This window comes from Rhodococcus sp. P4_C10 (assembly GCF_056402135.1).
In genome coordinates this window covers 1-55,462 of the sequence record NZ_JBFUHZ010000032.1, presented here as the reverse complement: position 1 = coordinate 55,462, position 55,462 = coordinate 1, and the positions used below count along the sequence as shown (strand labels likewise).

Genomic DNA, 55,462 nt, shown 5'->3' with positions numbered 1-55,462 from the left:
CGGTGTAGCGGGTATTCCACAGCACGACGGCGTTCAGGACCAGGCCGGGGAACCAAGGACGCGTCGAACAGCACCTTCGGGCCATCCCCGGTCGTCCACGCCCGCGCATCGATCCAAGCCCGTAGCTCTGCCTCGGCGTCGGTGAACTCCCGCAGGCCAAGGACCTGACGCAGCTCCCACACATGCTCCAGCCGCGTCTCCTCCCTCTCGCCGTACGCCTTCAACACCGAGGGATCGCCGACACCAAGCTGACCCGTGAGGTAGTCGACCACCGCCGTCGGCGCAGCAACAGAGTCCTCCAGGAACACCCCCAGGTAGCGCACACTCGCCAGCTGGACCGCAAACCCGAGACGGTTGTGCTCACGAACAAGGCTGCCGAAGACTCCGCCCGTCACCGGTCCGGGGTCAGAACTCCCTCCGGCTCGTCGACGGCTTAGCGCCGGTCTCCGGTCCGATGTTCCTCAACCCCCGATCCCGGTCAACGATCACGGCGCCGGACTGTCGCGATTCTGAGCGCGGACGACGTCCGCTTCGACGGAACTGTCGTGCTGCCCGAGGAAGGTCAGGATTCGGGGGATCACGCGATCCGGGATGTGTCCCAGGATGCCGTGGCCGGTGCCGGCATAGATCTCCACCTCCGCTTCAGGTAGAAGATCAGCCAGCCGCGCGGCCACCTGCTCGGGGTTGGAGACCACGGTCTCGGCGCCGGAGATCACGAGCATCGGAACCGCGATCGACTGCACTTCTGCATCCTCGAGCATCCGCGCCCACCCCATACCGGGCCGGTAATTCAACGCCTCCTTGGCGAGGGCGAACTCGAGGTCGCCGAGGACGTACCCGGGGGACATCCAATCGTTGAGCTTGCGGATATTTTCGTCGGTGCGGCGCATCCCGGCGCGGATCATCTTCAGCAGTACCCGCCACGAGGGCTTGTCGAAGACTCCTCCCGGCTCGATGAGTGTCACACTCGCCACTCGTTCAGGGGAATGGAGTGCTACGAGAGCGGCGTGCCACGCGCCCTGCGAGTAGCCGACCAGGTGGACACGGTCGACCCCGAGTTCGTTCAATACCTCGCTGACCCAGGTGGCGAAGTCGGATTCCCCTGTCAATGGCGCGGTCTGGACGCTGCGGCCCGCGGTGCCGATCGTGTCCAGCGCATATACGACCCGGTCTCGGCACAGATCCTCGATGACGATGTGCCATTGCAGACAGTTGGCCCCGAGAGCGTGCACCAGGACGATCGGCGTCTGGGTGCCGGTCCCCGACTTACGGACATGGGTGGTTCCGAACGATGTCGGCACCTCGAGTTGGGTCGACGGAACCGGCCAGCGTCCTTCCAGTTCCCGGTAGACGCGGTCGTACGCCTGCTTCGACGCGTCGTTCTTGAACCGTCCGATCTTCGGCATGCGTTCACCTTTCGTTGCATCATTTTGGTGGTATGAACGTATCACCATTGCGATATGCGCGTACCATCAACGGGTCAAAGCCACTCGATGCAACCGGGAGAGCCTCATGCCGCGACTGGTCGACCACGAAGTGCGGCGCCGGGAGATCACCAGCGCAGTGCGGCGAGTCGTCGTCGTCGGCGGCCTCGAGTCGGTGACGTTCCAGTCGGTTGCCGCCGAGGCCGGGATCTCGGTCCGGCTCGTGCAGTACTACTTCGGCACGAAGCGGGAGTTCCTCCTCGCGACCCACCAGTCCGTGCGTACGGACGCGGGCGCTCGCCTGATGCGGGCGTTGTCCCTGCTGGGACCGGAAGCGTCACCCCGCGGGGTCGTCACCGCGTTCCTGGTCGGGATGCTTCCACTCGACGACGAACGCCGCGAGGAGGCCATCGTGCTCGGTGCCTTCCATGCCGCGGCGCTCACCGGTGGGGGAATCGCCGCCGACGAGACCCTGGCAGCACCGCGGGAGTTGGTGGCGCTCATCGCCGGCCAGCTTCGGCGGGTGACCGACCCCGACGCGGTGACGCCGCCGATGGACCCCGACCTCGACGCCGAACTCATCCTGGCGGCCGCCGGCGGGATCGCACAGGGGATGCTCCCCGGCTACGGCACGGCGGAGCAGGCGGTCCAGCTCGTCGAGCGCCTCCTCGACCGTGTGCTCGGACCGGAGAGTCCCGGTACCGCTGGGTAGCGGGCGACTCGGGTCGCTCAACGGCGTCACCAGCTGTCGGGGACGTCCGCACCCGCGCCGATCGACTCCATCAGGCGGCGGATCGCACTGCAGTCCTGGACCAGTCGGCTGTCGCCGGGGCCGAAGGCCGTGTCCGCGACCAGCGCCGCCGCGCCCGGCACCCGCTCCGCGGCGAGGATCGCCGACCAGGTCGAGAAGTCGGTGCCCGTGAAGGCGTCCACGCCCTCGACGAGACCGGCCACCAGGATTCGCCGGTCGTCGGCGTTCAGGTGCTCGTAGACCAACGACGTCAGCTCCGCGGCGACGGACGCGTGCGCGCGCTCGTCGCGTCGGTGCAGCACCACGGTGGCCTTGTTCACCGGCTGCAGGCCCGGGTCGTCACCGATCAGGCTCAGGTACGCCCCGATGGACGTCTCGGCGACGGTGGTGAACGCCAACGCCGTCAGCGCCGCGGCGCGGGGGTCCGCGTGCCGGGCGACCGCGTCCCGGTGCCTGCGCACCGTCAGCCCGTGGGGTAGGGCTGCGTCGGACAACCACCTGCCGCGGTGCGCGCGGGTCAGCGCGCTCGCGTTGAGGTGCATCAGGCTGTGGTACTGCTCGTCGACCATCGCCTGCACGGTCGCCGCCCGCAGGGTGTCGCCGAGCCCGGTGCCGAGCCCGTCCTGGAACAGCAACTGGAAACCGGGATTGACCACGTGCTGCTCGATGTCGATGACGTTCTTGTTGTAGGCGATCCAGCCCCAGGCCCGGATCCGGTCGCGGGTGCCCTCGTCCAGCTGCCGGTAGCGCGGGTCGTCCCGGAACGGGATCAGCGCCTCGGGAAAGTCCGCCTTGGCCGGCTCGAACAACGCGTCCAGGTCCGGTTCGGTGCGCCGTACGGTGGCCCGCCTCGGCCAGCTGCGGGCCAGCCCGCGAATCACCGCGCTCTCCACCTCGTCCGACGGGTCGAACTCCGGCAGTGCCGGGACCCTGAGCAGGATCTCGGCGGTTTCCTCCCAGTCCCCGGACTCCTCCCAGGCGCCGGCCTCGTCCCAGCCCCCGGTCACCGGCCGACCTCCGATGCGGCCTCGGGAAGCAGGTCGCGGAACAACCGGGCACACAGGTCCGCGTACCGCTCCGCGTCGGCGCCCAACGGCACTCGCGCCGTGGCCAACAGGTCCTCGAACTCGGCCTGCGTGCCCTGCTCGCAGACCTGGGAGAGCCGGGCGAGGCCGTCCGCGAGCGCCGCCCGGGCCCGCGGCGCCGACGGGTTTGCGGCTTGTACGTCCCAGTACACCTCGGGGCTGCCGAGCCCGATCCGGGCCAGCAGGGCCAGCGCCACCGTGTGCGGCGGCGGCGCCGCGGCGGCCAGCCGCTCCGCCGGCACCCCGAGGTCAGCCAACGCCAGCCCGAAGGCGAGCACCGCCGCGTGCGTCGCCGCCTGGGTAGCCGCGCACAGCGTGTCGTGTTCCTCGGCGCTCAGTCGCACCAGCGCGGCGCCGGCGCCGGCGAGCAACCCGAGAAAGGCGTCGACGCCGGGGCCGTCGTGGTGGACCACCACGGAGACGGGGCGGCCGGCCATGCCCAACGAGGGCGCGAACATCGGGTTGATGCCCACCGCCTGTACGTCCGGTGCCGAGCGCCGCAACGCCGCGGCGAACCGGGTCTTCACCGACAGGGTCTCCACCAGCAGCGTCCCGGGGCGCAGGAATCGCGGCAGCGTCCCGGCGGCGGCGAGGGCCACCGGTTCCGGCACCGCGAGCACCACCGTCGAGGCGGCGCCCACCGCGTCGGCCAGCTCCGGCGCACCACTGGTGACGTCGCCCTGCCGTCGCGGGTCCCGCGGGTCGAGGGGGAGCACCTCCGCGCCCGCATCGCGCAGCAGGCCGACCAGCATCGTGCCCACCGCACCGGCGCCGCCGGCGACGGCCACGACCGGCGGCCCGCTCACGGCCGCTCGGACCGTCCGGGCCCGGCGGTCGGCGAACGGTCCGCGGTCACGGACAGGCACCGTCGCATGGTGAGGGCCTTCACCATCGTCTCCTCGAACTCGTCCTCGGGGTCCGAGAGCGCGACGATGGCGCCACCGACCCCGAACGTGACCTGCTCGGACGTCGCGACCATGGTCCGGATCACGATGGAGAAGTCCGCCGTGCCGGAGAGCGAGAAGTACCCGATCGCCCCGGAGTAGACGCCCCGCGGACCGTCCTCGAGCTTGTCGATGATCTCCAGGGTGCGGACCTTCGGGGCGCCCGTCATCGACCCGCCGGGGAACGCCGCGCGCACACAGTCGACCGCCGAGACGTCCTCACGCAGGGTGCCCCGTACCGTCGAGACCAGTTGGTGCACCGGCGCATAGGTCTCCACGTCGAACAGCTTCGGCACGTGCACGGAGCCCGGGACGCAGACGCGGGAGAGGTCGTTGCGGACCAGGTCCACGATCATCAGGTTCTCGGCGCGGTCCTTCTCGCTGTCGACCAGGTCCCGGCGCAGCCCGTCGTCGGCTCCGACGTCGCGTGCCCGCGGCCGGGTGCCCTTGATCGGCTTCGACTCCACCTCGCGACCCGGGCCGATCCGCAAGAACCGCTCGGGAGAGGCGCTCAGCACCGACAGCCCCGGGAACCGCAGCAGCGCGTTGTACGGCGTGGGACTGATCTCGCGCAGGCACGCGTAGCCGGCGACCGGGTCGATGGCGCCGTCGACGGTGGCGACGTTGGTCAGGCACACCTCGTAGGACTCACCGGAGCGAATCTCACTCAGGCAGTTCTCGATCAGCTGGAGGTACCGGGTCCGGTCGTGCCGGAACCGGATGCCCACGTCGGCCGCGGCGGGGACCAGCGGCGCGGGGGCCGGCTGCTCGCCGGTCACCTCCTCGAAGGCGGTCAGTGCGGCCGTCGTCGTCTCCAGCCACCGCAGGTCCTCCTCGGGCAGGCCGGTTCCGTCGTCGAGGGTGAGCAGGTAACAGCAGCCCTCGTTGTGGTCGAACACCAGGGCCCGGTCCGCGAAGACCATCGCGGCGTCCGCCTGCGACGACGCATGTGCGAGCTGCCCGCAGGTGTCGGCCTTGAGCTCGTAGCCGAGATACCCGACGTACCCCAGGCAGAACGCGAACGGCAGGTCCGCACGCGGCGCCACGCTGCGGTCGCGAAGTTGCCCGTCGAGGTACTCGAAGAAGGTCGAACGCAGTTCCTCCGTCGGTCGACCGCTGCGGTGCACCCGGACGGTGGTCTCGGCGACCTGGTAGGTCACGTACTCCGCCCGTGGACCCGAGGAGTCGCCTATCACCGTGTATCGAGAGTCCTCGTCGGCGGCGGCACTGCCGTCGAGCCAGAAACTGTTGGGCCCGTTCGCAAACAGCTTCTCGTAGACCGTCTGGGGGTCGAGGTCGCGGTCCACCCGGACGCTGTCGACGCGGTAGCGCGGGGCCGCGGGCTCGGCGACGGGCGTCGGCGGGGGCGTCGTCTGTCGCCGAGCCCGCACCGGTGTCAGGTCCCGGAAGTTGCTGAGCAGCTCGCGACCGTGCTCGGTGCAGATGGACTCCGGGTGGAACTGCACGCCCCACAGCGGCAACTCGCGGTGCCTCGCCGCCATCACCACCCCGTCCGGCGACCACGCCTGCACCTCGATCGCCTCGGGCAGCGACTCGACGGCCAGCGAGTGGTAGCGGACCACCCGCAACGGCGACGGGATGCCCTCGAACAGGCCGTTGCCGTCGTGCCGGATCTCGCTGATCCGGCCGTGCATCGGTGCCGGCGCGGGGACCACCAGGCCGCCGGCCAGGTAGCACATCCCCTGGTGCCCCAGGCAGACGCCGAGCACCGGCAGCCCGCTGTCGGTGAGTGCGTTCGCACTGATCCCGAAGTCGCGCTCGCGGTCCGGGCGACCGGGCCCGGGGGAGACCACGATGTTGTCGAAGTCGCTGAGCCGCAGAGACTTCCAGTCCCTGTCGTTCGTCACCACCACGGGGACGCGACCGTTCACCTCCGACAGCAGGCTGTACAGGTTGTAGGTGAACGAGTCGTAGTTGTCGACCAGGAGCGTCCGGACGGCCATGGCACGGCCTCAGGCGTCGTGCCGCAGCGGCGCGACAGCGGCAACGTCGATCTCCCCGTCGGCGTCGATGATCAGGTCCTCCACCCGGCAGGTCTCCGTGATCAACACGTCGTAGAGGTCGTCGAGGAACTCCGGGGAGAGGTCGTGGCTGAGCGCATAGGTCCGGGCGTGCTCGTGCACCGCGCCCACCCGCCGCGGCTGCATCATCGGGATCGAATATCGCCGCTTGAGCACCGCGATCCGGCAGCACACCTCGATCCGGTCACGGACGACCTCGAGCAGGGCGCTGTCGATTTCGTCGAGTTCGGTGCGCAGCGCCTCGAGCTGCTGCTGCGGTGTCAGGACGGAACTGCCGGCCGTGGCCGAGCGGGTCGAGTTCTCCATGCGCGGCACCCCTTGCATAGTCTGCACCAGCACGTCGACCGAAACTTCACGGTGTCCGAGATCGTCGGCCGCGTGCATTCTCCAGTTCCCCGAGCCATTCCATGTTCTCACGGGGTTCACGTCGCGGCCACGAGATGCCCGAATCGATTCGGGCCGGGCAGTGGACCGCCTCGCGGCGGCAGGGGCGGGTGTCAGCCCAGGTCGACGATCTTCCAGCCGTCGCCGTCGCGCTGGAGCACGATCTGCGCGGTCGAGTCGGTGCTCTTGCCGTTCAGCTCGGCAACATCCTTGGTGGCCAGCTTCGCGGTATCCCCCTCGACGACCACCTGCGTGGCGTCGTACTTCAGGTCCGCCAGCTTGGAAAGCGCCTCGGCGCCGGCGCGTTCGTGGCCGCCCTGCACGGCGGCCGGGCAGGTGCCGTCCGGGCCGGTCGTCGCCAGCTTGGCCGCGAGCTCGGGGTCGAGGTAGCCGCAGGCCTTGGCGCCGTCACCGGTGCCGAAGGCCGCGTAGTAGGAGCTGAGCGTGTCCACCGCGGCCTGCTGGTCGACGGACGCCCCTGTCGCGGCATCGGTGGACTCGTCGGACGAGCATCCGGTCGCGGCGACGGCCACGGCGAGCGCGCCGAGGGCGAGCGCGGCCATGCGGCGACCACGACGGGAGGAGGAAGAGGGGGCGCTGGGCGTGACCGACGACAACATCGTTCTCTGGTGCTCCGTGACTGTGAGGGATGGGAGTGGGACCGGCCGGCAGGACGCAGGCCGCCCGCGCGAACGCTACAACAGTCCCGGACGCGCCGAAGCGACTTGGACAGAGCAGGCGTGCCCGCCGGGACCGGGTCAGTCCGGCGACCCGGCCGCACCGCCGGCGTTTCCGGATGGAAACGCCGGGGCGGCGCCGATCGCTGGTCCGCGTCACCCGATCCGGCTTAGGCTTGTTCGGCTCAGGCTTGTTCGGGACTGTGGCCGACTGCCCGTGAGGAATCGAATGCCCACGACTGCCAAGACCAGCACCCGCGCCGCGACCAAGTGGCGCGCGGCGGCGGACGGCCAGTGGCGCAGCGTCGCAGGGATGGCGGCCACGGTGCTCGCACTCAACATCGTCGGCTGGGGCACCCTGTTGCTGTTGGTGGTGCCCGCGCACTACGAGTTCAACGGCGGCGTGTTCGGCGTCGGGCTCGGCGTCACCGCGTACACCCTCGGCATGCGGCACGCGTTCGACGCCGACCACATCGCCGCCATCGACAACACCACCCGAAAGCTCTTGGCGGAGAAGAAGAAACCGGTGACCGTCGGTTTCTGGTTCTCACTCGGCCACTCCACCGTGGTGTTCGTGCTGGTGCTGCTGCTGGCGTTCGGCATCAAACAGCTGGCAGCGGGCCTGAGGAACGAGGACTCTGACCTGCAGCGGTGGACCGGGCTGTTCGGCACCGCGGTCTCGGGCACCTTCCTGATCCTCATCGGGTTGCTGAACCTGGTGTCGCTGATCGGGATCTACGCGGTGCTCCGCAAGGCCCGCCGCGGCCACTTCGACGAGGACGACCTCGAGCGGGAACTCGACTCCCGCGGAGCCCTGAACAAGCTGCTCGGGCCGTTGGTCCGGTCCGTGCGTGCGCCGTGGCACATGTACCCGGTCGGAGTCCTGTTCGGGCTGGGATTCGACACCGTGACCGAGGTGGGGCTGCTGGTGATCGCGGGTGGGGCGGCCACCACCGGCCTGCCCTGGTACTCGATCCTGGTGCTCCCGGTGCTCTTCAGCGCCGGCATGACCCTGTTCGACTCGCTCGACGGCTCGTTCATGAACTACGCGTACGGCTGGGCGTTCGCCCGTCCGGTCCGCAAGATCTACTACAACCTCGTCGTGACCGGGTTGTCGGTGGCGGTCGCGTTGCTGATCGGCGGCCAGGAGATCATCTCGATCGTCACCACCCGCCACGGCATCACCACCGGGGTGCTCGGGCGGATCGGCGGGCTCGACCTCGGGGCGATGGGGTTCATCATCGTCGGCCTGTTCGTGGTCACCTGGTTGGTGGCGGTGCTGGTGTGGCGGTACGGCGGGGTGCAGGAACGCTGGGAGTCCCGGCTGACCGGGAGCCCGGTCAGCACGGACTGACCACCCACGGCAACTGGGCAACTCCCCGCGGGAGGTGGCACCATCGCACAGGTGACCAGCAGCACAGCCGACGCGCAGCGTCTGCGCGACCTCGCGCGGCTGCGCCGCGTCCGCGACCGGATGGACCGGGAGTACGCGCAGCCACTGGACGTCGAGGCACTCGCCCGCGACGCGCACATGTCGGCCGGTCACCTCAGCCGCCAGTTCAAGCTCGCCTACGGCGAGTCGCCGTACGCCTACCTGATGACGCGGCGCATCGAACGCGCGATGGCGCTGCTGCGCCGGGGCGACCTCAGCGTCACCGAGGTCTGCTTCGAGGTCGGCTGCTCGTCGCTGGGCACCTTCAGCACCCGCTTCACGGAGCTCGTCGGCGTGCCGCCCAGCGTCTACCGGGACCAGGTGCGGCCCGAGGCGGAGATGCCGTCGTGCGTCACCAAACAGGTCACCAGACCGATCAGGAATCGAGAAGCGCCGGCCGCGAACCGCAATTAGGTTGAAGGACATGGACATCACCATTCACTCGGCCTTCCTTCCGCACACCGACCACGAAGCCTCCCTGGCCTTCTACCGCGACCTCCTCGGTTTCGAGGTCCGCAAGGAGGTCGGCTACAACGGGATGTACTGGATTACCGTCGGCCACCCGGACCAGCCCGGCACGTCCCTGGTCCTGCACCCGCCGGCCGCGGACCCCGGCATCACCGACGACGAACGTCGCACCATCACCGAGATGATGGCCAAGGGGACGTACGCAATCCTCACCCTGGCCACCCCCGACCTCGACGAAACCTTCGCGAAGCTCGAGGCGGGCGGCGCGGACATCGTCCAGGAACCGATCGAGCAGCCGTACGGCATCCGCGACTGCGCCGTCCGCGACCCCGCAGGCAACCTGCTCCGAATCAACGAGGTGAACTGATATGACCACCACCCAGTCCCGGACCACCGTCAAGACCCTCACCCTCGAAGTTCCCGACCCCGCGGCCGCCGCGGCCTTCTACGCGGCGTTCGGCGTCGGCGACCACGTGGCCGTCCGCGCCGGCGAGGCGCCGACGGCCGGCTTCCGCGGCTACACCCTCTCGCTCGTCGTCTCCCAGCCGAACATCGTCGACACCTTCGTCGGGGCCGCCCTCGACGCCGGCGCCACGTCGCTGAAGCCGGCCAAGAAGGGGTTCTGGGGGTACGGCGGCGTCGTGCAGGCCCCGGACGGCGCGATCTGGAAGGTCGCGACCTCGTCGAAGAAGGACAGCGGCCCGGCCACTCGGCAGATCGACGACATCGTGCTGCTGCTCGGGGTCGACGACGTCAAGGCGAGCAGGCAGTTCTACGTCGACCACGGCCTGGAGGTGGCGAAGAGCTTCGGCCGCAAGTACGTCGAGTTCGCCACCGACCCGACGAACGTCAAGCTGGCGCTCTACGGGCGCCGCGCGCTCGCCAAGGACGCCGGCGTCTCCCCGGAGGGAACCGGATCGCACCGTATCGTCGTCGGCAGCGACGCCGGCCCCTTCACCGACCCGGACGGGTTCGTGTGGGAGACCGCTTGACGCCGCGACCGGTCAGACGCAGGCACGGCAGCCGCGACCGCGGCCCGACACAGAGGGAGAGACGATGAGCACGGCCACGAGGACGGACCCGCAGTCGCCTGAGTTCCGCGCCGCCGACAGCCACGATCTGATCCGCGTGTACGGCGCGCGGGAGAACAACCTCAAGGACATCAGCGTCGAGCTCCCGAAGCGGCGGCTGACGGTGTTCACCGGTGTCTCCGGCTCCGGCAAGAGTTCGCTGGTGTTCTCCACGATCGCCGCCGAGTCGCAGCGGATGATCAACGAGACCTACAGCTCCTTCGTGCAGGGCTTCATGCCGACCCTGGCGCGGCCGGAGGTCGACGTCCTGGAAGGGCTGACCACCGCGATCATCGTCGACCAGGAACGGATGGGGTCGAACCCCCGGTCCACGGTCGGCACCGCCACCGACGCCAACGCGATGCTGCGCATCCTGTTCAGCCGGCTCGGGCAGCCGCACATCGGCTCGCCCCAGGCGTTCTCCTTCAACGTCGCCTCTGTCAGCGGCGCAGGCGCTGTCACCATGGAAAAGGGTGGACGGGAGGTGAAGGAGCGACGCAGCTTCAGCATCACCGGCGGCATGTGTCTGCGCTGCGAGGGCCGGGGCAACGTCTCCGATTTCGACCTGACCGCGCTGTACGACGACAGCAAGTCGCTGAACGAGGGTGCTCTGACGATCCCCGGCTACAGCATGGAGGGCTGGTACGGACGCATCTACCGTGGCTGCGGCTTCTTCGATCCCGACAAGCCGATCTCGAAGTTCACGAAGAAGCAGGTGAACGACCTGCTGTACAAGGAGCCGACGAAGATCAAGGTCGACGGCGTCAACGTGACCTTCGAGGGCCTGATCCCGAAGATCCAGAAGTCGTTCCTGTCCAAGGACCGCGAAGCGATGCAGCCGCACATCCGGGCATTCGTCGACCGCGCGATCACCTTCCAGACCTGCCCCGACTGCGACGGCACCCGGCTCAGCGAGGGGGCTCGATCCTCGAAGATCGAGGGCATCAACATCGCCGACGCCTGCGCGATGCAGATCAGCGATCTGGCCGACTGGGTCCGGGGTCTCGACGAACCGTCGGTGGCGCCGCTGCTGACCGCGCTGCGGCACCTGCTCGACTCGTTCGCGGACATCGGGCTGGGGTATCTCTCACTGGACCGCCCGGCAGGCACGCTGTCGGGCGGCGAGGCGCAGCGCACGAAGATGATCCGCCACCTCGGCTCGTCACTCACCGACGTCACCTACGTGTTCGACGAGCCGACCATCGGTCTGCACCCGCACGACATCCAGCGGATGAACGCCCTGCTGCTGCAGCTACGCGACAAGGGCAACACGGTGCTCGTCGTGGAGCACAAGCCGGAGACCATCGTGATCGCCGACCACGTCGTCGACCTCGGCCCCGGCGCCGGCACGGCGGGCGGCACCGTCTGCTTCGAGGGCTCCGTGGAGGGGCTGCGGGGGAGTGACACCACGACCGGCCGCCACCTCGACGACCGGGCGGCGGTCAAGGAATCGGTGCGGTCCTCGTCCGGCGCTCTCGAGATCCGCGGCGCGACCTCGCACAACCTGCAGGGCGTTGACGTCGACATCCCGCTCGGGGTGCTGTGCGTGGTCACGGGTGTCGCGGGCTCCGGCAAGAGCTCACTGATCGACGGCTCGGTGTCCGGACGGGACGGCGTGGTCTCGATCGACCAGGGCGCGATCAAGGGCTCCCGGCGCAGCAACCCGGCGACCTACACCGGGCTGCTCGACCCGATCCGCAAGGCGTTCGCGAAGGCCAACGGCGTGAAGCCGGCGCTCTTCAGCTCCAACTCCGAGGGCGCGTGCCCCACCTGCAACGGCGCGGGCGTCATCTACACGGACCTGGGCGTCATGGCCACCGTCGAATCCCCCTGCGAGGAGTGCGAGGGGAAGCGGTTCCAGGCGTCGGTGCTCGAGTACACGCTGGGCGGCCGGAACATCGCCGAGGTGCTCGCGATGCCGGTGGCCGAGGCGGAGGAGTTCTTCGGGGGCGGCGGGCAGGAGCGTAGCGACCGGGGGGATGTCGCAGGCGAGGCCAAGATTGCCGCCGCGCACAAGATCCTGCAACGGCTCGCCGACGTCGGGCTCGGCTACCTCAGCCTCGGCCAGCCGCTCACCACGCTGTCCGGCGGCGAGCGGCAGCGACTCAAGCTCGCCACCGCCATGGCCGAGAAGGGCGACGTCTACATCCTCGACGAGCCGACCACCGGTCTGCACCTCGCCGACGTCGAGAACCTGCTCGGCCTGCTGGACCGCCTCGTCGATTCCGGCAAGTCGGTCATCGTCATCGAGCACCACCAGGCGGTGATGGCGCACGCCGACTGGATCATCGACCTCGGTCCCGGTGCCGGCCACGACGGCGGACGGATCGTCTTCGAGGGCACGCCCGCCGACCTGGTCGCCGCCCGCTCCACCCTCACGGGCGAGCACCTCGCGGCCTACGTCGACGCCTGACCTTCCGGACACAACTCGGCGTTCCACGGTAGGTCGTTGGGCCTGGGGTCATCACTGACTGTGACGACCCCAGGCCCAACTTCGTCTGATGCCCTCAACCGAGGTTAATTTCATAAGTAAAGTTATCGGCATTTCGGTCGAACTCGGTGCAACCACCGAGACGACCGCACAGACGGACCCGTTCCATTCCGGCCGAAGCCAGGGCAGCGACCGGCCACGCCGGTGAGATCAGGGGGCGAGCGCCGCATTGTGGGCGGTCAGCAGCGCGCCGAGCAGGTAGTGCCCGTCCGCGGTGTCGAGCGGGATCAGCCCGCCGACGGCCTCGACCGCACGATGGGCCGTCGTGGCGGGGGAGTCGGCGAGCATCCACGACAGTGTGTTCTCGTCGTGACGGGGCCGGTACTGCACGCCGTCGACCCGGGGATTGGCGGCCAGGATCGCCGCCGCCCACCGTCGGGTGTGCAGGTAACCGGACGGGTCGCACTTCGTCAGCCACACCCCGGCGTTGATGCGGGCAGCACCTGTTCCGGTCAGGTCAACCACCCGCAGGGGGCGGGTGGTGCGCAGCTCGCTCAGGACGCGGCCGCTGACCTGGGCACGCGGGATCAGGCGGGGGGACTGGTCCACCGGCAGGTTGCGGCACAGCGTCTCGGCCACCGCCGCGGCCGGGCTGTCTCCGATGTACAGGTACGCGTAGGAGCCGTCCAGGCTGTCGAAACGGCCGCCGGCCCGCACCCGCGGCCGGGGCGTCGGGTTCAGGTCCGCGGCGCCCCGGGTGGCGCTGTGGATGCGCCACACCGAGGTACCGGCCGGGACGGTGGTGAGCAGGGCAGCGGGCAGCGCCGCGGGTGGATCCGGGTAGTCCACCGGCCGCTCAGTCCTGCGTCAGGTCGTCGGCCATGTCCTGCAGGTCCTGCTCGTGCCCGCCGGCGACGGCGAGTTCGGCAGGGGAGCGCGGGTCGTCCGCGAACGCGGTCGGGTTCAGCCACCACGACGCCACGCCCCACGGATCGTTCCGGACGCCCAGCCTCTGGTTGATGTCGGCGACGATCGGCCGCACCTCGCGCCTGTCCGCGTCGAACTGGAAGGCGGGGTAGAGCTTCTGGCCGGACGCAGGCAGGGCGATGACCGTGCCCGCCGCGGCCAGACGGCTCGCCGTGTTGCGGCTGCTCGGCGCCTTGCCGAGGACCCGGCTGACCGCGGTGGAGTCGAGCATCTCGTGCTCGTCGACGATCGAGTTGAGGGCCGAGGTGACGATCCGGGTGCGGGCCACCGCCGCGGCGGCGGGGTTGGTGACGGCCCGCTCGTGCTGCAACGCCAGGGCCGGGCTCATGGCGAGCAGCGCCGTCACGTCGTCACGGACCGGACGCAGGGTCGGCCGTCGGGAGATCTCCGCGGCGAGCAGGTCCACGAGGTCCTCGTCGGACAGGGCGTGGATCGAGTCGCGTGCGCGGTCACGGTCGACGAGCATGGTCACCACCTCCAGTAGTGCCACCAGTGTACCGCGTACCAGCTGTGTCAGCTCTTCTCATGTCTGAGCATCGACATAGAGTGCGCCCAACCAAGATCAACAACGGAGGTAGGCGAAGTGAGCTCCACCATGTACTCGACGCCGTCGGGATCGGTCACCGAACAGTGGGAACGCATCGCGAGGTGGCTACTGACGAACCTCGACTCGCCGTCGATCGCCGGCGCCGACGCAGCGGAAATCGACAGCGCACAGCAGGCCACCGGGGTGAGCTGGCCCGCCGAACTCACCACACTCTTCGAGCACCTCAACGGATTCCCGCTCGCCGCTCACGTCGCGCTGCTGCCCATGCACGAGATGTTCAGCCTGGATCGTGCCGTCGAGGAGCGCGCGATGGAACTCGACATCTGGGGCGAGTTCGACGAGGAGATGGGCGCCCCGGACCCGGACGCCGCCGCGGGCGACACGGCCGGAACGTACATCCCCGCGTTCGTCCCGTTCGCCGGAGCCGACGGCTACCTGCTGGTCGTGGACGCCCGTCCCGGGCCGCTGCACGGATGCGTCACCGAGTTCGAGAAGGTCGACACAGACAGTGCGGGTCCCCGCTGGGTCTCCATCAGCGCGATGCTCACGGACCTGGCCGACAGCCTCGAGACGGGCGCCGAGTTCGACATGGGGTGGACCCCGGTGGTGGTGGCCGGACGACTCGAATGGCGCAGCCGGACCTGACCGGCCCGCCTGTGCGGCCGTCAGGGGACAGGAGCCGTCCGGCCACCCGACGTCCGACGAGCCAGAGCGAAGGGGAGGCGGTCTGGCTCATCGGACGAACGGCCGAACGACGAGGGAGTGTCGCCGAGGCGAGCGGATCCCGGAGCCGGCGCGGGCCGGGCAGGCAGGGGACAAGGCCCGAGGGTTTGCGTGGTGCCGGTCGGCGAGCGAGGCGACGCGTGATCACGTAAACTATTGGGGTGCACCATGTTTCATGGATAACAGTGATTATCCATGAAACATGGTTGGGGCGGGGTCACACCCTCGGTCGAGGAGGGCCACCGGCACTGCCGCCGACCCGTGGGTCCGGCGACGACGAAAGCCTCTCCGGCGGCAAGGTGTTCGCATCGGGCCCGACGCCTCGGGTCCTCGGCGACCGAGCCGCATTGACCCGGGCCTTGATCGACGACGCCTCGCGCGGACGCCGGCCGTTCCAGATCCGGGCCCCGGCAGATTGAGCCGCCAGGGGGCCGGTCCGGCCGGTGGCCGTCACACAGGAGTCCGTCCTGCACCCGTGATGCGTTCCGCCCGAGGACCTCTCCGCGTACGCCGGACTATTCCGATGCCCGGCACCGCCGTCCGGGGGCGTCCCGAAGAAGGAAAAATGACATAATGTACATTATCGGATCCGGATTACCGGGCGAGGTCAACGGCCCGATTCGGACTCTGCGGCTCCTCGGCATTCCTGACTCGAGCGCCCGTACGCCGCCGGTTCGCCGCGGTGTTCCGATTCTCCGCAGCGACGTGTTCGGTGCGGCTGCGCCGGCCGCGACGTCATCGCGTGTCATCCGCGGCCGGTTCCCGCTGTGGCAGCGAGTCGCCGATCCGACGGCCCTCGGATCGTTCTGGCCCCGATTCCGCGAAAACCTCGAATCCCTTGGAGTCGCCGGTTTTCGGGTTTCCGGATCGCTCCCCGGCCTTCCCGGCGCCCCACCCCAATACGTCACTGTGACGAAACAATCCCGGGCGGCGGGCTTCGTCCCGGCGTCCGGTCGATCGGAATCACGTGCCGAAGGGGCGTCGAAGACAAAACTATGCATCGCTCAGTATCTGCCGCTAACCTCGACGGCGACGGCACCCCGCGTGCTGTGGGCTGATGACTCCCTCCATCCCGGCTGAAGAGCCTGCGAACCCCAACAAGGAGAACGCGACATGACCGTCAACCTGTCCCGCATCAAGATCTCGCGCGGCGAGCTGTCCTTCTTCGAGGCGATGCCCGAGGCCGGCACGGACGTTAAGGGCACCGTCGTGATGGTCCCCGGCTTCACCGGCTCCCGGGAGGACTTCCTCCCGATGGCGCCGTTCGTCACCGCCGCCGGCTACCGGCTGATCTCGTACTCGCAGCTCGGCCAGTACGACTCCGACGGCCCGGACGGCCGCGACGCGGTCGGCGAGTACACGATCGCCAAGTTCGCCGCGGACCTCGCCGAGGTGATCGACAAGGTTGCGCCCGGCGAGAAGGTCCACCTTGTCGGCCACAGCTTCGGCGGCCTCGTCACCCGGGCCGCCGTACTGAACGACCCGGCGCGCTTCCTGGACTACGTGATCCTCGACTCGCCGCCGAGTGGTCAGAACCTGGGCGGCGCCATGGACATGGGCCCGATCCCGGAGCTGCTGTGGGCGGGCGGCAACGAGGCCTTGTGGCAGGCCATGTTCGGCGCCTTCGAGGACATCTTCCCGGCGCCGGTCAAGGAGTTCCTGCACAACCGGATCATGGTGACCAAGACCGCGAACATCGCCGGGATCGCCCTCACCATGGGCACCGAGCCGGACCGTGTCGAGGAGCTGGCCGCGACCGGCGTGCCGATCCTGGTCGTCGCCGGCGAGCACGACGTCATTCCGGTGGACATCCAGGCCGACGCCGCGGTGCGACTCGGCGTGGTCACCGCTGGATCGTCCCGGCGGTGACCTCGGGGCATGCCTCCCCCGGTCCCGTGGTCCGGCGCTGCCGACAACGGTGGCGAAAGTTCTCGGCCGCGGGATGTCGAGAACCGGCGTGTGGCTCCGTCCCAGTAGCGAATACGACCACAATGGGTCGTACCGCACCTAGGAGAATCACGATGGCCAAGTACTTGTTGCTCAAGCACTACCGCGGCGCCCCGGCGGCGGTCAACGACGTGCCCATGGACCAGTGGACGCCGGAGGAGATCTCCGACCACATGCAGTACATGCAGGACTTCGCGGACCGGCTCGAGGCGACCGGCGAGTTCGTCGACGGTCAGGCGCTCGCCCCCGAAGGGACGTTCGTCCGGTACGACGGCGAGGGCCGCCCGCCGGTCACCGACGGCCCGTTCGCCGAGACCAAGGACCTCATCGCCGGCTGGATGGTGATCGACGTCGACAGCTACGATCGCGCCCTCGAGCTGGCCGGAGAGCTGTCGGCCGCCCCGGGGGCAGGCGGGAAGCCGATCCACGAGTGGCTCGAGCTGCGCCCGTTCCTGACCGCGCCGCCCACCATCACGGAGTGACCTCCTCAGGTGAATGAGGTCCTGCTCCGGAGCCTCACGCCGAGCGTGCTCGGCATCCTCGTCCGCCGCGGAGCCGATTTCGCGGCGGCCGAGGACGCCGTCCAGGACGCGCTGGTCGAGGCGGTCCGCACCTGGCCGGCCGACCCGCCGCGGGATCCGAAGGGCTGGCTGGTCACCGTGGCCTGGCGCAAGTTCCTCGACGCCACCCGGGCGAACGCGGCCCGCCGTCGGCGTGAGGACCTCGTGGAGCCGGCGTCCGGTCCCGCGCCCGCGGCGGACGACACGCTGCAGCTCTACTTCCTGTGCGCCCACCCGTCGCTGACGCCGGCCTCCGCGGTCGCGCTCACGCTGCGCGCCGTCGGCGGGCTGACCACCCGGCAGATCGCCCAGGCCTACCTGGTCCCGGAGGCGACCATGGCGCAGCGCATCAGCCGGGCCAAGCGCACCGTGTCCGGTGTGCGGTTCGACCAGCCCGGCGACGTCGCCACCGTGCTGCGCGTCCTGTACCTGGTCTTCAACGAGGGCTACTCCGGCGACGTCGACCTCGCCGCCGAGGCCATCCGGCTCGCCCGGCAGCTCGCGGCCGCGATCGACCACCCCGAGGTGGCGGGGCTGCTCGCCCTGATGCTGCTCCACCACGCCCGGCGCGCCGCCCGGACCGCGCCCGACGGCGCCCTGGTGCCGCTCGCCGAGCAGGACCGCGGCCGCTGGGACACCCGCCTGATCGCCGAGGGCGTCGAGATCCTGCAGGCGGCCCTGGCCCGCGACCGGCTCGGCGAGTTCCAGGCCCAGGCCGCCATCGCGGCGCTCCACGCCGACGCGCGCACCGCCGCGGAGACCGACTGGGTGCAGATCGTCGAGTGGTACGACGAGCTGGTGCGACTGACCGGCAGCCCCATCGCCCGGCTCAACCGCGCCGTGGCCGTGGGCGAGGCCGACGGCGCCCGGGCCGGCCTGGCGGCGCTCGCGGCGCTGGACGACTCACTGCCCCGCCACGCCGCGGTGGCGGCGTACCTCCACGAGCGGGACGGAGACCTGGCCGCGGCGGCAGGCCTCTACGCCGAGGCGGCCCGGCAGGCGACGAACCTCCCCGAGCGCGACCACCTCGTGCGGCAGGCCGCACGGCTCAATGCCCGCCCGGGCCGTTGACCGGGAGCCTCTGGGCGGCGCCCCTACTCCCCTGTTCCGCCTCCCCGGAGCAGTCCCCACCGGACCTCGGCACCCACCCGACCCCTCCGTCCAGGTGGTTGTGAACTGGGGTGTCGGGCATCGGCTCGGTAGGCATGTTTGCCGATATCCCGCAGATTATGCAATTACAGATGCCGGATCGGACCCAAGGCGATCCGGTCCGCCGGCACCACTGGTTGACCTGCTTGACTTGACCTACTTGACCATGGACGATGGTGTCATGAGCAGCCCACTGACCGACGTCATGGCAGCGGAGATCGCGGCCAGCGGCATCGACGAGACCGAACTGAACCAGGCCGACGTGCAGTACGTCGAGCACCGGATCCGCGACGTGCTCTCCGGACTCAAGGCCCGGCGCGTCTGGGAGAACCACATCGGTCCGATCCTCACCCACAAGCAGACCCTCGAGGTGACGGGCTGGACCAAGCAGGCGCTGAGCCAGGCGGTCCGCGACCGCCGGGTGCTGCGTCTCGAGGCCGAGGACGGGACCGCCGGCTACTCGGTCACCGGATTCGACGACGCCGCCCCGGCCAAGCCGATCCCCGGAATCAAGGAGGTGCTGCGCGCGTGGTCGCATGCCGACCCGCAGGGCTGGACCGTCGCGTCGTGGCTGATGACCGAGCAGCCCGAACTGGGCGGCCGGACCCCACGAGAGTCGCTCCTCGGCGGCGACGCGACCACCGTGGTCGCCCTCGCCCGTCAGGCCGCTGATCGGCTGGCCGCGTGAGCGCTCCCCGCGCCACGTCCCACCTGTCCACCCCGCCTCCCCCGGACCTGTTGCGTGACCGGTTCCCGGCCGCCACGGTCCGGGCGGGCACCCGGCTGCACCGCACCCACGGCTCCGCGTTCAGCCCGTGGTGGTTCGGCAGCCGCGGACACGGCCGGTTCGACCTCGCCGAGCCGTACGGCACCTGCTACACCGCCGAATCCGAGCAGATCACCCTGCTCGAGACCTGGGGCGGCATCCGGGTGGTCCCGAGCACCGAACTGCGCGGCCGGGCACTGTCCCAGCTCGAGCTGTCCGCCGACCGGCGGATCGCCGACCTGACCTCGAACCTGGCGGTGCAGTTCGGGGTGACCGCGGAGATCTTCACCACCGTCGACTACCCGCTCACCCAGCTGTGGGCGGCCGCGTTGCGCGAGGCCGGGTACGCGGGCGTCCGCTACTGGGCCCGGCACGACCTCACCCACACCCACGCGTGCGTCGCACTGTTCGACGCCGGCGGCGACCGTACCGACGCGCCCGGCACCGGCGACTACACCGTCGTGCGCACCGACAAGCTCGCCGACCGCGGCGAGGTGTTCGAGGAACTGCGCAAGCGGTCCGGGATCACGGTCCTGGCGATACCCCACTCGCTGTGAGGCCGGTCGCCGAGTCCCCCCATCCCCTCACACACGCACGCGCCGAGCGACTTCCGCCGACGTACCCGCAGAGGGAGCCGGTCGAGGCACCCTCCCCCGCCCCGGGCACCGTCGCCACCAGCCGGAGAGCGCCGAGCCGCCCTCGTTCGGGGCGGCCCGGAACGGGAGAACTGCTGTGGGTGAGTCGGATTGGTCGGCGACCACCGGGTAGGTAAAAGTGCCGATAAGTTGGATTATGACATTATTCACCGTGTGGGACGCCCGATTCCGTCGTTTCCGGACCGCCCCGAGCTCGTCAAATACGTTCCTGAACAGTGCATTCGGCACGAATCTCGCGCCGAATGCACTGGTCGGGCCGGGGCGATCGAAGGTCCACCGCCCCCGACGCCGGTTGCCACTCCCCTGCCCCACCGCCGCGATCGGCCTCCACCGAGACGCACAACCCTTGGCTCCGTCCCGTTTCCGGGCCGCAGACCACGGAGCGGGCGATCGTGATCCACTAGTTTCGAACCATGGACACGGTTTCGCTGCTCCTGAACTCGCCGCGTGGCCGGTTCTTCTGCGCCGACGTCGGCTACGCGTGCAGCGACGACGAGCGTGCCTCCCACTATCGGCGGCCCCAGACGCCGGGCGACGCACTCGAGGTGCTCGAAGACGTCGACGCCCGCGCGATTGCCAAGTTGGCGGAGATCGACCTGCTCGACGCCCTGGCCCTGGCCACGGACTTCGCGCGGTACTGGCAGCCGCCGGACGAGGAGGACCGGATGTTCGCCCGCCCGGAGATCGCCGCGGCCCTGCGGCCGATCGCGCGGGCAGTCCTGGCGTCGCCCCACGCCAGGTGGTGGAACGAGGCGGTCGACCTCGCGGACCAGCGGTACGTGGAGAAGTTCCATCCCCGCTGGGGCTGGTCGGAGTTGCCCCTGCAGATCCATCGCGCGGCGGGCCACCTGGAGCGGTGGCGTGCGGACGCGCTGGCCACCGAACGCCGGTTCCGGGAGGACCAGGCCGCCGATTCGGACCGGCGCGTCAGCGGCGAATGGTGGTCCACGCCGGTGGTCGCCGGAACGACCGACACCAGCCGGGCGCGGGAGGGGCTCGGCGCCGTCGAGCTGCTGCTCGAGGAGGACGACAACTCGGACGGCGCACAGGCCCGCGTCTGGCCGGTCCGGGTCCACGGGACACCCCGCGTGTACGAGATCACCGATCCGTCGGACTGGGCACACCTGGTGGACGCGTACCCCTTTCCCGTGCCGGCGTCGCGCCGCTCCGACTGGTACGACACCACCGGGGAGCACCATGACTGGTTCATTCCGGACTGGGCCGCCGTGGCGGCCGACTACGACGCCGTCCACCTCACCGTCGTCGGCTACCTCACCACGCCGGGGATCGCGATCCCCCTGGCCGCCCACCCCGGCGCCACCGTGCTCGCCGGCTGGAATCCCGATGCCACCTTCTGGCTGCGCAACGACTTCCTCACCATCGACGACGACCCCACCGACTGGCATCGGTACCGGGACGGTCCGTGGGAGCCCGCCTGACCGCCAGCCGGGCCCGGCACCCGCACGCCACGCCATTGACAGTCAGCTTAGCCTCACCTAATCTCCTCTCTCGTGTGTCAGTCCCCGAGCGAGGAGCCCATCCAGTGATCGACGTCCTGATCGAGAACGCCCTCGCCCGCAATGCGGTGCGCCTGGTGACGCAGTCGCCCGACGGCTTCGACGAGTACCACCTCGATCGCGCGGGCGACTCCGCCCGGGTCGAGCCACCTGTTGCCGTCCACGTGCGCCCCGACGGCCGGTTCTCGCGCGCCGAGGGCGGGTCCGGCCTGCTGAGCATCGGCCAGGTGGCGACCCTCTGTGGGCTCTGACACCCGCCTCCCGGTGACGCCACGCGCGCTGTCCACGCGCGACCGGCGGACCGCGGCGCCCTTGCGGGCCGCGACCACGCGGAGCATGATCCGATGAAGGCCGGTCGTCGCCCACGCCCCGGGGAAGCGGGGCCAACCGAACTGCGATGTGGAGTCGGGTATGGACACCCACTTACAGCCAGATCACAGCGCGGCCTTCACCGTAGAACGACGCCGGATCACCGTCCGAGGGATCGTGCAGGGCGTCGGATTTCGGCCCTTCGTCGCCCGGCTGGCCACCGAACTCAGGCTCGGGGGCCACTGCGGCAACGACGACGCCAGCGTCTTCGTCGAGGCCGAGGGCCCCGCGGCGCAATTGGCGGAGTTCGCCCGCCGGATCCGGTCGGACGCGCCGCCGATGTCCGTCATCGTCGACGTCGCATCGGAATCGCTGCCGCCGCAAGGCGACCGCACGTTCCGGATCGCCCCGAGCCGCCACGTCGACGGGGCCCGCACGCTGGTCTCGCCGGACGTCGCCACCTGCGAGGACTGCCTGCGCGACCTCCGCGACCCCGCGAACCGGCGGTACCGGCACCCGTTCGTCAACTGCACCAACTGCGGCCCCCGGCTGACCGTGGTGACGGACCTGCCCTACGACCGCCCGAACACCACCCTGGCCTCGTTCCCGTTGTGTCCGCGCTGCCGGCGGGAGTACGACACACCGCAGGACCGGCGGTTCCACGCCCAACCCATCTCCTGTCACGACTGCGGGCCCCGGATCTTCCTCGAGCGCAACGGCGTCCGGACCGACGGGGACGACGAGGTGCTACGCCGGGTGCACCGGGCGCTGGCCGAGGGCCTGATCGTCGCGGTCAAGGGGCTCGGGGGCTTTCACCTGGTGTGCGACGCGACCGACCCGGCCGCCGTGCGCCGCCTGCGTGAGCGTAAACACCGACCGGCCAAGCCGTTTGCGGTGATGGCGCCGGATCTCCGCCGGGCCGGCGAGATTGCCGAGGTCGACGAGGCGCGGGCGCGGCTGCTGGGTCTCCCCGCCCGGCCGATCGTGCTGCTGCGCAAGCGGGACTCGGACGCCGCGTCGGCCGAGCTGGCCCCCGGCGTCGGGGACCTGGGGGTGATGCTGCCGTACACCCCGCTGCACCACCTGCTCTTCACCGCGGTGCCCGGCCGGCCCGACGACACGGTGCCGACCCTGCTGGTGATGACATCCGGAAACACCAGCGGCGAGCCGCTCTGCTTCGACAACGAGGACGCCCGGCGTCGCCTCGGCGCGGTCGCGGACCTGTTCCTGATGCACGACCGGGACATCGCCGTGCCCTGCGAGGACTCCGTCGTGGCGGTGTCGGAGGGCCGGGAGGTGCCGATCCGGCGGTCCCGGGGGTTCGCTCCCCTGCCGGTCGCGTTGCCCGCGCCCGGCCCGGTGGTGCTGGCGGTGGGCGCCGAGGTGAAGAACACCTTCTGCCTGACCCGTCAGGACTTCGCGTTCTGCTCCGCGCACCTCGGCGACATGGGCACCCTGGAGAGCCGGCGGGCGTTCGAACGGTCCGTCGACCAGCTGACGTCCCTGCACCGCGTCACCCCCGAGCTGGTGGTGGCGGACGACCATCCCGGCTACTCGACCCGGCAGTGGGCCGCCCGCTACAGCGACGCGACGGGGGTCGAGCTGCGCACCGTGCAGCATCACCACGCCCACATCGCCTCCCTGCTGGCCGAACACGGCCGCCTGGGCTCCCGGGTGCTGGGCATCGCCTACGACGGCACCGGGTACGGCTGCGACGCCACGGTGTGGGGCGGGGAGCTGCTGCTGGTCGGCCCCGACGTCCTCGACGCCGAGCGGGCCGGGCACCTGCAGCCGTTCTGGCTGCCCGGCGGCGACGCGGCGGTCCGCAACCCCGCCCGGGTGGCGCTGGCGCTGCTGCACGAGGCCGGGATCGACGAGGTCGACGACCTGCCGTGCACCACGGCCCTGGACGCCGCAGAGCGCCGCCTGGTGCAGTCCCAGCTGGGCTCGGGGGCGGCGGCCGTCCGCACCACCAGCGTCGGGCGGCTCTTCGACGGCGTCGCGTCCCTGCTCGGGGTGCGCCACCGGGTGAGCTACGAGGCGCAGGCGGCCGTGGAACTCGAGGCCCGCGCGCGCTCGGCGACGTGGGCGTCGCCGCTGACGATGCCGGTCGACGACGGACAGCTCCGCCTCGGGCCGCTGCTCGACGGCCTCGTCGCCGGGGTCCGCGCCGGGGTGGCCGCCGGGCCGCTCGCCCTGGGCTTCCACCGCGCGCTGGCCGACGCGACCGCCGAACTGGCCGCCCGCACGGCGGAACGGACCGGCGTGGGCACCGTCGGCCTCACCGGCGGGGTGTTCCAGAACGCGCTGCTGCTGCAGATGCTGTGTACCGCCCTGCGGCGCAGGGGTTTCGAGGTGCTGACCCACGAGCGGGTGCCGGCGAACGACGGCGGGCTCTCCCTCGGCCAGGCGGTGCTCGGCACCGCGCTGCTCGCCCGTGCCGCGCGCCGCCCGGCGACGGACCGACGACGGATCGGAGCGATGCGATGACCGAGGCACCGGCGCAGACACCCCTGATCGACGAGGACCTCTCGCAGGACCTGGCGACGGCCGCCCTCGCCCTGGCCCGCCGGTTCAACGCCGGCGCCACGCTGTGGGTGGTCTCCCCGCAGTGGGAGCCGCACGCCCACCACGTCGCGGTGGAGTTCGTCCACCCCGTGATCATGGGCAAGCGGGCGCTGCCGTCCGTCGCGCTGGTCGAGCCGGACCCCGTCGCGCAGTGCCGGGTGGCCACCCGGCCGGGCGACGTGATCATCGCGGTCGCGTCGGCGGACCAGCCGCAGGTGCTGGACGTGATGCGGCGGGCACCCGCGTGGGGCGCGGACACCATCTGGATCGGCTCCGGGCCGCGGCCACCGGCGGGCGGCGCCGACCACACGCTGTGGGTGGACTCCGGCGACCCGATGGTCCCCGCGACGGGGCGGTTCGTGCTGATGTACCACCTGCTGTGGGAGTTGACGCACGTGTGCTTCGAGCACCCGGGGCTGCTGACCCCGGACGCCGTGGAGTGCACCGAGACCGGCTGCGTGACGTGCAGCGACGAGGGCCGGCTCGGGGAGGTGGTGCTGCCGCCCGCGACGGCGATGGACACCGCGCTCGTCCGCACCGCGACCGGGGACGAGTCGGTCGACGTGACCGTCCTCGGCGACGTCGCGCCCGGGGACCTGGTGCTGGTGCACGGCGGCGCGGCGATCAGCCGGGTCGCGACGGCGACGGAGGCGGCGCGGTGAGCGAGAAGGAGAGCACCAACTTCCTGTACCCGTTCATCGACGCCGAGGAACGCGACGCCGGCGCGCTGCTGACGGACCTGGCGTCCTCGGCCCGGGGCAAGGCGGCGGAGAGCGCGCGCCTGCAGCGGGCCTCCCTCGACGAGTGGGGCGAGCAGGTGACGGCGGCGGGGACGCTGATGGCCGAACGGTTCGGGCAGGGCGGGCGCCTGTACACCTTCGGGAACGGCGGCAGCTCCACCGATGCCGCGACCCTGGCCTCCCTGTTCAGCCGCCCGGCGCTCGGCCGGCCGGTGGCGGCCTGGTCGCTGGCCGCGGACCAGGCGGTGGTGACCGCGCTCGGCAACGACGTCGGTTTCGAGCTGATCTTCTCCCGGCAGATCATCGCCCACGCGAGGTCCGTCGACATCGCGATCGCGCTGTCCACCTCCGGCAACTCCGACGACCTGATGACCGCCCTCGTGGAGGCGCGCAAGCGCGGACTGCTGACCGTCGGGTTCGCCGGGCACGACGGCGGCCGGATGGCCACCTCGGAGGACCTCGACTTCTGCTTCACCATCCGCTCCCAGAGCATCCACCGCATCCAGGAGAGCCACGCCCTCGTCGGGTACCGGCTCTGGTCGGCCGTGCAGGACCACATGGCACGGCCCACACCGCATCCCGCGACGTCGAGGACAGGCGAATCCAGATGAGCAGCACACCGGTCGGCGCCCAGCCCCCCACCTCCGCCGAGCGCGAGGGTCGGGTCCTCGACCGCATCGACGCGTTCCGCAAACGCCGCCCACGGCTGCTCGAGACGGTGGTGACGCTGGCGCACGGCGCCGGCGGCAAGTCGTCCGCCGCGCTGGTGGACTCGGTGTTCGTCGAGGCGTTCCGCAACCCGGAGCTCGAGCAGCTCGGCGACTCCGCGGTGATGGGGCTGCCCTCGGGTGAGCGGGTCGCGTTCTCCACCGACTCGTACGTGGTGCAGCCGCTGCAGTTCCCGGGCGGCTCGATCGGGAACCTGGCGGTGCACGGCACCGTCAACGACCTCGCGGTCTCGGGGGCCCGGCCGCAGTGGCTCTCCGCCGCGTTCGTGATCGAGGAGGGTTTCGAGATCTCGCTGCTGCGCGCCATCGTCGCGGACATGCGGGACTCGGCCGCCGCCGCGGGGGTCGCCGTCGTCACCGGCGACACCAAGGTGGTCGGGAAGGGCGCGGCGGACGGGCTGTACATCTCGACCGCGGGGGTCGGCGTGGTGCCGGCCGGGCGGGTGCTGGCCGCGGACCTGGTCCGGCCCGGCGACCGGGTGGTGGTCTCCGGCACCATCGGCGAACACGGCATGGCGGTGATGCTGGCCCGCGGCGAGCTCGCCATCGAGGCGGACATCGCCTCGGACACCGCGCCGGTGAACGGCCTGGTGGAGGCGTTGCTGGCGGCCGCGCCGGGCACCCGGTGGATGCGCGACGCCACCCGAGGCGGCATCGGCACGGTGTGCAACGAGCTCGCGCAGTCCGCCGGCGTCGCGGTGGTGCTCGACGAGCAGGCCCTCCCGGTGCAGCCGCAGGTGCTCGGCGCCTGCGACCTGCTCGGGATCGACCCGCTCTACGTCGCGAACGAGGGCAAGTTCATCGCCGTGGTGCCGGCGGAGGAGTCCGACGCCGCGGTCGCGGCGCTGCGCGGGCAGCCGCTCGGCGCGCAGGCCGCGGTGATCGGCGAGGTGATGGCGGACCCGCAGGGCATCGTGGCGCTGCGGACCGCGTTCGGCGGCAGCCGCATCGTCGACATGCTGGTCGGCGACCCGCTGCCGCGAATCTGTTGAGCCGCAGGACCCGCGAGGGAAGGAACACCGAGATGTGCTTGGGCATACCGGGACAGGTCGTCGAGATCGTCGACGCGCACGAACACCTGGCCAAGGTCGACGTCAACGGGATCCGCCGCGTCATCAGCGTCCGGCTGCTGGCCGACGAGGGTCTTCTCGTCGGCGACTGGGTGCTGGTCCACGTCGGGTTCGCGATGTCGAAGATCGACGAGGCCGAGGCGCAGCTGACCCTCGACCAGGTCCAGAAGATGGGCGCCGACTACGTCAACGAGATCGACGCGTACAACTCCTCCGAAATCGCCTGACCGAGGCGTCCACGCAGAGCGAGGTAGCCCCATGAAGTTCGTAGACGAATTCCGCGACCCGGCCGCGGCCCGCGCGCTCGTGAAGTCGATCACCGAGCTCGCCGGCGACGACGAGTTCAAGTTCATGGAGGTGTGCGGCGGGCACACGCACACCATCTACCGGCACGGCATCGAACACCTGCTGCCCCCCGCCGTGGAACTGGTGCACGGCCCCGGCTGCCCGGTCTGCGTCATCCCCATGGGTCGGGTGGACGACGCGATGTCCCTGGCGCAGCGCCCGAACGTCATCTTCACGACGTTCGGCGACATGATGCGGGTGCCGGGGTCCGCGGGCAACCTGATCGAGGCGAAGGCACACGGCGCCGACGTCCGCTTCGTGTACTCGCCGCTCGACGCGCTCAAGGTCGCGGTGGACAACCCCGACAAGGAGGTGGTGTTCTTCGCCGTCGGCTTCGAGACCACCGCGCCGTCGACGGCGGTGACGCTGGTGCGGGCTCGCGCGCTCGGCGTGACGAACTTCAGCGTCTTCTGCAACCACGTGACGATCGTGCCGCCGATCAAGGCGATCCTGGAGTCCCCGGACCTGCGGCTGTCGGGCTTCCTCGGCCCCGGCCACGTCTCGACCGTGGTGGGCATCCGGCCGTACCGGTTCGTGCCCGAGGTGTACGGCAAGCCGATCGTGGTGGCCGGCTTCGAGCCCCTCGACATCCTGGCGTCGGTGCACATGCTGCTGCAGCAGATCCGGGACGGCCGCTGCGAGGTCGAGAACCAGTACATCCGCGTGGTGCGCCCCGAGGGCAACCCGCAGGCGCTGAAGCTGATGGCCGAGACCTTCGAGCTGCGACCGCACTTCGAGTGGCGCGGACTGGGTTTCATCTCCCAGAGCGCGCTGAAGGTGCACCCCGACTACGCCGGGTTCGACGCGGAGGAGAAGTTCTCGATGCCCGGGGTGCGGGTGGCCGACCCGAAGGCGTGCCAGTGCGGCGAGGTGCTCAAGGGCGTCATCAAGCCCTGGGAGTGCAAGGTGTTCGGGACCGCCTGCACCCCCGAGACCCCGATCGGCACGTGCATGGTCTCCCCGGAGGGCGCCTGCGCCGCCTACTACAACTTCGGCCGGCTGCACCGGGAGACCGCGCTGCTGGTGGGCCGCGGGTCGGAGGGCTGAGTGCCGAGCGCACCCGGCCACCGCCTCTTCGCCCGGTACGCGCACGCGCCCAACGCGCTCGGCTACTGCGGGCCCGCGGACGCACGGGCGCTGGAGCTGGCCGCGTGCGGCCACGACGGAGCGGACGTCGACATGCCCGCGGTGGCGAGCCGGTTCAGCGGCGCGTGGCCCTACCAGCAGCTGATCGCCGAGCTGTCCGGGATCGCGGACCCGCTGGACGAGCGGGTGGTGCGCGCCTACTGGACCGGCAACGAGCTGACCGACCGGATCGACCGCGACCGCTTCGGCCGGGAACTGCTCGCCCGCTTCGCCTCCCGCGCCGGCCACTACTGGAAGCACCTGACCGACGAGCTGCTCCCCGAGGTCGCGCCGACGCACACCTTCCACGTGCTGGCGGTGTACCCGTGGTCGCGGCTGCTGGGATCCGGTATGCCTCAGCCCCTCCAGGTGCTCGACTCCTGCCGGATCACCTACGGGACGGTGACCGAGGTGCGCGAGGACGACGTGCTGGTGCGTGCGCGACCGCTCACCTACGACGGGGCCCTGCGACTCGGGGCCGAGCAGGACCGGTCGGCGCGGTACCGCGTCGGTTCCGGGGCGTTCGTGCCGGACCTGCGTGTCGGCGACCGGGTGGGAGTGCACTGGGACTTCGTGTGCGACCGGCTGGGTACCGACGAGGCGCAGCGCCTGGAGCACTGGACGCGGTGGCAGCTCGAGCGCACCAACGCGCGGCTCACCGGCTCGTGACGAGAGCGTCGACCCACAGGCAGATCGTGGTCCGCAGCGACTCGTGCCGGTCGCCGAGTGAATTGCCGGGGGCCGGCATCCGCGCCCCGAAGGCGAAGTCGAACACCAGCCCCTCGAGCAGGCTGAGAAGGTCACGCGCAGCAACCGGAGGATCGGACGCGCCCAGGTCGTCCATCAGTGCCGTCGCCGCAGCGAACGAGAACAGGCACGACGCCAGACCCGATCGCAGCTCGTCGTCGTCTGCCGCGTCGGAGACCAGCGCATACCGCGCCAGCACGTCCCTGCGACGGTCCGTCAGCAGCGTCTCGAGCTGGTCGGCGATCAGGCTCCCCGCTTCGTCGATTGTCCACTTCGTCTGCGGCGGGACCGCCGAGACGGCCTCGTCGAAGTGCTCACGGGACCGGCGGGCCAGGTGGGCAATGGCGGCGGACACCAGTGCGTGACGGGTGCGGTAGTAGTACGACGTCGATCCCCGGGCCAGGCCGAGTCGCGCATCGACTCCCTGGTGCGTGAGCGCGTGGTTTCCGCCCTCGGCCGCGAGATCCAGCGCAGCCTCGCAGATGAGGTCTCGACGTGAGCGACGGTGAGCCATGTCTCCATCATCTCAGTACTCTACGATGCTAGAGTTTTGGCATGCGCTGGACCCGTAGGACGTCACCGTCAAGTCGATCGCTCCATGTCGATGCCGCCGTGTTCGACACGGCCGCAGCAGAACTGGGATTCGCCCTCGACGACGCGCAACGCCGGGCCGCAGCAGCCCTCGTGGCCGAGGACCGGAATCTGTACCTCTGGGGCCCCGTCGGCCGGGGCAAGAGCTGGCTGATGGCGACGTACTTCGCCGCACTGCCGACCGACCGGAAGATGCGGGTTCACTTCCACGAGTTCTTTCGCGACCTGCACCTGGCCATCCGAACCCACGGCAACGACCTTGCTGCAGCCCTGGACGAACTCCTGCGCGGCGTGGATCTCGTGTGTTTCGACGAGTTCCACGTCCACGACCCCGCGGACGGCAAATTCATCGCTCGCCTGCTGCCCGCGCTTCTCGACCGGAGGATTCGGGTGATCCTCACCTCGAACTACCCTCCCCACTCCCTGCTACCCAACCCGCTGTTCCACGACGACTTCGTACCCACCATCGACCTGATCGAGCGGTCCCTGACGATCGTCACCGTCGACGGACCCGTCGACTACCGCACCATCTCCGACCACGAGGCGGGTTTCGCTGCCGGATCCTGGGTCAGCCCCGGCACAGCAGAACAACAAGCGCGCCTCGGGCTTCGCCCGCCGAGCCCGGAGGAACACCGGGCGCTCACCCCGGCCGGGCATCCCATCCACGTCCGACGCGCGACGGATCACTGCCTCTGGATCGACTTCACCGACCTGTGCGAGGGCACCACCGCCCCCGTCGACTACCTCGCACTCACCCGACAGTTCCGCAACTGGGTCGTCAGCGACGTCCCAGACCTCCGAGCGATGGGACGCGAACCTGCCCAACGCTTCGCCAACGTCGTCGACGTGCTGTACGACCGCGACATCACCACCGTTTTCCTCGCGACCATGCCGCTGGACACACTCACCGACAGCGCACAGCTTCCCGTCGACATCGAACGAGTCAAGAGCAGGCTCGGCCAACTCGGCCGAATCGAACTCGATGTGGCCGAGCGATAGTTGGCCTTGACCGGCATCGTCTCGAACCCACGCCAACCGGCAACTCGGATCTCCGAGCGACCTAGGCGAGCGGCTTCGGTAACGAAAGGCATCTCATCCCGCGATAGCTGGCGGAGGGCATAGTTCCGCCGTCCACATCTCGCACGGTCCCGGCCGGGACAACAGATCAAGGGGTTGATCGTGAACTCACGTAGGTCGAAGCAGCTGCTCGCCGCGACAGCCATTTCCACGGCAGTGCTCGCATGTGCAGCGGCGCCTGCAGCAGCCGCATCGAGCTCTGATCCGTTGGTACCGCTCACCGTGTCCGCGGGGAGCGCCTCGGCCGGCAGCATCGGCGCGCCGGAGGGGCTGACCGCAGACGGCCTCATCGCCGCCCGCAACGCCGGGCTCCCGATCTACGAGACCGGTCGAGTCGTGATCGTCTCGGCAACCAAGATGGGCGCGATCCATGCGACCGAGTACCGGCGCGTACACGACGTCGACGCCCTGGACTCGTCGGCAACGAAGTTCGTCATGGTCGGCGCCGCCGCGCCGGACGACTTCTACGTCGTGCACGGGTACGACGACCGTGACTCCATCGTGGTCAACATGCGCCCGAGTGGAGACCCCCTGTGGGGAGGTTTCTCATACGACACGACGCCGCAATCATGGTGGAACAGCCCGCTTGTCGAGCTTCCAGGTGGCGGCCCCGCCGTGGGCGTCGCGTTCGTTCGCTAGCGAACCCCATCGAGGCTGTCCGGGCGGACGACAGCGCATCCAGTACCGGCCGTCATCGGCACTCGCCGGGATAGGCTGCTGCACATGTTCCAGGACTCGCGAGGCATTGCGGATGTCCTCGCCGTCCTGATGACGTGGGCGACCGTCGCCTTCATCGCCGCCACACTCCCGCCCACCGGCGATAACAACGTCCTGCTGGTGGGACTCCTCGCCACCGTCGTGGCCGTTGCGGCCCTCGTGCTCCTGGGCCGCGCCGACGACCCGACGTGCGGGCAATGCCGCACTGCGCGAGGTCCGACCGCCGAGGAGCGACGACTCCGCGGTTCGTTCCGCCGCCACAGCCATCCCGACACCGCGGGCCGCCCGCGGCCCCGGGCACCCGGCCCCGTCGCGGGGGCCGCGCTTTCTGGCGCATTCTGACCGGTCCCCGCCTCCTCGCGCTTCCACCACACCACGAGGAACTCCGGGAGAACCCATGCTCGACCACTCACACCGCGACGACCACCTCCTGGTCGTCCGCGACGCCGAACGACGCTTCGGCGAGCTGACCGCATTCGAACGAGTCAGTTTCGGTGTCGCAGCGGGCAACTGCTGCGCGATCGTCGGCGAGAACGGAGCCGGCAAGTCCACCCTGCTGCGGTGCGTGATCGGTGCCGACCGACTCGACGCCGGACTCATCACGATCGACGGGACCGACGTCGACGAATCCTCACCCCGGTTCAGGGCCACCGTCGCCGCGGTCGTCGGCGAGGTCGCCACCTTCGCCCACCTGACCGCGCACGAACACCTGCAACTCATCGCGACGGCACACCGCGTACCGGACCCGTATGCGATCGCGACCACGACCCTGTCCGACGTGGGTCTGTCCGGTGCTGCGGATCAGCTTCCGGCGACCCTGTCGAGCGGACAGCGACGTCGGCTCGCACTCGCCTCCGCCTTCGTCCGTCCCCGCCGACTGCTGGTCCTCGACGAGCCCGAACAGCACCTCGACCGCGCGGGGCGCAGCTGGCTGGCGTCGGCGGTGGAGGCGGAAAAGCGGGCGGGCACGGCGGTGCTACTGGTCTCCCACGACTCCGACCTCGTCGCCGCCGTCGCCGACCACGTCGTGGAGGCCGGGGCATGGCACTGACCGACACCAGCGAGGCCGTCCCGTCGGCACGCGACATGCGGGCGCTGCGGCGGGGATTCGCACGGAAGCACGCACCGCGCGCCGAACGGGTCGGAACGATCCTGATGTTCGCTCTCGGTGCCTACCTCGCGGGCGGGTCCCTGTGGTGGCTTGCCCATCGACCGGCGACCGTCCTGTCCGGCTCGGCACTTGTCGCGGCGGGGCCCGGCTGGTGCACCACGTGGACCTGGTCGCTCGGCGCCCTGGCGATCGCGGCGGGCCTGGCGGCAGCCAGGGCATTCGGGCCCGTCACGACCTCGCCGGAAGACGCGGCCTGGTTGCTGTCGACGCCGGTGGACCGTGGCGCGCTGCTGCGCCCGCGCCTGCGCCTGCTACTTGTGCTCGGTGCTGCAGCCGGCCTGATCGTCGGACGGTTGGCCGCGTTCGCCGGCGCGGTGACCGTGTGGGTCCCGGTGACGGGGCTCGGCGCCGCCGCGGGTGTCGGTGTCGTGGCGGTGGCCGCTCTCGCGCAGTGCGGACTGCTCCCGGTTCGCGTCATTCCGATCGCGCAGTGGGTGTTCGCTGCCGTGGGGACCGGTCTGGGGGCGGCGGCGACCACGGGTGCCGCGGTCCCCGTCGTCACGTCGTGGTCGCCCGTGCTGATCGGCGCGGTGTGCGCCGGAGCCGCCTCGACGATCTCCATGCTCTCGTGTGGGCGTATCGGCCGGGCCGATCTCGCCGCCGGCGGGGACCTCACGGTCGGCGCCAGTGTCTCGGTGACGACGCTCGACGTCGCCGCCCTGGCGGGGATTCTCGACGCCAGGGCCTGGCGGCGTGTCGGCGGGCGTCGGTCGCAGCACCTGCCCCCGGGTCGTGCCCACGCGTTGATCCGGGCCGACCTGCTGCGGCACCTCCGCCGGCCGTCGTCGTTCGCGATCGCCGCCGCCGCGATCGGGCTGGTCTGGGCGGTCGCCGCTGTCGGGACCGCGTTGGGTGTGGCACTGGCGCAGCTCGGGGCGGCGTCAATCGTGGCTCTGGTGTTCAGCTCCGGGCTCCGCGAGCTGTGCACGAACGACGAGCTGCGGATGATGCTGGGCGCGGGTGACCGCCCGTTGCGCCTCGCCCTGGTCGTCGTCCCGCTGGGCGCGGTCGTCTGCACCGCTGCGCTGACTGCGCCGGCGGTCAGCACCCAGTTGCCCGTTCTGTTGATCGCCTCGGCCGGAGCGCTTCTCGCGGCCTACCGACTGCGAACGAGACCCTGGACCGCCTACGACGGCCTGATCCTGGAGACCGGGTTCGGGCAGGTACCCGTCGACATGGTCCGGCGACTGATGCGGGGACCGGATGTCCTGATCGTGACGGCCGTGCTGCTGACCGCAGCGGTGGCGTGATGGTGCGGCGTGATGCCACCATCCGCTCAGCCCAGGGACTGCGACCAACTGACCGATGCGAACAGCTCCGTCATGGTCTCCTCGACGCTCTTCCGACTCCGAGGCTCCCAACGCCATACCGAATAGAGTTCGGCCGCCGAGCGATTTACCTGCATCTCCCGCGAGTCGTACCCGTCGTCGGCATACAGCGGTCCGCCCGGAGCGACCTGGCCTGCGCACAGCACCGGGTGCAGCAGCCCGTCCGTCACGCGGGACGCCAGGACCCGCACCCGCACGTTCATCGCGGCCTCCCTCCCCGAGTGGGTAGCCCGACAAGACCATCAGGAGGTTGTCGACCGCGTCCCGGAGAAATGGATCCTGGGCGGACGGTGTTCGGAGCCGACGTGCTTCGGCGAGCGTGATCGCATTTTCGAGCAGCAGGTCTTCCACCATCCGCTGAGGGTCACGCATCAGCCAGCTCATGCCGCTCCCTCAGGCATCCGGACGCGAAGGCTGATGCACGGTCGGTGCGCCGACAGCGGACTGATCCGGGTGCAGCTGCCGCTGCAGGCGGCGCAGGGCCTCGGGCTCGAGGGTGCCTCTGAACGGGCTGAACGCCCAGTCATGGTCCTCGGTGGTCCCCGTGTCGATGTGCCCGTGTAGGTCGATGACCCAGGTCTTTCGCGAGCGGGGGCGGCGGCTGAGCCATCCGGTGCCCTCGCCGGACCCGAGGAATGCCGTGAACTCTCCTGTCTCGGTGTCGGTCACCTGCACCGAGCGGGGCGTGAAGTCCGTCAGGACCGGGGTTCGTAGGTCGGCGGCACCGACGTTCTCCCGGAACCACTCCATCGACTCATTCCGGGTGTGGCGCTCGCGCTGCTGGTTCTTCCGCGCGGATTCGCCGTCCGTTTCCACCGGGCCGTCCCAGCTGAACACCCCCGGGTCGGCGATGCCGACGCTCAGCTCGCTGAAGGCGGCGCCCTCGAGCCCGTCACCGGAATGCGGGGCCAGGACCGCGCCGGTGCCGGCGTCGACCACCAGGCGACGCGTCGGCTCGGACTCCCTGCGGGGCGACAGTTCGACCGACCAGCAGGGACGGCCGAGGAACTCGACGTCCTCGACGGGGCCGGTCGGGCGGGCGTAGTTGCGGCCCACCCAGTGCCGGGCCGGCGGGGTGAGCACCAGTTCCTCGCCGGGGCCGAAGAAGAGCACCCCGCCCGGTGACGTCCGCCGCGGCCGGTCCGAGTCGTCGGCGAACAGCCACGCCCGGTCGCCGTCACACAGAAATTTCACCGTGCCGTCGAGGGTTTCGAGCCGAGCCTTCCGGCCGTGTCGGGTCAGACGTGCGCCGTCAGGATTCAGACACAGCAACACCGGCGCAGCCCCCTCCCAGTGGGGGGCGTAGTAGACGTGGATCGGTTCGTCGGTGTCGCGGTAGGGCCGCACAATCCCCTGCACCGGGCTGGTCGGGCCGTCGACCATCGTGACCAGGACCTGAACCCATGCGGTCATCGAACTGCCTCCTCGAGGTTGTTGGGCGAAAATGCTTGGCGGCGAGCTGATTCGACCGGGCAGGTCACGTCCACACCCACCCGAACCTGCCCGGCTCGACGCGGGCGAGGCGGGCCACGCCGCCGGACTCGGCGATGTCCGTCCGGATCGACTCCATCAGCGTCGGGGGTCCCCGCCACAGCGCCGGCCGGCCGTCCCGGTCGAACAGTGCGTAGCGGCGCGCGCAGGTAACCCCGGGAAGCCCGGCGACGGTGAAGGTGACGAACACGCTCGTGTGCGGGAACAAGCCGTCGATCTCGACGTCGAGCAGTCCCTGCCCCCGGTTCTGGTCGAGCAGGCGTGCCCGCTCGGCTTCCGCCCACCGTTCCGGATCGCCGACCTCGGACGGCGGTCGGACCGCCAGCTCCGGCATGGGCAGGTCCTCGGGTCCCACCGGTGACATCTCGATGGCACCGGCACCGGCCACGGCCCCGGGTGTGCTCGCGAAGAGTCCGGCCGTGCTGACGATCCACAGGCGCCCGTCCCCCTCGGTGACGGTGAGATCCTTCGGGTAGCCGTCGACGAACGCCCACCTTTCCGGCGCGGTCAGGCGCGAGTCGAGACGGAAATAGGCGAAGGCGTTGCGGTCGCCGTCGGGGAGCGGGCGTCCCCGGCACGGGTGGGTCCGCGAGGTGGACCGCTGCACCAGCCACGCACCCGACACAGAGGGGAACGGCCGGAAGTCGGAGGTGAACCGCATCGGCGCCACCGGGGCGAGCCGATCGCCGAGGATCTGTGAGCCGGACCGCGACCTCGACACCGCGACCGGGGCGCCCAGATCCACCACGGAGACGCGGCCGCCCCAGTACGGACACGGCCAGGGGTCGCCCAAGGTCACCGCGGCGTCGAGACCGACTCGCGCACACCACTGCCCTCGGTCCGTCGCGATCACCACCGGACCGTCGGTTCGCGTACGCATCGACACCAGGAAGCCGCCCCGGGTTGGCTGGATGTCGTCCACGTCGCCGGGCACCGCCACGGTCGCCGTCCGGTCGGAGGCGTCGAGTGTCCGCAGACGGATCAACGCGTTGCCGTCGCCGTCGCGATCGCCGGTACGCGCAGTCGCCAGGACCCCGTCGACCAGACCCGACGCCGAGACCGGTGCGGGGTCGATCAGCCGGACCGCACCGGCGTGATCGCAGTGTGCGATCCCGTCCGCCCCGACCACCCAACACCCGGACTCGTCCGCGTGCGGCCACCGCTCGCGCCACCCGACTATCCCCGTTCCCCTGATCTCACCGGGGATCGTGAAGGTACCGATGGTTCCGTCCGCGGCCCGGCGCAGCAACACGGGATGGCTGACGTCCAGAACCCACAGCGCCGAACCGGAACCGGCGACGGCGCCGGGTGTGAAGTATCGCGTCGGTCCCGTTTCTCGGGAGGCCGAACAGTCGAAGCCGGCGCTCATGCGCCTTTCGTCGAGTCGAAGATGATCACGCCACCCACCATACGACTGCAGGCCTCCGCCGGCGGACTCAGATGGGACGATCCGTACATGGAGGCTGTCGCGGATGTGTCCGTAGGTGACTGGATTCGCCCGAGGTTGACCGGGCGCCCGGGGTTCGTGACGGGTGTCGTTCCCGATGGGTACGAGGCTTACGTCCGGGTATTGCACCCCGTTGAGGTCGACGACGACCGGATCGTCCGGTGGCGTGACGTGGCGGCGGCCACCGGACGACGCATTCATCCGCTGGTTCAGTGGTGGCGACTGATCGCCTCGTCGGACTACGTGAATCCACGGAGCCCGCTGTGGGACGGCGGTAATCCGGAGACCGGCGTGCTGGACGAGCCCGACAGCCAGGTTCTCGTCGATCTACTCGGCCGACACACCTCGACGCCCGGCACCGCCTACTTCGCGCTGTGGGAGGGATCCGGACACTTCGACGACCAGAGTCGGGTCGTGTTCGGTGTTGACGACGCAGGACGATCTTTCGCCGAGGCAGTACCGGTCTCCGACACCGCCGCTCGACTCGCGGCCGGACCGCGTTTGCGGCACCCGGGCCGGAACTATCTCATTCTGGCCGGCGCGCTGGCCGAGGCGCACACGATCGCCGATCTGGTCGGGGCGAGGCCGTGGGCCCTGTCCGGCAACCTGGTTTGGCCGTCGGATCACGCCTGGTGCATCGGCACCGAAGTGGATCTCGATTCGACCGTCGTCGGGTGCAGTCGCACTGCCGCCGACGAGATTCTCTCGAGCGGCGAACTGGAGGCCATGCCGATCGGTCCCCACGATTCGCTTCGGTACGACGCCGACCGGATCAATGGGTGATCTCGGCGCGGGTCGAAATGGGGAAGCGTCGGGGCCACACCACACTGTCGAGGCTCGATTGGATTCGGGCGATGACCCTCGCCGAAGCGTGGACGGCCTACATGTCGGTACTCCGGGTGCAGGCGCCCGTCACGGCTGCTTCGGTTCGGCCTCCCCTGTCCCCGGCGAATCGGCAGGACGCCGAACACGCGACCACACCGTGGACGGAGGAGCTGCGTGAGTTCTTCTCACTGCACGACGGTCAGAACCCGCCCGACGATGCGCATCGGTTCCAAGGGACCGCACTTCCGAATCTCACACTGCTCTCGCTCGACGCGGTGGTGGCAACGCACAAGTTCTGCCGGGAATCACTCCATGACACAGAAGACGTGGGCCCCGACTGGGCCACCGTTTCCCGTGAACAGCCCGCCGGTGAAGCCGCCTACATGTTTCTCGACGCCTACGTTCCGTTCGCCGAGGACAGTGCCGGCGGCTATCTGTGTGTCGACACGCGCTCCGGCGAGCATCACGGGTGCGTCCGCTCCTTCTCGTCAGACGCAGCCGACGAGGGCGGACCGCTATTCGCCTCCATGGCCGACTACATCGATTCCGTTCGCCGGAGCGTGGAATCAGGCGCCGAGCATTCGTTCCTCAAACCCACATTCGATGAAGGCACGCTCGTCTGGGAGGTCGACTTCTCCGACAGTCCGATCAATGAGCCGCAGCCGGAACCAGAACTACTGCGTCTCCCGTTCGAGCTCGTCGACTTCCAACCCTCACAGGTCGGCCCCGAAGACGACCTCATCGATCTCGATGCCGTCAGGCAGACGGTTCTCGACACCGCTCGATCTCTGCACCCGGGTTCCGTCGTCGAAGGCGGCCGGACGGTGTTCCCGAGGGTTCCTCGCCAGCGGGGGGGTGACAATGAACTCCTTCGTCTCGGTCGATGGCGAGCCCAAGCCCTATCTGACGATCGTCACGGGCGTCGGAAACGAGGTCCTCGTCACGAAGTTCCCCCGGAAGGGTTCACGTTCACTCTCGGTGGCCGCCCCTCGTAATTCATCTGGGACGCCACGGTCGTCGCTGGAACGGAGAGCCGCGTCGGCGGTTCGACGCCCCTGATGCCTCAGCCGACGCGCCGCACCTTCTCGACGACCCGCGTGAACACGTCGTCGAACTCGGGCTGGGACTGCCTGCCCTCGTATCCGAGGACCACCACCGTGTACTCGTCGACTGCGGCGTACCCGAGGAGGACCTCGGTGTCGGACCAGGCCGGGTTGTCGGGATGGCTGACCTCGTACAGGATCGCGGCGTCCTCGGCGACGAGCGCCGGGGGAAGATCGAGCCGCTCCGTCCGAATTGTGCGCTGGGACGTGCTGTCGAAGCTGGTGGAGGTCACGGTATAGGCCGAACACTGCCCGGTGTGCGCCTCGACCACCCGGGACACATCCGTGCCCGTCTCGCTGACCAGCATCACGTACGCGCCACCACTTTCGAGGAGCGCTGCGCTGGCGGAACCCTTCTCGATCAAGCCCGCACGTGCCTGGTCGGCGTACAGGCTCTCGCCCGCGCACTGCGCCGGTTCGAACACGGGGTCCATGTCCATTCCGGTCCCGTCGCTCGGGGCGTGGATGTTCAGGTTCAGGATCATCTGGTCCTCGCGCTCGAGTCGCTCGACCTGGGTGCCCGTGGGCAACTCCGATGCGTCCGGCACCAGGTCCGTACGAGCGATGAGCGGGTCGTCCGCGGAAGCCGCTTCGGGTGTCCCGCACGCCGTGGCACCCAGCAGCCCCACTGCGACGACCGCAACTGGCCAATTCCTCGACATGTGTCGTCCTCATCTGTGATGTACCGAGGTGGTGACCGCTGCGGGTAACTGCCCTCAACAGCCCTCAGAGAGCGCTGCGGATGTTCGACAGCACTCGAACCACGATTGTCCGGCTAGGTGGCAATCTCGTCCCATTGACGAGGCGTGCACTACGAGGCCCGCTTCCAGAGGCGCAGGACCACATACACATTGGCCGCGGCGATCGCGAGGTACGGGGCGACGAAGATCGTCACCGTGACAGGCGTGAGCGGTGGCGCCCAACTGTTCGGATCACGCCACTCCGGAGGGTCCACCACGTCCGCGACCATGCCGTACACGAGGGCCGAGGCCAGTAGCACCATCGCCCCGCTACCGATCGACGCCAGCCAGCGACCGAACCGGAACTGCCAAGCCAACGCACCCGCCCCGACCAGTGACACCACCACCACCGGTAGGAACACAAGCGCACCGAAGACGCCGACGAGGTTCCAGGTGACCAGTACATCGCCGATCATCGTCCCGCGATTGTCCTCGATCAGCCCACCCAGGAGTGAGCCACCGAGCAGGAGCAGCGGTAGAAGCGCCACCCCCACCGTCCGGGCAATGTCCCCCGGGCGCCGTCCCGCCTCGCGAAGAAGACGGGGACCTCCGACCAGGCCGGAGGTCCCCGAATCATCGCCCTGCAGCTCAACCATCCCAGCAGACTGCCACGGCGTCACCGGTGCCTCGGCCCGTCGAGAAGCAAGGGGTCAGGCCGCCGGCGTCACGGTGACGGTCGCGGTGTCCGCGCCTGCCGCGGTCCGCACGGTGAGCAGCCGGCTCTGCCGGTTCCAGTCCACGACGTCCGCGCCCTCGACCTTGACGTCGCCCGGGAATCCGCTCTGGGGCAGGTAGATCTCGGTGGGCGCCGTGACCGCGGGGTCGGGGCGCAGCGTCAGCTCGAGACGGTCGACGGTCGAGGACCATTCGGTGGGCATGCCCGCCACCGCGCGCGGGTACGGCTTGTTCAGGGTGTCGACGAGAAGCGTCCGCGTGCCGTCGGGCAGGTACGGGCCCCAGGGTCCGGGGTCGCTGGACCAGTACGAGACTCCGGCCCCCAGCTCCCGTGCGGTGTCGTAGACGCGGTCGAGGTAGTCACGGGCGCCGGGCAGCGTGGTGTCGAGCCCGAACTCGCCGACGATGATCGGGACGCCGCCGAGTACGTTGCCCGCGACGTGCTCGACGCTGGCGCGCCAGGCGGTGATGGTCGCGTCGGTGAGGGTGCGCGAGAGACCCGAGTAGCCGTCACCGATGTCCAGCGGGAGCGGGTACAGGTGCGGGCAGTAGGCGATTCGCTGCTCGCCGGCGCGGGGGTCGTCGATCTTGGTGAGCCCGCTGGGGATTCCCTGGTTGACGCCGACCGCCTGCGGGGCCACACACACCCAGCTGTCCTGGTCGACTTGCCGAATGGCGTTCGTGGTCCGTTGGTACAGCGCGGCGAGCGGTCCGGACTCGAACGCCGGCCCCTGCAGGGAGCCTCCCCACGGCTCGTTCATCAGGTCGTACGCCACCACGGCATCGTTGCCCGCGAAGCGCTCGGCGACGGCCCGCCACGCGTTCGCGTAGTGCTCGACGAGCTCGGGGTGCTTGCCGGTGGTGTTCCAGAAGTTGTCGAACGCGCGCATCACACCGGGTTGGACGTAGTACAGCTCCCACCGGTCCTGGGGCTCCACCGGAAGGCCGTCCATGTACGTCGCCCAGGCCGGCGCACCGTTGCCGATGTTGCCGGCGCCATTGCCGCCGTTGCCCTCGGGGGTGATCGCACCCGAGTACACGTCCTGGTGCATGTCGAGCATCACCTTGTAGCCGCGCTCGGCGTACCAGCCGACCCGGTCCTCGACGCGGTCGAGATACGCCTGGTCGTACTGCCCCGGTGCGGGTTCCACGGAGCGCCACGAGATCAGGAAACGCACGAAGTTCGTTCCCATGTCGGCATGTTCGCGGTCGAGGTCCGCCTCGGTGAACTCCGGCATGCCGTCCGGCGCGCTCTTCGCGCTCGAAGCGGTGTTGAAGCCCCGCAGGACCAGGGAGCGGCCCGCGTCGTCCTTGATGTAGGACGTCGACGCCGCCGCGGTGCTGCCACCCCCGCTCCCCGAGGTGGGCAGGCTGCTCTGGGCGACGGCCACGCCGCTCCCGACAGCGAGCGAGCAGGCCATGATCAGTGCCAAGAGTGGGATGCGACGCACAGAAGCTCCTACTGGTCGATTGTCTTGACTGACTTGCCCTACGCGGGCGCGGATCCGGGCGAACGCCCCGTCGTCACCTCACACCGGCTGACTGACGCTGCCCCGTCCGTTCTCGACGTGTCCGACGAGGCGGTGCCGGAAGTCCGGGTCCTCGTCGACGGTCACGGTGGCCTCGTACCAGCCGTCCACCGACCGCACCGTCCACGATTCGCTGCCGCCTGCCGCGAGTCGACGGCGCTGGCCGTCGAGCACGACGGTCAGCTCGCGCTCCCCTGGGTTCTTCACGGTCAGGTCGAGCGCCCCCGCCGCCGCGTCGACCCCGGTGGACAGTGCGAGTGCGGCCGCCGCACCGTCGGTCGACCCGGCGAATTCGCGCCGGAAGCCGTTGGGACCGAGCAGGGTCAGGTCGTAGCGCGGCCCGGGGATGGCGACGGTGTCGTCGGCCGCGCCGAGGACGTCGTAGTGCCGCGGCGCGTCGAACTCGCCCGCGTAGGGGTACAGGGCCAGGTGCGCTGACGCGTCACCGGTATTGACCAGACGCACCGTCAGGGCACGGGCACCGGGGTCCACGGTCGCGTACGCGTCGGGCTGGTACGGCAGCGCCCGCGCGGGCCGGGTGCCGCTCTCCTGCAACGGCATCCGCTGCTCGGCCGGCGGCGTCGGCGTCCACCTCGGCTCCAGCGGCGGTGTGGGCCGCGGGCGGGCGACGTTCGGCCGGCTGCGCGGGTTGGCGAAGTCGAAGGCCGAGGTCAGGTCCCCGCTGACAGTCCGTCGCCACGGGTCGATCTCCGGTTGGGTGATCCCGAACCGCTTCTCCAGGAACTGGTTCACCGACGTGTGGTCGAACACCTGCGAGCACACGAACCCGCCCACGGTCCAGGGCGAGATGATCGTCATCGGCACCCGGGGACCGAGACCGAGGGGTTGACCGGCCACCCACTCCGAGCCGACCGAGAGCGGCGGACGCGGCGGCGGCACGTGGTCGAAGTAGCCGTCGTTCTCGTCGAAGTTGACGATCACGGCCGTCTTCGCCCAGAGGGCCGGGTCGGACGCGATCGCGTCGAGCACCTGGTACAGCAGGGTGGCGCTCGCCGCCGGCGACGATCCGGACGGATGCTCCGAGTCGACCTCGGACGGAACCAGGTAACTGACCTGCGGCAGCCTGCCCGACTCGACGTCCCTGCGGAACTCGGCGGCCAGCGTGCCCGGACGCGACCGGTGCAGCCCGCGGTCGTAGAGCTGCCGGTCGGCGGGGGAAAGCCCGTTCACCGCGACCTCGAGTGCCCCCAACGCCACGTCCTGGGCCGCGGGCGGCAACTCGGGCAGCGCGAGGTAGAGCCCGGCCAGGGTCTGCAGCTCGTACGGAACCAGGCCGGGGTTCCCGAGCAGGTGGGCACCCACCTTCTTGAAGGTGGTGAAGTACTCGAGGTTGTTGTCTCCGAAGTTGTCCCACTCCTGGTACGTCTTCCAGGTGACGCCGGCGGCCTGCAGCCGCTCCGGAACGGTCGTCCACCCGTAGCCGGCGTGCCAGGGGTTGTAGGCGGCGTTGGTGACGGCGCGCCCCTCGGGGCCCGGCGCGCCCGCCGACCCACTCGAACCCAACTCCTCCGTCGAACCCAACGGATTCGGGCCGGCGGGTTCGAATCCGGTGTACCCGGACACCCAGTAGTTGCGGTTGGGGCTGGTCGAGGTCGGCACCGAGCAGTGGTAGGCGTCGCAGATGGTGAACGCGTCCGCGAGCTCGTAGTGGAACGGGATGTCCTGGCGGTCGTAGTAGGCCATCGTCGTGCCGGTCTTCGCCGCGATCCAGCCGTCGTGCCAGCCGTCCGCGAGGGCCTGGTGTCCGCCCTCCCAGCTGTGGTCGAGGCCGGTGACGTTCTGGGTGTCCATCCCCTGCGCGGCGGCGGAGTCCCGAATCGGGAACGGGAGCACCGGACCGTTCGCACCGGGTTGCTCGAAAACTGTGGCCCCGCCCCGCAACCGCAACGCGTTGGGGTCACCGAACCCCCGCACGCCGCGCAGCGATCCGTAGTAGTGGTCGAACGACCGGTTCTCCTGCATGAGCAGGACGACGTGCTCGATCGAGTCGAGCCCACCGGCGGGTACCGGCGCGGCCAGCGCCCGCTGCAGCGACGGCGGCAGCAGCGAGGCGGCGGCGACGGCGCCGGCCGCACCGGCGACGGCGGTCAGAAACCCCCGTCGGGAGAGAGAATTCCGGGTCACATGAGCTCCACTGTCGAACGGATCGGTACGAGTACGGGAGACTGTAGACCGATCGTCCAGTTGGCAGGCCAAGTCCGAAGATGACGGGTGCGACACTCCTGTCGTTCACATGGCCGACAGCGTTGCGAGGCCTACCGGGGATCCGTGGCGCGCACTGCTAGACAACGGGTATGAAGCGGATAGTCGTGACGTTGGCGGTTGTGGGCCTGGCTGTATTGGGATGTTCATCGGAGGACGAGGCGGGGACTGCCGAAGCGAGGCCGCCGGCCGTCACACCTGCGGTGAGCCCGACGTCGGTGTCGGCACGTCCGACCACGTCGGAGCCAATCGTTGCTCCTCCGGTGCCGACCCGTGCGGTGGCCGAACCGATCTCGGTTGCACCGCCCGCAGCAGCGCCGCCCGCGGCGGCCGCACCGGAGGCAGTGCCCGCCACCATGCCGAACGTCGTATGCATGAATCTGCAGGCAGCACAGGATCGCATCCAGGCGGAAGGTGTCTTCTTCTCTCGGAGCGTCGACGCGACGGGTGCGGGCCGCCGACAGGTCCTCGACTCGAACTGGGTCGTGGTTGGGCAGACCCCGCTGCCTGGTACGCCCGTCGGTGAAGCCGAGGCCGTACTGTCCGCCGTGAAGATCGGCGAGCCGGGCCCCTGCTGATCGCGGGTGCCGCGCCTGACCGGTCTCCGACACGGTGACAAACCCGTATGGTCGGAGCCCGGTTGGCGCGCACTGCTGGAGCGGGCCTTCAGCGGTCCGGAGCGGTTTCCTCCCGGGGTCGGCCCATAAGTTCGAGCCCGGCCATCGCCTGCTCGGCCCCCGCCGCGTCGGTCTTGTCCACCGCCATACCCATGTGGATGATGACCCAGTCGCCCGGCCCGCACGAGTTCTCCGGCAGCATCCCCACGTTGACCTTGCGCTCCTCCCCGGCGACGTCGACCAGCGCCAGCTGGTTTCCGTAGCCGTCGAGCATCCGAACCACCCGCCCCGGGATTCCCAGGCACATCGGTCAGCCCTCCTCTCCCGGTGCCAACGCACCGTCCGGCACGGTCCTCAGCTGCGCCAGCACGTCGAGCACCGCCGTCACCGCGCCGTCCACCGCGGACTCGACCTCCGGGGAGAGCCCGATGCCCTCCTCGACCGTCCGGACCTCGCAGCCGACGACAATCGTGTGTGGCGCCGTGCCGCCGAGCGCGTCCAGGCCGGCGAAGACCGAGCCCGGGTCCATGCCGTGGGCGTCGAGTCCGCCGCCGGTTCCGAACGAGTCCACGTCGGCCTCGAACACCCGGATCGCGCCCGGCGCACCGCGATCCGGCAGGGCGTCGACCAGGACCAGCGTCTCCCAGCCGTCCAGCAGGTCGTAGGCGAGGTGCATTCCCCGGATCCCGTAGTCGACCAGGCGGGCGCCCGCCGGCCCGGCCGACGGTCCGCCGTCGCGGTCCGCGGCGGCCAACCGCCGCAGCACTTCCGGGCCGAAACCGTCGTCGCCGAGAAAGATGTTGCCGATGCCGGCGACCAGCACCCGGTTCAACCCGGCCATCACGGCTCCGGGGTCGTCCGGCGGCGGCTCACATCTGCCGCATCCGTAGGTACCGCCTGACGTCGGGGATCGAACGGACGCCGACGACGACGCCCACGACGATCAGGACCGCGACCAACACGGTGGCGATCTGCCCTACTGTCTCCATGGCTGACCCTCCTCTCTGCCCGGCGCTGGTTCACCCAGCGGTTCCAGCTCGTCCGGCGCGAAGTAGAGATAACGCCCGTACCAGTCGTGCAGCTCGGCGGCCGGGTCGTCGTCGACGGTCACCCCGACGTGCGTGTTGCCGTCCACGTCGGAGTGCACGGACGCGACGGTGGCCTTGCGGCCGGCGAAGAAGAGGTCCTGGGCGTCGGCCCGCCGGGACGGGTGCAGGCGGACGGCGCTGCCCTTCGCCACCCGGACCCCGTTCACCAGCACCGCATCCACGTCCGGCCGCACGCTGGTGTCGGCCTCGGGGTCCCACCACGGAACGCCCTCGGGCAGTTCGGGAATCAGGCCCGGCTCGGCGCGTGGGTCCCGCAGGATGCCGTGCAGCTGTCCCAACGCCTCCGGGGTCATGGCGTCGCAGCGGTCGACGAGCCGCGCGGCGAGCGGATCGGTGGCCCGGGCCTGCGCCTTCTCCTCGTCGGTCATCGTCATCACCCGCAGGGTCAGGATCTCGTCGATCTCGGTGGAGTCGAACAGCGCGCCCTCGCTCTCCTGCGCCACCTCCGGGTAGTCGTACAGGATGATCGGCGAGATCAGCACGGTGTCGCGCGTCCCGGGTTCCCCGGCCAGCACCGGGAAACACCGCCGGTGGGTGCATCGCGCGGCCGCGGCCGCCGCCTCGGCCGGCGGTTCGAGGAGCGAGACGAAGGAGCCGCCGGCGACGGTGGCGACCACGTGCGCACCGATCAGCGAGCGGGCGATCGCGTCCTCCTTGTCGGTGGTCCCCGAGCCGGTGTTGCGCACCTCGACGCCTAGCCGGGCGAGGCCGTCGTCGTCGGTGCGGCTCAGCGTCACCTCCGCCGCCAGCGGCTGCCGGGTTCGCACGATCCGTCCCGGCCCGGCCAGCTCCTCGACGTCGACGCCCCCGTCGACCGCGACCGGGATGGTGCGCGGCGCCACGAGTTCCGGCACCCGGACCGGGGCGAACGCGACCTCCCGCTCCACCGCCTCGTCCCAGCTGAGCTGGCGTTGCGCACCCGCGGCGAGTTCGGCGACCGTCCGCCAGCCGCCGCCCTCGACGGGCTCCTGCACGTGGCGCGTCTGCAGCTGCAGGAAGCGCAGCACGAGGGTGACCCCCTCGTCCTCGCCGCCTTCCGTCAGCAACTGGGCCGAGAGTGCCGGCTCCTCCCCGACGCCGGCCGCGGCCGCGCCGGGCGGCCCCAGCACGCCGAACTGCCAGCGGGACTGGTTCTTCCGCGAGCTCCCGCGGTAGGGGTAGAGCAGGTAGCCCTCGTACAGGACCGCGTCGGCGACGGCGCGGACCCGGGGGCTGATGTCGGCGGCGGTCACGGGATCTCCTCCCGCGCCTGTGCGAGCAGCCCGGCGACCGCGTCGTCGAAGCCGGTCAGGCCGCGGGCAGACTTGTAGGCGGCCAACGCCTCGACGGTGTCCCGGCCGAGCCGCACCCAGCCGGTGTTCGGGAAGTGTGCGCGGATCAGGTCCCGCCACACGGTCACCGGCAGGTCGTAGTGGTCCTCGCGGTCCCACGGGATCTGCTGCACGCCGAACCCGTTGGTGCCCCGGAGGAACATCGTGCCGCTGAACAGGAAGGTGAGCGGCACGGTCCCCTCGCGCAGGGCGTGCAGGTACTTCGAGGCCGCCACCTCGAAGTCGTAGGTGCACGGCAGCGCCAGGTCCACCTCGGTGGTTCCCGTGAAGCCGGGCACAACGGCGGAGCACTGCAGCCACAGGAACGACCGCAGGGTCGAGTCCCACCGTTCCCGCGGACCGAAGAGGTCGAGCAGGCCCGCGGCCTCGTCGTCGGTGTACGCCCGGCGGTGCGGCTCGATCCGGACCTGGCTGCGCAGGGCCATCGCGTGGACGGGCTCGTCGCCGGTCGCCGTGACGCCGACGCGGGCGGTCAGGATCGGGGCCACCGCGTACGGCTCGACGGCGACGTCGCGGACGGCGAAGGAGACCTCGCTCATGGCGCGCCGCCGCCGCAGTGTGCCGCGACGTCCGCGAAGAAGTCGTCGACGAACCGGCGGGCCTCCTGGCCGCCGTCGAAGCCCCGCCACAGCAGGCGCAGCTGGCCGACCAGTTCGTAGCAGGCGTCGATCGGGACCAGGAAGCACGTCGCGTCGCCGGATCCGTGCTCCGGCATCCGGACCAGCAGCGCCTCGACGTCGTCGGCCAGCACGCCCAGAACCGGGTTGTCCGCGCACACCGCGCCCCAGGCCTCCAGTGGAAGCTCCGACTCGGTGGCCCCGGCCGGGCCCGGGTAGAAGGCGAGCGTCCGGCCGAGCGCCGAGTTCCGGAACAGGAAGGCCAGTCCCACCGGGATCTCGAGTTCCTCCCACCGGCCCCGCCCCAGCGCGAGTCCCGGGAGCGCGAGGTAGCGGTCCGGGACGGCGCGGTACCGCAGTTCGGCGCCGGGGTCGGCGAAGAGCAGGTAGCAGCCGCGGCAGACGCACATCAGGGATCGGGCCGTCGTGTCCACCACGTGCTGGTGCCGGTCGAGGATGGGTTCGGCGCACATCTCGCAGCGCTCCCCGGCGGGACGCGGGTCGGGCCGGGTCGCCGTGATGCGCGCCAGCACGGAGTACGGGTCGCTCACCTATCCCACCCCCGCGGCCTCGGCGGGCACGGCCACGGACCGGACGCCGTCGCGCACCAGCAGCGGGAGCGGGTCCAGGTGCACCGTGTCGTCGTCGAGCCCGACCCCCGCGTGGACCGCGTCGAAGTGCGCGTGGCAGGTCGGGCAGCGCAGCACCGCGTCGCCGGCGGGGTAGCCGGCCCGGCGGGCCAGCACCGCCCCGGCGAGCGTGTGGGTGCAGCAGGGGCAGCGGTCCCGGTAGGCCAGCAGGTCGTCGGCGACCCGGCAGACCAGGATCGGCAGGTCGGCCACCACGAAGCCGCCCACCTCCCCGTCGCGGAGCTGCTCGACTTCGGGTACCGCGCACCAGGTTCCGCCGGGGCCGCCGCGGTGCACCCGGGAGAACAGCGAGTCCGCGGGAATCAGCCCGGCCTCCGGCTCCGGGGCCGCGGCGACCACCTCGATGGTCGCGATCTCGGGCGCGGCCGCGCGGACTGCGGTCTCGACGGCCAGCTCGAGCGTCACCGCCGAGGACGGACAGCTCTTGCAGCTGCCCGTCAGCTGCAGCCGCACCACCCCGTCCGCACCGGCGGAACCCGGCGGAAAGCTCACGCCGAGCAGCTCCACGTCCCCGCCGTGCGAACCCAGGTAGGGCCGCACGCCGTCGAGCGCGACGCGCACCCGGGTCTCGGCGTCGTGCGGGTGCAGCCCGTGGACCAGCAGCAGGCTCGCCACCAGGTCGTCGCCGGCGMGCCGCGCCACCGCGCCGCCGTCGAGTTCGCCGACGATCCGCAGGATCCGCGCCAGCCCGGCCCCGTACAGGTCCGCCACCTCGCGCACCAGCTGCTCGGCGCGGTCGCGGGCGGCCGCGCCGCCSMCCGAGCTGGCCTCGAGCAGCGTCTCGATGCGGTCGCCCGCGCTGCGCCAGTACGCGTCGTCGTCCGCCGGGTGGCCGTTCACCTGACCGGTCACTCTCCGGTCATGGACTGCGTCGGCGAGTGCAGCTTCTCCAGCGTCTTGCCGTTGCCGAGGTACATGTGCACGCCGCAGGGCAGGCAGGGGTCGAAGCTGCGGACGGTCCGCATGATGTCGATCCCCTTGAAGTGCTCGCGGTCGTTCTCCTCGAAGATCGGCTGGCCCTGCACGGCGTCCTCATACGGCCCGGGGGTGCCGAGGCTGTCACGGGGGCTGGCGTTCCACGGCGTCGGCGGGTACGGGTGGTAGTTCGCGATCTTGCCGTCCCGGATCACCATGTGGTGCGAGAGCACCCCGCGAACCGCCTCGGTGAAACCGCAGCCGATGCCCTCGTCGGGAACGTCGAACTTCTCCCAGGTCTTGGTGCGCCCGGCCCGGATCTCCTCGAGGGCCTTCTCCGCGAAGTGGAGCGCGCAGGCCGCCGCATAGGCCTGGAAGTAGGTGCGGGCCCGGTTGCGTTCGATGGTGTTGCTGCCGAACTCCGGGATGTGCCACTCGAGGGTGACCGGGCCCTTGAGCGCGGTCTTCGGGAGGTTGATCTGCACGCTGCGGCCGGTCGACTTCACGTACCCGACGTCGACGAGCCCTGCCAGCGCCGTCGACCACAGGCGGGCCAGCGGTCCACCGCCGGTGTCCAGCGCGAGGTGGTCGGTGCCGTCGAACCACCTGGGCGACATCACCCAGCTGTACTTGTCCTCGAGGTCGCGTTTCTGCGGCTGCGGGTTGGTGTGCTGGTTCCAGGGGTGCCGCCGGTCGACGGGGTTGCCCAGCGGGTCCCGGGCCACGAACGTCTCCTGGTCGGTCCAGTCGTCGTAGTACGAGGAACCGAGGAGAATCCGGATCCCGAGGTTGATCTCCACCAGGTCGGTGGTGACCAGCTTGCCGTCGACGACGACCCCGGGGGTGACGAACATCTTACGGCCCCAGTTGGTCATGTCCTTGTACTCGAAGTTGCAGTGCTCGGGGTCCTGGAACGAGCCCCAGCAGCCGAGCAGCGTCCGGCGCAGGCCCACCTTCTCGTACCCCGGCAGCGCCTCGTAGAAGAAGTCGAACAGGTCGTCGTGCATCGGCACGACCTTCTTCATGAACTCGACGTACCGCATCAGCCGGGTCAGGTAGTCGGTCATCAGCTGGACCGTCGCGACCGTCCCCACCCCGCCGGGGTAGAGCGTCGACGGGTGCACGTGCCGGCCCTCCATCAGGCAGAACATCTCCCGCGTCGACCGGCTGACCTGCAGTGCCTCCCGGTAGAACTCGCCGGTGAACGGGTTCAGCGACCGCATGATGTCGGCGATCGTCCGGTACCCGTGCTCGCCCGACCGCGGGGCCGCGGTGTTCTCGGCCTTCGCCAGCACCCCCGGGTTGGTCTCGGCGACCATCTTCTCGCAGTAGTCCACGCCGACCAGGTTCTCCTGGAAGATGTTGTGGTCGAACATGTACTCGGCGGCCTCGCCGAGATTGACGATCCATTCCCCGAGGTGCGGGGGCTTGACCCCGTAGGCCATGTTCTGCGTGTAGCACGAGCAGGTCGCGTGGTTGTCGCCGCAGATCCCGCAGATCCGGCTGGTGATGAAGTGCGCGTCCCGTGGGTCCTTCCCCTTCATGAACAGCGAGTACCCGCGGAAGATGGACGAGGTGCTGTGGCACTCGGCCACCTCGCGGTTCTCGAAGTCGATCTTGGTGTAGATGCCGAGGCTGCCGACGATGCGGGTGATCGGATCCCAGGCCATCTCCACGAGGCCGCCGGGGTCCGTCTGCTTGTGCGACGGCTCGGGGATGATCTGTGTCATCGGTCTACCTCTCGAGAGGTCGGTCTACCAGGTACGTACGGCTCCCGTTTCGAGCGTCGAGCCCGGGGTGCGCCACCGCGGCTCGTGTTCGAGCGTGCGACCGGTGACGTTGCGCAGGCGCCGGATGACCGACCCGTACATCCCGGAGGCCGTGCTCGAGACCAGGCCGCCGGGCGGCTCGTCCATGAACGGCATGAACTTGTCCGGGAATCCGGGCATGGTGCAGCCGATGCAGATGCCGCCGACGTTCGGGCATCCGCCGAGCCCGTTCATCCAGCCACGCTTGGGCACGTTGCACTTGACCACCGGACCCCAGCAGCCCAGTTTCACAAGGCATTTCGGAGATCCGTACTCGGTCGCGAACTCGCCCTGCTCGTAGTAGCCGCCGCGGTCGCAGCCCTCGTGCACGGTGGCGCCGAACAGCCACTGGGGACGCAACGCCTCGTCGAGCGGGATCATCGGGGCCTGGTCGGTGGCCATGTACAGCAGGTACGTCAGTGTCTCCGACAGGTTGTCCGGCTGGATCGGGCAGCCCGGCACGCACACGATCGGGATTCCCGCCTTGGACTTCCAGTCCCAGCCGAGGTAGTCGGGCACACCCATGGCGCCGGTCGGGTTGCCCGCCATCGCGTGGATTCCGCCGTAGGTCGCGCAGGTCCCGGCGGCGACGATCGCCGTCGCCTTCGGGGCCAGGCGGTCGAGCCACTCGCTGGTCGTCACGGGCTGACCGGTCGCAGGGTCGTTGCCGAATCCGCACCAGTACCCCTCGTCGTGCAGCTTCTCGTTGGGGATCGACCCCTCCACCACCAGCACGAACGGCTCGAGTTCGCCGCGGTCGGCCTTCCAGAACCACTCCAGGAAGTCGTCGGCGCCGCCGGCGGGTCCGCACTCGAAGTCGATCAGCGGCCAGTGCACGGCCACCTTGGGCAGGCCCGGCAGTGCGCCGAGCGCGATCTCCTCCACGCTGGGCTGGGTGGCGGCGGTCAGTGCCACCGAGTCACCGTCACAACTGAGTCCCGCGTTGATCCACAGCACGTGGATCAGTGTTTCTTCGGCTTTGACTGCCGCCTCTGTAGGCATCAGTGCCGCTCTCCGGGGCAGGGCAGCGCCCCTACGTCACCGGAGTCGACCCTCGGCCCACTTGTGTGACGCTCCTCACGGTTTACACCCGCGGAAAGGGCACTGTCAACGGCGACGAGGCCCTCCGCGGCACCGCTACTGCTCGTTTATCCATGTGTACCAGTCGATTACGCCGTCGCCGCGAGTTGCCGACGTGGACAGGATCCGGACGTCCGGATTGACCGAACGCGCGTACCGGGCGCACTCGTCGAGGTCGAAGTCGACGTACGGCAGCAGGTCGGTCTTGTTGACGATCACCAGGCCGGCGGCGGCGAACATGTGCGGGTACTTGAGCGGCTTGTCGGAGCCCTCGGTCACCGAGATCACCACCACCTTGCTGCGCTCGCCGAGGTCGAACAGGGCGGGGCACACGAGGTTGCCGACGTTCTCGACGAACAGCAGCGACCCGGCCGGCGGGTCCAGCGTCTCCAGCGCCCGCCGCACCATCTCGGCGTCGAGGTGGCAGCCCGCGCCGGTGTTGACCTGCACCACCGAGCAGCCGGCGGCCTTGATCCGTTCGGCGTCGAGCAAGGTCTCCTGGTCGCCCTCGATCACGGCGATGGGCCGCTGCCCGCCCAGTTCCCGGATGGTCCGTTCGAGCAGGGTCGTCTTGCCCGCCCCGGGCGAGCTGGTCATGTTGAACGCGAGGATGTCGCGCTCGGCCAGCCACGCGCGGTTGGACGCCGCCAGCAGGTCGTTCTTGGCCAGCACCTTCTGTTCGAGCGTGATCGTCTCGACGGGAGGCGAGTGTGGATGCTCGTGGTCGTGCTCATGTCCGTGGTCGTGCTCATGTCCGTGGTCGTGGTCGTGCTCATGTGGGTGTGGGTGCTCGTGCGGGTGGGCGGGCGCGTGGCCGGGCACCGTGACCAGCGCCCCCGTGTGGTCGTCGCATCCGCATGTTGCGCACATGGCTCAGCTCACTTCCATCGACATGATCCGCAGTTCCCGGCCGGCCAGAATCTCCACGTCCGCACTCCCGCATGGGCACAGCAGGATCAGGTCGCGCAGTTCGAACTCCGACCCGCACGAGTGGCAGCGCGCCAGTCCCGGCGGCTGGTCGATGTCGAGCCGGGCGTTCTCCATCACGGTGCCCTCGGTGACCAGTTCGAAACAGAACTGCATCGAGTCCGGGACCACGGCGCACAGGGCGCCGACCTGCACGCTCACCCGGCGCACCCGGCGGCCGGCCGCACGCTCGCACACGGCATCGACGATGCTCTGGGTGATCGACATCTCGTGCATCACGTTTCCGCTTTGCGCTCGGCGAACCCCAACCCTAGGACCGCCACCCGGTAGGCACAACACCCCGACGTCGCCGGGCACGGACCAACCCTGCCGAATTCACTGCGCGGCAGACGATCTGGAAAGGCGCTGTCCGCGGGTACGCTGACACCTGCAGCAGGGTCGGGGCAGATCCCATCGCCGGAGGTCACACCATGCGCAATCCAGGGGTTCGTCGTTCCGTCGCGAGGGCCCTCGCGTCCGTGGCCATCCTGGCCTTGCCACTGGGCTCGGTGGCCACCGCGACGGCGAACCCGCCACCTTCCCCGGCGACGACCACCGTGTTTCAGGTACCGGTGACGTTCGTCTCGTCGTGCAACACGGTGGGGTTCCAATGCTGGGTGCCGTACCGGCTGGCAGCCGTGACGCCGTCGGCGACTACCGGGGCACCCGGCGCGGTGACCTTCACTGCGGATCCTCCGACGACCAGGGGAATCCCCGACTGCATCGACGTGTCCGTGAACTGGCGCAGTCTGACCACAGGAGCCGCCGGCGCCACCGTGCTCCGCGCCGTGACGCCCGTCGACTTCCGCCGGACCATCGCACCGGAGGACTTGTGCCGCTACGCCCCCGCGACGGTGGCAACCGGCAGCGGCACCATCGCCGCAACCGCCGACGTCAACGCGTCCGCCCACATCGTCCCGCCCTGGAGCGGTGTCTGGCCTCAGGTGCCGGTCGGCCCGGGGTTCGGAGTCTTCCAGGTCCCCTAGTCGCGGACCAGTTGCCAGCGACCGAGCATCAGGCTGCGGCCGCGGCGATCGACACAAGTTCGGCCGTGTCGATGATCTTCTCGCGGCCCCGGTCAGCGCTTCGAACGACGCCTCGTTGAACCACATCCCTGGCGAACGCAGCCCGGACGAACCCGGCCTCCCCGGTGAACGACGCCTTGTCGAACGAGGCTTCCCCTGCGAACTCAGCCTCGTCGAACAAGGCGTACCCCGTGACCGCCGCTCGATCGAACCAGGCGTCCCCGCCGAATGTAGCGGAAGGTGCGCTACGAGCTACGGATTCGTCAAGTTTGATCCCGAACGCAGGCGGTGACGACGAGGCGGTTTGAAAGAGCATCAGAAGTGGAACACACCAGACATGAGAAACCTGGCGGTACTGCCCCTCGCCGCGGTCGGCGTGTTCGCCTTTGCCGCATGCGGCTCCGACGACGATACAAGCGATACTCCTGACGGCATGGCCAGTGTCCTCACAACAGTGGACACCGCAATCGAAGAAGCAAAGCTCATGGCGTTTGTCGCGGCATTCCGCACCGGCTATTCGGAACTGGCAGAAGGCCGAAGTGACGAGGACATCGAAAGGATTGTCACCAGCTCCTGCAGCCAACTCGCGGCGGGAGCAGACAAGGAGACCGTAACCGTGGAGATCGAGATCCTGGCCGCGAACGATGGCACCAAACCGTCTTCGGACCAGGCCGACAGCATCTACAACCTCGTCGCCCCTGCCTGCCCCTGACCACCATGTGTCAGGGCCGTGCGACGTGTCGAATGACGCGCGAGCACCCGACTCACGTGTCGAACCTCTCGGATGGGATACGCCATGATTGTGCTCGGACTGGTCCTGCTGCTCATCGGATTCCTCACTGGGATCTCGATCCTGTGGACCATCGGAATAATTCTGATCGTGGTCGGCGGGATTCTCTGGATCCTGGGTTCGGCTGGTCGCCCGGTGGGTGGCCGGGCTCACTGGTATTGAGCTCGCCCGCGAACAGAGAGAATCAACTGCGCACGGTGGGTTTCGAACTCCGGATACTTGCGCCGGCGCTTGCGGCCTCGGTAGCAACCGGCAGGGGCCAAGGTCATCGACTACCGGTGCCAGCGCGCGCAGCCGCAGTTCGCGTGCAGCCGCAGCTAGTGATTGCGTAATGCGTCGACAAGTTCCTTCTTCGTCAATTTCGAGTAGCCCGAGAGACCAACCTCCTTGGCGCGCTGCTTCAGCTCTGGGACAGTGCGGTCCTCGTAATCCGTCGCTGCCCCGC

The 55,462-nt window shown here is 70.0% G+C and carries 61 protein-coding genes and 2 pseudogenes (1 of these 63 cut by a window edge); 32 read left to right on the top strand and 31 right to left on the bottom strand.

The window, feature by feature from the left end; translation table 11 throughout:
• From AC1DWC_RS19565 to AC1DWC_RS19555, 3 genes and pseudogenes are all read right to left on the bottom strand, one after another.
• Positions 1-46, bottom strand: a pseudogene (locus tag AC1DWC_RS19565) (Tn3 family transposase) (its annotated part extends 170 nt beyond the left edge of the window); the annotation flags it as partial.
• A gap of 25 nt (positions 47-71) precedes the next feature.
• Positions 72-395, bottom strand: a pseudogene (locus tag AC1DWC_RS19560) (DUF4158 domain-containing protein); the annotation flags it as partial.
• A 90-nt stretch (positions 396-485) separates the two neighbouring features.
• Entirely contained in the window at positions 486-1,406 is a 921-nt protein-coding gene (locus AC1DWC_RS19555; RefSeq protein ID WP_477910679.1) for an alpha/beta fold hydrolase, read from the bottom strand.
• Between the two features lie 106 nt (positions 1,407-1,512).
• Here AC1DWC_RS19555 and AC1DWC_RS19550 point away from each other — a divergent pair, with 106 nt between their 5' ends.
• Positions 1,513-2,136 (top strand): TetR/AcrR family transcriptional regulator, encoded by a 624-nt coding sequence (locus AC1DWC_RS19550; protein ID WP_477910677.1) that lies wholly within the window; start codon positions 1,513-1,515, stop codon positions 2,134-2,136.
• A gap of 26 nt (positions 2,137-2,162) precedes the next feature.
• Here AC1DWC_RS19550 and AC1DWC_RS19545 read toward each other — a convergent pair whose 3' ends face one another.
• From AC1DWC_RS19545 to AC1DWC_RS19525, 5 genes are all read right to left on the bottom strand, one after another.
• Positions 2,163-3,113, bottom strand: a complete 951-nt coding sequence (locus AC1DWC_RS19545) for a diiron oxygenase (RefSeq protein ID WP_477910701.1) — start codon at positions 3,111-3,113, stop codon at positions 2,163-2,165.
• 65 nt (positions 3,114-3,178) lie between these two features.
• The gene (locus tag AC1DWC_RS19540) at positions 3,179-4,012 is read right to left on the bottom strand and encodes a prephenate dehydrogenase/arogenate dehydrogenase family protein (RefSeq protein WP_477910699.1); all 834 of its coding nucleotides are present in this window, start codon (positions 4,010-4,012) and stop codon (positions 3,179-3,181) included.
• 50 nt (positions 4,013-4,062) lie between these two features.
• A complete protein-coding gene (gene pabB, locus AC1DWC_RS19535; protein ID WP_477910675.1) occupies positions 4,063-6,168 on the bottom strand; it encodes an aminodeoxychorismate synthase component I in 2,106 nt (701 codons plus the stop codon).
• Between the two features lie 9 nt (positions 6,169-6,177).
• Positions 6,178-6,552, bottom strand: a complete 375-nt coding sequence (locus tag AC1DWC_RS19530; RefSeq protein WP_477910673.1) for a chorismate mutase family protein — start codon at positions 6,550-6,552, stop codon at positions 6,178-6,180.
• 191 nt (positions 6,553-6,743) lie between these two features.
• On the bottom strand, positions 6,744-7,193 hold the full coding sequence (locus AC1DWC_RS19525) for a nuclear transport factor 2 family protein (protein ID WP_477910671.1): 450 nt from the start codon (positions 7,191-7,193) through the stop codon (positions 6,744-6,746).
• 343 nt (positions 7,194-7,536) lie between these two features.
• Here AC1DWC_RS19525 and nicT point away from each other — a divergent pair, with 343 nt between their 5' ends.
• The 5 genes from nicT to AC1DWC_RS19500 all read left to right on the top strand — a co-directional run bounded on the left by nicT (position 7,537) and on the right by AC1DWC_RS19500 (position 12,690).
• The gene (gene nicT, locus AC1DWC_RS19520) at positions 7,537-8,661 is read left to right on the top strand and encodes a Nickel transporter NicT (protein WP_477910669.1); all 1,125 of its coding nucleotides are present in this window, start codon (positions 7,537-7,539) and stop codon (positions 8,659-8,661) included.
• A gap of 51 nt (positions 8,662-8,712) precedes the next feature.
• Complete coding sequence (locus tag AC1DWC_RS19515; RefSeq protein WP_477910667.1) at positions 8,713-9,153, top strand: helix-turn-helix transcriptional regulator; 441 nt, start codon at positions 8,713-8,715, stop codon at positions 9,151-9,153.
• 10 nt (positions 9,154-9,163) lie between these two features.
• Positions 9,164-9,574, top strand: a complete 411-nt coding sequence (locus AC1DWC_RS19510) for a VOC family protein (protein WP_072844802.1) — start codon at positions 9,164-9,166, stop codon at positions 9,572-9,574.
• A gap of 1 nt (position 9,575) precedes the next feature.
• On the top strand, positions 9,576-10,199 hold the full coding sequence (locus tag AC1DWC_RS19505; protein ID WP_477910665.1) for a glyoxalase: 624 nt from the start codon (positions 9,576-9,578) through the stop codon (positions 10,197-10,199).
• A gap of 64 nt (positions 10,200-10,263) precedes the next feature.
• Positions 10,264-12,690, top strand: a complete 2,427-nt coding sequence (locus AC1DWC_RS19500; protein ID WP_477910663.1) for an ATP-binding cassette domain-containing protein — start codon at positions 10,264-10,266, stop codon at positions 12,688-12,690.
• A gap of 228 nt (positions 12,691-12,918) precedes the next feature.
• Here AC1DWC_RS19500 and AC1DWC_RS19495 read toward each other — a convergent pair whose 3' ends face one another.
• Positions 12,919-13,557, bottom strand: a complete 639-nt coding sequence (locus AC1DWC_RS19495; protein WP_477910661.1) for an RES family NAD+ phosphorylase — start codon at positions 13,555-13,557, stop codon at positions 12,919-12,921.
• A 7-nt stretch (positions 13,558-13,564) separates the two neighbouring features.
• Positions 13,565-14,185, bottom strand: a complete 621-nt coding sequence (locus tag AC1DWC_RS19490; RefSeq protein ID WP_477910659.1) for a hypothetical protein — start codon at positions 14,183-14,185, stop codon at positions 13,565-13,567.
• Between the two features lie 93 nt (positions 14,186-14,278).
• On the opposite strand from AC1DWC_RS19490, the gene AC1DWC_RS19485 reads away from it, so the two are divergent.
• From AC1DWC_RS19485 to AC1DWC_RS19415, 15 genes are all read left to right on the top strand, one after another.
• Positions 14,279-14,887, top strand: coding sequence for an SMI1/KNR4 family protein (locus AC1DWC_RS19485; RefSeq protein WP_477910657.1), 609 nt, complete (start codon positions 14,279-14,281; stop codon positions 14,885-14,887).
• Positions 14,888-16,078: 1,191 nt separating this feature from the next.
• Positions 16,079-16,834 (top strand): alpha/beta hydrolase, encoded by a 756-nt coding sequence (locus AC1DWC_RS19480; protein WP_477910655.1) that lies wholly within the window; start codon positions 16,079-16,081, stop codon positions 16,832-16,834.
• 152 nt (positions 16,835-16,986) lie between these two features.
• A complete protein-coding gene (locus AC1DWC_RS19475) occupies positions 16,987-17,394 on the top strand; it encodes a YciI family protein (RefSeq protein WP_477910653.1) in 408 nt (135 codons plus the stop codon).
• A 9-nt stretch (positions 17,395-17,403) separates the two neighbouring features.
• On the top strand, positions 17,404-18,543 hold the full coding sequence (locus AC1DWC_RS19470; protein WP_477910651.1) for an RNA polymerase sigma factor: 1,140 nt from the start codon (positions 17,404-17,406) through the stop codon (positions 18,541-18,543).
• A 259-nt stretch (positions 18,544-18,802) separates the two neighbouring features.
• On the top strand, positions 18,803-19,309 hold the full coding sequence (locus tag AC1DWC_RS19465; RefSeq protein ID WP_477838254.1) for a hypothetical protein: 507 nt from the start codon (positions 18,803-18,805) through the stop codon (positions 19,307-19,309).
• Positions 19,306-19,944, top strand: coding sequence for an RES family NAD+ phosphorylase (locus AC1DWC_RS19460; protein ID WP_174556710.1), 639 nt, complete (start codon positions 19,306-19,308; stop codon positions 19,942-19,944). The genes AC1DWC_RS19465 and AC1DWC_RS19460 overlap by 4 nt, the downstream gene beginning before the upstream one ends.
• A gap of 512 nt (positions 19,945-20,456) precedes the next feature.
• Entirely contained in the window at positions 20,457-21,482 is a 1,026-nt protein-coding gene (locus AC1DWC_RS19455) for a hypothetical protein (protein WP_477910649.1), read from the top strand.
• Between the two features lie 104 nt (positions 21,483-21,586).
• On the top strand, positions 21,587-21,811 hold the full coding sequence (locus AC1DWC_RS19450; RefSeq protein WP_477910647.1) for a hypothetical protein: 225 nt from the start codon (positions 21,587-21,589) through the stop codon (positions 21,809-21,811).
• A gap of 160 nt (positions 21,812-21,971) precedes the next feature.
• A complete protein-coding gene (gene hypF, locus AC1DWC_RS19445) occupies positions 21,972-24,359 on the top strand; it encodes a carbamoyltransferase HypF (protein ID WP_477910645.1) in 2,388 nt (795 codons plus the stop codon).
• Complete coding sequence (locus AC1DWC_RS19440) at positions 24,356-25,099, top strand: hydrogenase assembly protein HupF (protein ID WP_477910643.1); 744 nt, start codon at positions 24,356-24,358, stop codon at positions 25,097-25,099. The genes hypF and AC1DWC_RS19440 overlap by 4 nt, the downstream gene beginning before the upstream one ends.
• Positions 25,096-25,788 (top strand): D-sedoheptulose-7-phosphate isomerase, encoded by a 693-nt coding sequence (locus AC1DWC_RS19435; protein ID WP_477910641.1) that lies wholly within the window; start codon positions 25,096-25,098, stop codon positions 25,786-25,788. The genes AC1DWC_RS19440 and AC1DWC_RS19435 overlap by 4 nt, the downstream gene beginning before the upstream one ends.
• Positions 25,785-26,897, top strand: coding sequence for a hydrogenase expression/formation protein HypE (hypE, locus tag AC1DWC_RS19430; RefSeq protein WP_477910639.1), 1,113 nt, complete (start codon positions 25,785-25,787; stop codon positions 26,895-26,897). The genes AC1DWC_RS19435 and hypE overlap by 4 nt, the downstream gene beginning before the upstream one ends.
• Before the next feature lie 32 nt (positions 26,898-26,929).
• Positions 26,930-27,202, top strand: a complete 273-nt coding sequence (locus AC1DWC_RS19425) for a HypC/HybG/HupF family hydrogenase formation chaperone (RefSeq protein WP_477910637.1) — start codon at positions 26,930-26,932, stop codon at positions 27,200-27,202.
• Between the two features lie 31 nt (positions 27,203-27,233).
• Positions 27,234-28,367 carry a hydrogenase formation protein HypD gene (gene hypD / locus AC1DWC_RS19420; protein ID WP_477910635.1) on the top strand — a complete coding sequence of 378 codons (1,134 nt, stop codon included), beginning with the start codon at positions 27,234-27,236 and terminating at the stop codon, positions 28,365-28,367.
• Entirely contained in the window at positions 28,368-29,114 is a 747-nt protein-coding gene (locus AC1DWC_RS19415) for a DUF6390 family protein (RefSeq protein ID WP_477910633.1), read from the top strand.
• Here the strand turns inward: AC1DWC_RS19415 and AC1DWC_RS19410 are convergent.
• Positions 29,101-29,706, bottom strand: a complete 606-nt coding sequence (locus AC1DWC_RS19410; protein ID WP_477838261.1) for a TetR/AcrR family transcriptional regulator — start codon at positions 29,704-29,706, stop codon at positions 29,101-29,103. The two genes, AC1DWC_RS19415 and AC1DWC_RS19410, sit on opposite strands and share 14 nt — an antisense overlap.
• Positions 29,707-29,804: 98 nt before the next feature.
• Between AC1DWC_RS19410 and zapE the strand changes: the two genes are divergently transcribed.
• From zapE to AC1DWC_RS19385, 5 genes are all read left to right on the top strand, one after another.
• Positions 29,805-30,782, top strand: a complete 978-nt coding sequence (zapE, locus tag AC1DWC_RS19405; protein WP_477910631.1) for a cell division protein ZapE — start codon at positions 29,805-29,807, stop codon at positions 30,780-30,782.
• Positions 30,783-31,082: 300 nt separating this feature from the next.
• Positions 31,083-31,499 (top strand): hypothetical protein, encoded by a 417-nt coding sequence (locus tag AC1DWC_RS19400; protein ID WP_477910629.1) that lies wholly within the window; start codon positions 31,083-31,085, stop codon positions 31,497-31,499.
• Positions 31,500-31,583: 84 nt separating this feature from the next.
• On the top strand, positions 31,584-31,919 hold the full coding sequence (locus tag AC1DWC_RS19395) for a DUF6412 domain-containing protein (RefSeq protein WP_477910627.1): 336 nt from the start codon (positions 31,584-31,586) through the stop codon (positions 31,917-31,919).
• A gap of 55 nt (positions 31,920-31,974) precedes the next feature.
• Complete coding sequence (locus AC1DWC_RS19390; RefSeq protein WP_477910625.1) at positions 31,975-32,628, top strand: ABC transporter ATP-binding protein; 654 nt, start codon at positions 31,975-31,977, stop codon at positions 32,626-32,628.
• On the top strand, positions 32,619-33,998 hold the full coding sequence (locus AC1DWC_RS19385; RefSeq protein ID WP_477910623.1) for a DUF6297 family protein: 1,380 nt from the start codon (positions 32,619-32,621) through the stop codon (positions 33,996-33,998). The genes AC1DWC_RS19390 and AC1DWC_RS19385 overlap by 10 nt, the downstream gene beginning before the upstream one ends.
• 26 nt (positions 33,999-34,024) lie before the next feature.
• Here the strand turns inward: AC1DWC_RS19385 and AC1DWC_RS19380 are convergent, their stop codons facing one another.
• From AC1DWC_RS19380 to AC1DWC_RS19370, 3 genes are all read right to left on the bottom strand, one after another.
• Positions 34,025-34,279: a hypothetical protein gene (locus tag AC1DWC_RS19380; protein WP_477910621.1), complete on the bottom strand. Its 255-nt coding sequence runs from the start codon at positions 34,277-34,279 to the stop codon at positions 34,025-34,027.
• 190 nt (positions 34,280-34,469) lie between these two features.
• Positions 34,470-35,489, bottom strand: a complete 1,020-nt coding sequence (locus tag AC1DWC_RS19375) for a hypothetical protein (protein ID WP_477910619.1) — start codon at positions 35,487-35,489, stop codon at positions 34,470-34,472.
• 64 nt (positions 35,490-35,553) lie between these two features.
• The gene (locus AC1DWC_RS19370) at positions 35,554-36,936 is read right to left on the bottom strand and encodes a hypothetical protein (RefSeq protein WP_477910617.1); all 1,383 of its coding nucleotides are present in this window, start codon (positions 36,934-36,936) and stop codon (positions 35,554-35,556) included.
• Positions 36,937-37,137: 201 nt separating this feature from the next.
• Between AC1DWC_RS19370 and AC1DWC_RS19365 the strand changes: the two genes are divergently transcribed.
• Together AC1DWC_RS19365 and AC1DWC_RS19360 are read left to right on the top strand one after the other, a co-directional pair.
• Positions 37,138-37,797, top strand: a complete 660-nt coding sequence (locus AC1DWC_RS19365; RefSeq protein ID WP_477910615.1) for a hypothetical protein — start codon at positions 37,138-37,140, stop codon at positions 37,795-37,797.
• A 71-nt stretch (positions 37,798-37,868) separates the two neighbouring features.
• A complete protein-coding gene (locus AC1DWC_RS19360) occupies positions 37,869-38,834 on the top strand; it encodes an SMI1/KNR4 family protein (protein ID WP_477910613.1) in 966 nt (321 codons plus the stop codon).
• 68 nt (positions 38,835-38,902) lie between these two features.
• Here the strand turns inward: AC1DWC_RS19360 and AC1DWC_RS19355 are convergent, their stop codons facing one another.
• From AC1DWC_RS19355 to AC1DWC_RS19340, 4 genes are all read right to left on the bottom strand, one after another.
• A complete protein-coding gene (locus AC1DWC_RS19355; RefSeq protein ID WP_477910612.1) occupies positions 38,903-39,604 on the bottom strand; it encodes a hypothetical protein in 702 nt (233 codons plus the stop codon).
• 149 nt (positions 39,605-39,753) lie between these two features.
• Positions 39,754-40,278, bottom strand: coding sequence for a hypothetical protein (locus tag AC1DWC_RS19350; protein WP_477910610.1), 525 nt, complete (start codon positions 40,276-40,278; stop codon positions 39,754-39,756).
• Positions 40,279-40,332: 54 nt separating this feature from the next.
• Positions 40,333-41,808 carry a cellulase family glycosylhydrolase gene (locus AC1DWC_RS19345; RefSeq protein ID WP_477910608.1) on the bottom strand — a complete coding sequence of 492 codons (1,476 nt, stop codon included), beginning with the start codon at positions 41,806-41,808 and terminating at the stop codon, positions 40,333-40,335.
• Positions 41,809-41,886: 78 nt separating this feature from the next.
• Complete coding sequence (locus tag AC1DWC_RS19340) at positions 41,887-44,031, bottom strand: phosphocholine-specific phospholipase C (RefSeq protein ID WP_477910606.1); 2,145 nt, start codon at positions 44,029-44,031, stop codon at positions 41,887-41,889.
• Positions 44,032-44,387: 356 nt separating this feature from the next.
• Here AC1DWC_RS19340 and AC1DWC_RS19335 point away from each other — a divergent pair, with 356 nt between their 5' ends.
• Positions 44,388-44,687 (top strand): PASTA domain-containing protein, encoded by a 300-nt coding sequence (locus tag AC1DWC_RS19335; RefSeq protein ID WP_477910604.1) that lies wholly within the window; start codon positions 44,388-44,390, stop codon positions 44,685-44,687.
• An 88-nt stretch (positions 44,688-44,775) separates the two neighbouring features.
• Here the strand turns inward: AC1DWC_RS19335 and AC1DWC_RS19330 are convergent, their stop codons facing one another.
• The 11 genes from AC1DWC_RS19330 to hypA form a co-directional block, all read right to left on the bottom strand.
• Positions 44,776-45,033, bottom strand: coding sequence for a HypC/HybG/HupF family hydrogenase formation chaperone (locus tag AC1DWC_RS19330; protein WP_477910603.1), 258 nt, complete (start codon positions 45,031-45,033; stop codon positions 44,776-44,778).
• 3 nt (positions 45,034-45,036) lie between these two features.
• Positions 45,037-45,567 (bottom strand): hydrogenase maturation protease, encoded by a 531-nt coding sequence (locus tag AC1DWC_RS19325; RefSeq protein WP_477910602.1) that lies wholly within the window; start codon positions 45,565-45,567, stop codon positions 45,037-45,039.
• 28 nt (positions 45,568-45,595) lie between these two features.
• Positions 45,596-45,715, bottom strand: a complete 120-nt coding sequence (locus AC1DWC_RS19320) for a DUF6893 family small protein (protein ID WP_092776013.1) — start codon at positions 45,713-45,715, stop codon at positions 45,596-45,598.
• Positions 45,703-47,067, bottom strand: coding sequence for a hypothetical protein (locus AC1DWC_RS19315; RefSeq protein WP_477910600.1), 1,365 nt, complete (start codon positions 47,065-47,067; stop codon positions 45,703-45,705). The genes AC1DWC_RS19320 and AC1DWC_RS19315 overlap by 13 nt, the downstream gene beginning before the upstream one ends.
• Positions 47,064-47,705 (bottom strand): DUF6084 family protein, encoded by a 642-nt coding sequence (locus tag AC1DWC_RS19310; protein WP_477910598.1) that lies wholly within the window; start codon positions 47,703-47,705, stop codon positions 47,064-47,066. The genes AC1DWC_RS19315 and AC1DWC_RS19310 overlap by 4 nt, the downstream gene beginning before the upstream one ends.
• Complete coding sequence (locus AC1DWC_RS19305) at positions 47,702-48,334, bottom strand: DUF5947 family protein (protein ID WP_477910596.1); 633 nt, start codon at positions 48,332-48,334, stop codon at positions 47,702-47,704. The genes AC1DWC_RS19310 and AC1DWC_RS19305 overlap by 4 nt, the downstream gene beginning before the upstream one ends.
• Positions 48,335-49,285 (bottom strand): NifU family protein, encoded by a 951-nt coding sequence (locus AC1DWC_RS19300; RefSeq protein ID WP_477910594.1) that lies wholly within the window; start codon positions 49,283-49,285, stop codon positions 48,335-48,337.
• Positions 49,282-51,078: a nickel-dependent hydrogenase large subunit gene (locus tag AC1DWC_RS19295; protein WP_477910592.1), complete on the bottom strand. Its 1,797-nt coding sequence runs from the start codon at positions 51,076-51,078 to the stop codon at positions 49,282-49,284. The genes AC1DWC_RS19300 and AC1DWC_RS19295 overlap by 4 nt, the downstream gene beginning before the upstream one ends.
• 24 nt (positions 51,079-51,102) lie before the next feature.
• Positions 51,103-52,158, bottom strand: a complete 1,056-nt coding sequence (locus AC1DWC_RS19290; RefSeq protein ID WP_477910590.1) for an NADH-quinone oxidoreductase subunit B family protein — start codon at positions 52,156-52,158, stop codon at positions 51,103-51,105.
• Between the two features lie 135 nt (positions 52,159-52,293).
• A complete protein-coding gene (gene hypB, locus AC1DWC_RS19285) occupies positions 52,294-53,106 on the bottom strand; it encodes a hydrogenase nickel incorporation protein HypB (protein ID WP_477910588.1) in 813 nt (270 codons plus the stop codon).
• Between the two features lie 3 nt (positions 53,107-53,109).
• Positions 53,110-53,439: a hydrogenase maturation nickel metallochaperone HypA gene (gene hypA, locus AC1DWC_RS19280; protein WP_072845277.1), complete on the bottom strand. Its 330-nt coding sequence runs from the start codon at positions 53,437-53,439 to the stop codon at positions 53,110-53,112.
• A gap of 194 nt (positions 53,440-53,633) precedes the next feature.
• On the opposite strand from hypA, the gene AC1DWC_RS19275 reads away from it, so the two are divergent.
• Entirely contained in the window at positions 53,634-54,188 is a 555-nt protein-coding gene (locus AC1DWC_RS19275; RefSeq protein WP_477910585.1) for a hypothetical protein, read from the top strand.
• 28 nt (positions 54,189-54,216) lie between these two features.
• Here AC1DWC_RS19275 and AC1DWC_RS19270 read toward each other — a convergent pair whose 3' ends face one another.
• Positions 54,217-54,543: a pentapeptide repeat-containing protein gene (locus tag AC1DWC_RS19270; protein ID WP_477910583.1), complete on the bottom strand. Its 327-nt coding sequence runs from the start codon at positions 54,541-54,543 to the stop codon at positions 54,217-54,219.
• Here AC1DWC_RS19270 and AC1DWC_RS19265 point away from each other — a divergent pair.
• Entirely contained in the window at positions 54,532-54,939 is a 408-nt protein-coding gene (locus AC1DWC_RS19265; RefSeq protein WP_477910703.1) for a hypothetical protein, read from the top strand. The genes AC1DWC_RS19270 and AC1DWC_RS19265 overlap by 12 nt on opposite strands.
• Before the next feature lie 84 nt (positions 54,940-55,023).
• A complete protein-coding gene (locus AC1DWC_RS19260; protein WP_477910581.1) occupies positions 55,024-55,179 on the top strand; it encodes a hypothetical protein in 156 nt (51 codons plus the stop codon).
• Positions 55,180-55,334: 155 nt separating this feature from the next.
• On the opposite strand, the gene AC1DWC_RS19255 is transcribed toward AC1DWC_RS19260, so the two are convergent.
• Positions 55,335-55,462 (bottom strand): Rho termination factor N-terminal domain-containing protein (locus tag AC1DWC_RS19255; protein ID WP_477910697.1); only part of this gene is annotated, 128 nt, incomplete at its 5' end.

Coding starts and splice junctions, on each gene's coding strand:
- hypB (WP_477910588.1), bottom strand. CDS start 53,106: ATGTGCGCAACATGCGGATGCGACGACCACACGGGGGCGCTGGTCACG.
- AC1DWC_RS19555 (WP_477910679.1), bottom strand. CDS start 1,406: ATGCCGAAGATCGGACGGTTCAAGAACGACGCGTCGAAGCAGGCGTAC.
- AC1DWC_RS19475 (WP_477910653.1), top strand. CDS start 16,987: ATGGCCAAGTACTTGTTGCTCAAGCACTACCGCGGCGCCCCGGCGGCG.
- AC1DWC_RS19270 (WP_477910583.1), bottom strand. CDS start 54,543: ATGCTCTTTCAAACCGCCTCGTCGTCACCGCCTGCGTTCGGGATCAAA.
- AC1DWC_RS19380 (WP_477910621.1), bottom strand. CDS start 34,279: ATGAACGTGCGGGTGCGGGTCCTGGCGTCCCGCGTGACGGACGGGCTG.
- AC1DWC_RS19355 (WP_477910612.1), bottom strand. CDS start 39,604: ATGTCGAGGAATTGGCCAGTTGCGGTCGTCGCAGTGGGGCTGCTGGGT.
- AC1DWC_RS19275 (WP_477910585.1), top strand. CDS start 53,634: ATGCGCAATCCAGGGGTTCGTCGTTCCGTCGCGAGGGCCCTCGCGTCC.
- hypE (WP_477910639.1), top strand. CDS start 25,785: ATGAGCAGCACACCGGTCGGCGCCCAGCCCCCCACCTCCGCCGAGCGC.
- AC1DWC_RS19540 (WP_477910699.1), bottom strand. CDS start 4,012: ATGCTGGTCGGCCTGCTGCGCGATGCGGGCGCGGAGGTGCTCCCCCTC.
- AC1DWC_RS19440 (WP_477910643.1), top strand. CDS start 24,356: ATGACCGAGGCACCGGCGCAGACACCCCTGATCGACGAGGACCTCTCG.
- AC1DWC_RS19385 (WP_477910623.1), top strand. CDS start 32,619: ATGGCACTGACCGACACCAGCGAGGCCGTCCCGTCGGCACGCGACATG.
- hypF (WP_477910645.1), top strand. CDS start 21,972: ATGGACACCCACTTACAGCCAGATCACAGCGCGGCCTTCACCGTAGAA.
- AC1DWC_RS19550 (WP_477910677.1), top strand. CDS start 1,513: ATGCCGCGACTGGTCGACCACGAAGTGCGGCGCCGGGAGATCACCAGC.
- AC1DWC_RS19390 (WP_477910625.1), top strand. CDS start 31,975: ATGCTCGACCACTCACACCGCGACGACCACCTCCTGGTCGTCCGCGAC.
- AC1DWC_RS19505 (WP_477910665.1), top strand. CDS start 9,576: ATGACCACCACCCAGTCCCGGACCACCGTCAAGACCCTCACCCTCGAA.
- AC1DWC_RS19325 (WP_477910602.1), bottom strand. CDS start 45,567: ATGGCCGGGTTGAACCGGGTGCTGGTCGCCGGCATCGGCAACATCTTT.
- hypA (WP_072845277.1), bottom strand. CDS start 53,439: ATGCACGAGATGTCGATCACCCAGAGCATCGTCGATGCCGTGTGCGAG.
- AC1DWC_RS19500 (WP_477910663.1), top strand. CDS start 10,264: ATGAGCACGGCCACGAGGACGGACCCGCAGTCGCCTGAGTTCCGCGCC.
- AC1DWC_RS19510 (WP_072844802.1), top strand. CDS start 9,164: ATGGACATCACCATTCACTCGGCCTTCCTTCCGCACACCGACCACGAA.
- AC1DWC_RS19465 (WP_477838254.1), top strand. CDS start 18,803: ATGAGCAGCCCACTGACCGACGTCATGGCAGCGGAGATCGCGGCCAGC.
- pabB (WP_477910675.1), bottom strand. CDS start 6,168: ATGGCCGTCCGGACGCTCCTGGTCGACAACTACGACTCGTTCACCTAC.
- AC1DWC_RS19455 (WP_477910649.1), top strand. CDS start 20,457: ATGGACACGGTTTCGCTGCTCCTGAACTCGCCGCGTGGCCGGTTCTTC.
- AC1DWC_RS19370 (WP_477910617.1), bottom strand. CDS start 36,936: ATGAGCGCCGGCTTCGACTGTTCGGCCTCCCGAGAAACGGGACCGACG.
- AC1DWC_RS19425 (WP_477910637.1), top strand. CDS start 26,930: ATGTGCTTGGGCATACCGGGACAGGTCGTCGAGATCGTCGACGCGCAC.
- nicT (WP_477910669.1), top strand. CDS start 7,537: ATGCCCACGACTGCCAAGACCAGCACCCGCGCCGCGACCAAGTGGCGC.
- AC1DWC_RS19260 (WP_477910581.1), top strand. CDS start 55,024: ATGATTGTGCTCGGACTGGTCCTGCTGCTCATCGGATTCCTCACTGGG.
- AC1DWC_RS19310 (WP_477910598.1), bottom strand. CDS start 47,705: ATGAGCGAGGTCTCCTTCGCCGTCCGCGACGTCGCCGTCGAGCCGTAC.
- AC1DWC_RS19360 (WP_477910613.1), top strand. CDS start 37,869: ATGACCCTCGCCGAAGCGTGGACGGCCTACATGTCGGTACTCCGGGTG.
- AC1DWC_RS19525 (WP_477910671.1), bottom strand. CDS start 7,193: ATGGCCGCGCTCGCCCTCGGCGCGCTCGCCGTGGCCGTCGCCGCGACC.
- AC1DWC_RS19395 (WP_477910627.1), top strand. CDS start 31,584: ATGTTCCAGGACTCGCGAGGCATTGCGGATGTCCTCGCCGTCCTGATG.
- AC1DWC_RS19350 (WP_477910610.1), bottom strand. CDS start 40,278: ATGGTTGAGCTGCAGGGCGATGATTCGGGGACCTCCGGCCTGGTCGGA.
- AC1DWC_RS19290 (WP_477910590.1), bottom strand. CDS start 52,158: ATGCCTACAGAGGCGGCAGTCAAAGCCGAAGAAACACTGATCCACGTG.
- AC1DWC_RS19375 (WP_477910619.1), bottom strand. CDS start 35,489: ATGACCGCATGGGTTCAGGTCCTGGTCACGATGGTCGACGGCCCGACC.
- AC1DWC_RS19295 (WP_477910592.1), bottom strand. CDS start 51,078: ATGACACAGATCATCCCCGAGCCGTCGCACAAGCAGACGGACCCCGGC.
- AC1DWC_RS19530 (WP_477910673.1), bottom strand. CDS start 6,552: ATGGAGAACTCGACCCGCTCGGCCACGGCCGGCAGTTCCGTCCTGACA.
- AC1DWC_RS19330 (WP_477910603.1), bottom strand. CDS start 45,033: ATGTGCCTGGGAATCCCGGGGCGGGTGGTTCGGATGCTCGACGGCTAC.
- AC1DWC_RS19410 (WP_477838261.1), bottom strand. CDS start 29,706: ATGGCTCACCGTCGCTCACGTCGAGACCTCATCTGCGAGGCTGCGCTG.
- AC1DWC_RS19320 (WP_092776013.1), bottom strand. CDS start 45,715: ATGGAGACAGTAGGGCAGATCGCCACCGTGTTGGTCGCGGTCCTGATC.
- AC1DWC_RS19480 (WP_477910655.1), top strand. CDS start 16,079: ATGACCGTCAACCTGTCCCGCATCAAGATCTCGCGCGGCGAGCTGTCC.
- hypD (WP_477910635.1), top strand. CDS start 27,234: ATGAAGTTCGTAGACGAATTCCGCGACCCGGCCGCGGCCCGCGCGCTC.